We start from the raw sequence: 57,671 nt of genomic DNA, 5'->3' as shown, positions 1-57,671 counted from the left end.
CGACGGAAGCCATCGCTTTCTTCGTCGGTAGTGCGTGGCGCCACGCGTGGAGCCGGCGCTTTTTCTTTGACCGATGCGCGATGCGGAGCGTTTTTACGCTCGCCATCACCACCACCGCTGCGACGATTGTTGTCGTCGGCACGTGGTTTGTCCGGACGACGCTGTTCGTCACGCTTGCGAGTGTCGGCAGCTGGCGCAGCAGCAACAACCGGCGCAGCTTCGCGCACAGGTTCGGCCACTGGAGCAGGTGCTGCAACAGCTTCGGCAGGAGCGCTCGACGCAGCAGCAGGCTGGCGACGCGCTTCTTCTTCAGCGCGCTGCTTGGCTTCTTCAGCCTTCTGACGGGCAGCATTTTCTACTGCGCGACGCTCTTCCAGTTCACGCTGGCGCTCGGCTTCGATTTCTTCCGGGCTGCGCTGTACGAAAACTTTCTTCTTGCGAACTTCTACGCTGATGCTCTTGCTACCAGCCACACGCAGGGTGCTGGTGGTTTTACGCTGCAGCGTGATCTTGCGTGGTTCTTCCACTTTCGCCTTGTGGCTGCTTTTCAAGTGAGTCAGCAGGGATTGCTTCTCACTGTCAGTCACATGTTCTTCGGCGGCGGTGTGCGGCAGACCTGCCTCACGCATCTGCTGCAACAGGCGCTCTACCGGTGTTTTGACCTCATCGGCCAGTTGTTTCACCGTGACTTGCGTCATGCACTTCTCTCCTCAGGCCGCGCCTAATTACTCGAACCAGTGGGCTCGGGCGGCCATGATCAACTTGCCGGCACGATCATCGTCAATGCCGTCGATGTCGAGCAGGTCGTCAATAGACTGCTCGGCCAGGTCTTCGCGGGTAATTACGCCGCGCACCGCCAGTTCCATCGCCAAATCCTTGTCCATACCCTCAAGCGAGAGCAGGTCTTCGGCCGGATGGGCGTCTGCCAGCTTTTCCTCAGTAGCGATGGCTTTGGTCAACAAGCGATCCTTGGCACGAGCGCGAAGCTCGTTGACGATGTCTTCGTCAAAGCCGTCGATGTTGAGCATTTCTTCCAACGGTACGTAGGCAATCTCTTCCAGGCTGGTGAAGCCTTCATCAACCAGCACCTGAGCCAGCTCTTCATCGACTTCCAGCTCGTCGATGAAGTTGCGCAGGATGTCGCCGGTTTCTGCTTGTTGCTTAGCCTGGATGTCCGATTCGGTCATCACGTTCAGGGTCCAGCCAGTCAACTGGCTAGCCAGACGCACGTTCTGACCACCGCGACCGATGGCCTGAGCCAGATTGTCTGCGCCAACGGCGATGTCCATGGCGTGGGCATCTTCGTCAACGATAATGGCCGCCACTTCTGCCGGCGACATGGCATTGATCACGAACTGCGCCGGGTTATCGTCCCACAGGACAATATCGACACGCTCGCCACCCAACTCGCCCGACACGGCCTGGACGCGCGAACCGCGCATACCGATGCACGCGCCCTGCGGGTCGATGCGTTTGTCCTTGGAGCGGACAGCAATCTTGGCACGCGAACCCGGATCACGAGACGCTGCCATGACTTCGATCAGGCCTTCAGCGATTTCCGGCACTTCGATACGGAACAGTTCGATCAGCATTTCCGGCGCGGTACGCGACAGGATCAGCTGCGGGCCGCGGTTCTCGGTGCGGATTTCCTTGAGCAGTGCACGCAGACGCACACCGACACGGAAGGTTTCGCGAGAAATGATGTCTTCACGAGCCAGCAACGCTTCGGCGTTGTTGCCCAGATCGACGATCACGTTGTCGCGGGTCACTTTTTTCACGGTGCCGGAGATGATTTCTCCCAGGCGCTCGCGATAGGCGTCGACCACTTGAGCGCGCTCGGCTTCACGCACTTTCTGCACAATGACTTGCTTGGCAGTCTGTGCGGCAATGCGGCCGAACTCGATGGATTCGATTTTTTCTTCGACGACGTCGCCAACCTTGGCGCCAGGATGCGTTTCAGCAACCTTGGTCGGCCAGGTTTCGATGGCCGGATCGTCGAGGTCATTCTCTTCGACGACCGTCCAGCGACGGAAAGTTTCGTAGGAACCGGTGTGGCGGTTAATTTCCACACGCAGGTCAACTTCGTCTTCAAAACGCTTTTTGGTAGCAGTGGCCAGGGCCAGCTCCAGCGCTTCAAAAATTACGCTTGCCGGTACGCCCTTTTCATTGGATACCGACTCAACAACCAGCAGTACTTCTTTGCTCATCGTACGCCTCGCCTTTCGCAAGCCATTGGATCCGCGGGATCCGCGTCTCAGTCAAAACTGGGAATAATGTTGGCCTTGTCGATCATGTCGATCGGCAACAGGAATTCATGGTCTTCTACCTGCACCACGACGTCCTGCTCTTCTACACCGCGCAGAAGGCCCTGAAAGTTGCGTCGCCCTTCAAAAGGCGAGCGCAGCTTGATCTTTACTTGTTCACCGGCAAATTTTGCAAACTGCTCAAGAGTGAACAGCGGGCGTTCCATGCCAGGCGAGGAAACTTCAAGTGTGTATTCAACGGCGATCGGATCTTCAACATCCAGTACACCGCTGATCTGACGGCTGACAATGGCGCAATCGTCCACCAGCACACCGCCCTCTTTATCGATATAAACGCGCAACATCGAGTGACGACCCTGAGCCGAAAACTCGATACCCCAGCATTCATAGCCCAGGGCCACGACCACCGGGGCCAGCAAGGCCTGCAACTCTTCTAGCTTGCTCGACACCTGAACCCCCTAGTGCATGATATGTGCATGCTTTGCAAAATAAAAAAATGGGCGAAACGCCCATCCTTGAAACGCCGTCGAACAGCGGCGTAGAAAGTGTCCAGCTAACAAAAAGCCCCTTAAAAGGGGCTCCTTAAACTGGTTGCGGGGGCCGGATTTGAACCGACGACCTTCGGGTTATGAGCCCGACGAGCTACCAGACTGCTCCACCCCGCGACAAAGCTGGGGCGGAAGTATACGACCGATCCCTTATAGGGTCAATGTAACCTTCCACCTGCAAGAAAGCCCGCAACAGCGGGCTCTCCTGACTAATTGGTACCGAGAAGGGGACTCGAACCCCTACACCCTATGGGCACAACCACCTCAAGGTTGCGTGTCTACCAATTCCACCACCTCGGCAAAACTACGTTTGAAACCCTTCTTACTTCTGCTCTTGAGCTGGAGGTACGTCAGTCGCTGGAGTAGCCGACTTTTGCTCTTGAAGCACCGGGACATCATCAGAAGCCGGTTGTTGCTTAGGTACTTCCAACACTGCTGGATTTGGCAGACCTGCTTGAGTCAGCTGATGAGCCTTCTCTTTAGCAAAGTAACCTAACCCCAAGCTGGTTATGAAGAAACCGGCGGCAAGTATAGCAGTAAACTTACTAAGAAAGGTAGAGGAACCTTGGCTTCCGAACACAGTATTTGAAGCACCTGCTCCGAAAGACGCGCCAGCGTCCGCACCCTTACCCTGCTGCAGCAAAACCAGAGCAACTACGCCCAATGCACCCAGCAGATGAAAAACGACTACGACTGTTTCCAGCATTTTTTCAGTTTCCCGCGGCGCGACAAATCGCACCGAACTCATCTGCATTCAGGGAAGCTCCACCAATGAGCCCCCCATCGATATCCGGCATGCCGAACAGTTCGACCGCATTGGCCGCCTTCACGCTGCCGCCGTATAGAAGCCGCACACCTCGTGCGACTTCAGAATTCTCTGCCGCCAACTGCTCGCGAATGGCCTTATGCACATCCTGAGCCTGTTGCGGCGTTGCAGTCAGTCCGGTACCAATGGCCCAGACAGGCTCGTAAGCAATGACTGCCTTGGCAAAGGCACCAACACCCAGCTCCTCAATGATGCTGCCCAGCTGACGCCCGACAACCTCAAGAGTTTTTCCGGCTTCACGCTGCTCGAGAGTCTCCCCTACACACAACACCGGAATCAAGCCACATGCCTGTGCCGCTGCGAACTTGCGATTCAGCATTCCGTCTCGCTCGCCCATTATCTGGCGGCGTTCGGAGTGCCCGACAAGCACCAGGGAACAACCTGCATCCACCAACTGACTCGGCGCAATTTCACCGGTCAATGCACCTTGCATGGATTCCACCGCAGAATTCTGCGCACCGACCGAAATCGACTTTCCTTTCAAGCCATCAATCACTTGATTGATATGCAAGCAAGGCGGGAATACCGCGACATCAACACCGCTTGGCAAGGCCAGATGACGAAGGCCGTTGATCAGCTCAGCGACGCTGGCGCGGGTACCGTGCATCTTCCAGTTACCAGCTACCATAGGGCGACGCATGCTGTACCTCGTCGGTCAAAGTGGGCGCAGATGTTACCCAACACAATCATGGCTGGCAAGCCGAATCAGGCAGAAACTTCAGTTACCAGTTTTGCCAGTTCTTCGGCGTAGGTGCGAACCTGAGTTTCATCCTCGCCTTCGACCATCACACGCACCAACGGCTCTGTGCCGGACTTGCGCAAAAGTACCCGACCACGACCGGCCATTGCCTGGGTTACACGCGCACTGGCTTCCTTGACAGCCGGATGCTCGAGTGGACTTTCACCCCCACTGAAACGCACGTTGATCAGCACCTGTGGGCACTTGCGAAGTGCCTGACGGGATTGCGCCAGCCCCTCATTGCGGGCTTTCAGCGCCATGAGCACCTGCAGCGCTGCAATGATCGCATCCCCCGTAGTGGTGTGATTGAAGCAGACGATGTGTCCCGAGTTCTCACCACCCACCATCCAGTTACGTTCCAGCAACTCTGCGATCACATAGCGGTCGCCGACGTTGGCACGAATGAATGGAATCGAGAGATCAGCCAGTGCGAGCTCCAACCCCAGGTTACTCATCAGCGTGCCGACGACACCACCCTGCAATTTCCCGCGCTCGTGAAGATCGCGCGCGATGATGAACAGCAACTCGTCACCATCGACGACTGCACCAGTGTGATCGACCATCAACACTCGATCACCATCACCATCGAAAGCGATACCCAGGTCTGCATGCTCAGCCAACACAGCAGCCTGCAGTTGACCCATATGGGTCGAACCACAGTTGTCATTGATGTTCAGGCCATTGGGCTGGGCCGATAAAACGACCACGTCAGCACCCAATTCGCGAAAGACACTCGGAGCCACCTTGTAGGTCGCCCCATGCGCGCAGTCGATAACGATCTTCAGGCCAGAGAAGCTGGTGCCGGTTGGCACACTGCTTTTGCAGAATTCGATGTAGCGACCGGAGGCGTCGTTGATGCGCGAAACCTTACCGATCTTGCTCGACTCAACCACGGTCATCGGAGCATCGAGCAATTCTTCGATCATCAGCTCCAGCTCATCAGGCAACTTGGTGCCTTTACCGGAGAAAAATTTGATGCCGTTATCGTCATGCGGGTTGTGCGAAGCGCTGATCACGATCCCGGCTTCAGCCTGGAATGTACGCGACAGATAGGCAATGGCCGGCGTCGGCATCGGGCCGAGCAGCATGACATCGGCACCCGCCGACGTCAGGCCTGCCTCAAGTGCGGACTCAAACATGTAGCCAGAGATTCGAGTGTCCTTGCCGACCAGCACCTTGCAGGCGCCCATCTTGCGGAAGGCCATGCCCGCCGCCCAGCCGAGCTTGAGCATGAAGTCAGGGGTAATCGGGTATTCACCGACACGACCACGAATGCCGTCAGTACCAAAGTATTTCTTGCTCATAAGTGCTCCATCATTCTTATTCGGCTGATTCCACGGCCGCGAGCATGCGCACCACGTCTACCGTTTCCGCCACATCATGGACGCGCAATATACGCGCTCCTTTCACTGATGCCAGCGCCGCCAACGCGAGACCGCCATACAGACGCTCGCCCACGGGGCGATTCAGCGCCTGGCCGATCATGCTTTTACGTGAAACGCCAACCAATAGCGGACGACCCAGCGCATGCAGAGCCTCCATATGTTTGAACAAGCTTAAATTGTGCTGCAGCGTTTTGGCGAAGCCAAAACCGGGATCAAGAATGATCCGCTCGGCAGGAATGCCCGCTTGTGCGCATTGCGTCATGCGCTCAGCGAGAAACTCGCCCACTTCCCGAGTTACATCCTGATAGTGCGGATTGTCCTGCATATCACCCGGCTCGCCGAGCATATGCATCAGACAGACCGGCAGGCCAGTCGCCGCAGCGGCATCCAGCGCGCCATCACGGCGCAGCGAACGCACATCGTTGATCAAGCCGGCACCAAGGCGTGCAGTTTCGCGCATCACCGCCGGTGTCGACGTGTCGACCGAGATGACCACATCCAGTTCGCGATTGATCAGCTCAACGATCGGCGCCACGCGCTCCAGCTCCTCCAGCGGCGAAACCGCACGAGCGCCAGGCCGAGTCGACTCGCCACCGACATCGATCAGTGTCGCGCCGGCGGCCACCATGGCTTCAGCATGACGCAAGGCCACGTCCAACTGGCTGTAGCGGCCGCCGTCGGAGAAAGAGTCAGGAGTAACATTGAGAATGCCCATGACATGCGTCCGGGCCAAATCAAGAACCCGGTTGCCGCAAGGCAACCGGGTCAGGGACTGTACAGAAGTCATTTCAAACCTTAAACGTCAGCAGCCGGACCGCCAATCGGCGTTTCAGGACGCTCATCCTGGACCACTGGAGGCGGCGTACCGGTGCCGGTACCACCCGACCAGTCGCGCGGTTCGCGAGGCGTGCGACCCGCCATGATGTCGTCGATTTGCTCGGCATCGATCGTTTCATACTTCATCAGCGCATCCGCCATGGCGTCCAGCTTGTCACGGTTGTCCGTGAGAATCTGTTTCGCGCTGCCGTAGCACTGGTCAATGATACTGCGCACTTCGGAGTCGATCAGCTTGGCCGTCTCACCGGAGAAGCTTGCATTCTGACCACCACCGCCGCGACCGAGGAACACTTCGCCCTCTTCTTCGGCGTACATCAACGGACCGAGTTTTTCCGACAGCCCCCACTTGGTCACCATGTTCCGTGCAATCTGGCTGGCACGCATGATGTCGTTCGAAGCACCGGTGGTGACACCGTCGAAGCCAAGGGTCATTTCTTCAGCGATACGACCGCCGTACAGCGAGCAGATCTGACTGATCAGCGCACGCTTGGAGAGGCTGTAGCGATCTTCTTCCGGCAGGAACATGGTCACACCCAGCGCACGACCGCGGGGAATGATCGAGACCTTGTACACCGGATCATGCTCAGGCACTACGCGACCAACGATGGCGTGGCCAGCTTCGTGATAAGCGGTGTTCTGCTTTTCTTTCTCGGACATGACCATGGATTTGCGCTCGGCACCCATCATGATCTTGTCTTTGGCCAGTTCGAATTCCTTCATTTCGACGATACGCTTGCCGCTGCGTGCAGCGAACAGCGACGCTTCGTTGACCAGGTTGGCCAGGTCGGCACCGGAGAAGCCCGGAGTACCGCGTGCGATGACTGCCGGAGCAACGTCGTCGCCCATTGGCACTTTGCGCATGTGAACCTTGAGGATCTGCTCGCGACCACGGATGTCCGGCAAGCCAACCACCACCTGACGGTCGAAACGGCCCGGACGCAGCAGCGCAGGGTCGAGTACGTCAGGACGGTTGGTAGCAGCAATCACGATGATGCCGTCATTCATTTCGAAGCCGTCCATCTCTACCAGCAACTGGTTGAGAGTCTGCTCGCGCTCGTCGTGACCGCCACCCATGCCGGCGCCACGATGGCGACCGACGGCGTCGATTTCGTCGATGAAGATGATGCATGGAGCGTGTTTCTTGGCTTGCTCGAACATGTCGCGAACACGGCTCGCGCCGACACCCACGAACATTTCGACAAAGTCGGAACCGGAAATGGTGAAGAACGGCACCTTCGCTTCGCCGGCAATCGCCTTGGCCAGCAAGGTTTTACCGGTACCCGGAGGACCGACCATCAGCACGCCGCGAGGAATACGACCACCCAGACGCTGGAACTTGCCCGGATCACGCAGGAACTCAACCAACTCGCCGACTTCTTCCTTGGCTTCGTCGCAACCGGCAACGTCAGCCAATGTGGTTTTCACCTGATCTTCGGACAGCAGGCGTGCCTTGCTCTTGCCGAAGCTCATCGGTCCGCCCTTGCCGCCCGCACCGCCCTGCATCTGGCGCATGAAGAACATGAACACCGCGATGATCACCAGGATCGGGAAGCTGGCCACCAGGAGCTGGGTCCAGATGCTTTGCTGTTCAGGCTGCTTGCCTTCGACCACAACGTGGTTGTCGACCAGATCGCCGATCAGACCGTTGTCCTGGATCGCCGGACGAATGGTCTTGAAGCTGTCGCCGTCGTTGCGTTTGCCGGTAATCACATAGCCGTCAACGGCTACGCGCTCGACCTTGCCATCCTTGACCTGCTGGATGAAGTCGGAATAGTTGAGGGTCTGCGGCTCGTTAGGGCTGGAGAAGTTGTTCATCACCGTCACCAGGACTGCCGCGATGATCAACCACAGGATCAGATTCTTTGCCATATCGTTCAATTAACTACCCTCTGAAGCAAGCTCCGCTACTGGCGCGCGCTTCGCATGATATTCACCGGCCTAACTTACTACATTACCTACAGCTCTGGCAGGCGCCGTCTGTAACCCTTTGTGAAACACTTTCTACACAATATTCGCTTATGCACGCGGGGCGAAATACGAAAAACCTATCACCCCGCCAAAAAACCTCGTTTTACTCACTACGCCCGCGGTAACCCCAAGCCAGCATGTATTGCTCGCGGGAACTGCCACGGGACGAATCCGGCTTGATCATCTGGATCTTGTCGAATTTTTTGCGAGCGTCCTTCAGGTAAACATCGAACCCTTCGCCCTGAAAAATCTTGATCACGAAATTACCGCCCGGCTTGAGTATCCGCTCAGCCAGATCAAGCGCCAGCTCGCAAAGGAACATGGCTTTTGGCATGTCCACTTCAGGCGTACCACTCATATTGGGGGCCATATCGGAAATCACAAGGTCCACCTGCGAATTACCCACGGCTTCAAGGATCCGCGCGAGCACTTCGTCCTCGGTGAAGTCACCCTGGATGAAGTTCACGTCAGGAATGCTGTCCATTTCCAGGATGTCCGAAGCGATTAGCCGCCCCTGACCACCGATCAGCCGGCTAGTGACCTGCGACCAGCCACCAGGCGCAGCACCCAGGTCGACAACGCTCATGCCCGGACGGATCAGCTTGTATTTCTCCTGGATTTCCAGAAGCTTGTAACTTGCACGCGAGCGGTAGCCATCCTTCTGCGCCTGCTTCACATAGGGATCGTTGACATGTCGTTTCAGCCAACCAAGGCTTGTCTTGGAACGCGCCATTGGGCACCTCGATGATAAGGGTCGTGATTAATTGGGCGGATCCACGAACCCTCGGGTAAAATGGCCGCCATTTTACAGAATCCAGACGAAAGGGTCAGATTATGCCGCTCACTCCAGAGCAGAAGAAACAGTACAAATCCATTGGCCACCACCTGAAACCAGTCTTGACTGTGGCTGACAACGGTTTGACTGAAGGTGTGCTAGCCGAACTCGAACGCGCATTGGCGGATCACGAGCTGATCAAGATCAAGCTCAACATCCTCGATCGCGAGTCGCGCTTGGCGCACATTGCAGAACTGTGCAAGGTCGGCAAAGCGGACCTGGTTCAGGTCATCGGCAAGATGGCACTGGTTTACCGCAAGAACTTCAGCGCCAACAAGCAGCTGTCGAACGTTCATCGCTTCAAGTGATGACAAGGGTCAAGGGTGTGCTTCGCGCACCCTGCCACTCCATCCCGGCACCGGTTGCAGCACCAGCACCAGACCGGAAAAGCCCAATACCAGAAAACTGAACTCCTGCCAGCGCTGCGCATCCGGCCAGCCGACACGCACGGCGACAAACATCGCACACGCATACAACGCCATCAGTAATACTTGCCCGCGAAAATCCCGCCATAGACTGGCAAGGCCCTCGGCCTGTACCAGCACCAAAGCCTGAAAAATCACGCATGCGGCGGCGAAACTCACCACCGGCACCGCAAAAGCATCGGCAATCTCATCGATCAGCAACGGCGCCAGGCCAATCTTGCCCAACACCGCTCGCAAACCGAGATGAACCAACCAGAAGCCGCCGACCCACAACATCTGGGCCAGCTGCCAAAGCATGGCGCCCGCACGTAGCGGGCGCCCTCCTTCAGATGTGACGGACTTCGACAATCTCGTACTCGATAACGCCGCTTGGCGTTTTCACGGCGACTACATCGCCCTCTTCCTTGCCGATCAAGGCGCGAGCCAGAGGCGAGCCGACCGAAATCTTGCCGAGTTTGAAGTCAGCCTCATCCTCACCCACGATGTGGTAAGTCACGGACTCATCAGTCTCGACGTTGGCGATTTCGACGGTTGTACCGAAGATCACCTTGCCGGTATGAGGAATAGTCGTGACGTCGATGATGACCTGATTCTGAATCCGGCCTTCGATATCACGAATCCGCGCCTCGACCATGCCCTGCTGTTCGCGGGCGGCATGGTATTCGGCGTTTTCCTTCAGGTCACCCAACTCGCGAGCCGTACCGATGTCCTGGCTGAGCTTCGGACGAACGACCTTGGTCAGATGAGCGTGTTCTTCTTCCAGGGCTTTCGCGCCCTGGACGGTCATTGGGTATTTGATCATGCCTTCAATCCTGCGTGTAGATCCTGCAAGCGGCGCACGGTCTTCTCGGGACCGAACTTCAGCGCTTCACAGATAGCCTCGCCCGCCGCAATGGTGGTAGTGCAGTAAATCTTGTGCTGCAGGGCATTGCGACGGATGGAGTAGGAATCAGCGATCGACTGACGACCTTCGGTGGTGTTGATGATCAGGGTGACTTCGTCATTCTTGATCATGTCGACCACGTGCGGACGACCCTCGGTCACCTTGTTCACGCGGCGCACTTTCAGGCCTGCGGCTTCGATCAGCTTGGCAGTACCGGCAGTGGCGACCACTTCGAAGCCCAAGTTGATCAGATCACGGGCCACGCCTGCAACCAGTGGTTTGTCGTCGTCACGCACGCTGATGAACGCGGTACCGCCGGTCGGCAGCACTTCGCTCGCGCCCATCTGGGCTTTGGCGAATGCTTCACCGAAGGTGTCGCCGACGCCCATCACTTCACCGGTCGACTTCATCTCTGGGCCGAGGATCGGGTCAACGCCAGGGAATTTGGCGAACGGGAACACCGCCTCTTTCACACTGTAGAAGTTCGGGATGATTTCCTTGGTGAAGCCGATTTCCTTCAGGGTCTTACCGGCCATGACGCGAGCGGCGATCATTGCCAGGGAGACACCGATGCACTTGGACACAAACGGTACGGTACGCGAAGCACGCGGGTTGACTTCGATGACATAGATGTCTTCGCCCTGCAGCGCCAGCTGTACGTTCATCAGGCCGACAACGCCCAGTTCCAGGGCCATTTTCTTGACCTGTTCACGCATTTCGTCCTGGATGTGCGCCGGCAGCGAGTACGGCGGCAGCGAGCACGCGGAGTCACCGGAGTGAACGCCCGCCTGTTCGATGTGCTGCATGATTGCGCCGATCACCACGTCTTTGCCGTCGCAGACCGCATCCACGTCCATCTCGATGGCGCAGTTGAGGAAGTGATCGAGCAGCACCGGGCTGTCGTTGGAGACTTGCACCGCATCACGCAGATAGCGCTTGAGCTCGTCTTCCTTGTAAACGATTTCCATCGCGCGGCCGCCCAATACGTAGGACGGGCGCACCACCAGCGGATAACCGATTTTTGCGGCAGCACGAACAGCTTCGTCTTCGCTGCGCACGGTGGCGTTTGGCGGCTGACGCAGGTTCAGGCGCTCAACCATTTGCTGGAAGCGCTCACGGTCTTCGGCGCGATCGATAGCGTCAGGGCTGGTGCCGATGATTGGCACGCCAGCAGCTTCAAGGGCACGAGCCAGTTTCAGCGGAGTCTGGCCGCCGTACTGGACGATAACGCCTTTCGGCTTCTCGACACGGCAGATTTCCAGCACGTCTTCCAGAGTCACCGGCTCGAAGTACAGACGGTCGGAAGTGTCGTAGTCAGTGGAAACGGTTTCCGGGTTGCAGTTGACCATGATGGTCTCGTAGCCGTCTTCGCGCAGTGCGAGGGCTGCGTGCACACAGCAGTAGTCGAACTCGATGCCCTGGCCGATACGGTTCGGACCGCCACCCAGAATCATGATCTTGTCGCGACCGGACGGCGCTGCCTCGCACTCTTCCTCGTAAGTCGAGTAGAGGTAAGCGGTGTCGGTGGCGAACTCGGCGGCGCAGGTGTCAACGCGCTTGTAGACCGGGAACACTTCCAGCTTGTGACGGTGCGTGCGCAGGTTCTTCTCGGTCACACCCAGCAGCTTGGCCAGACGCTGATCGGAGAAGCCTTTGCGCTTGAGTTTGTACATCAGGTCGCGGTCGATAGCGGACAGACCGAGGGTCTTGACCTTCTCTTCATCCTTGATCAGATCTTCGATCTGTACCAGGAACCACGGGTCGATCATGTTCATGCCGAAGATTTCTTCGACGGTCATGCCGGCGCGGAACGCGTCCGCCACGTACCAGATACGCTCGGCGCCCGGCACGGTCAGTTCACGCTTGAGCACGCTCATGCTTTCCGGGTTGCTCAGATCGAGCTTCTCGTCCAGACCGCAAACGCCGACTTCCAGACCGCGCAGCGCTTTCTGCAGGGATTCCTGGAAGGTACGGCCGATGGCCATGACTTCACCCACCGACTTCATTTGGGTAGTCAGGCGTGCGTCAGCCTTGGCGAACTTCTCGAAGGCGAAGCGTGGCAGCTTGGTCACGACGTAGTCGATCGACGGCTCGAAGGACGCCGGGGTCTTGCCGCCGGTGATGTCGTTCGACAGTTCGTCGAGGGTGTAGCCCACAGCCAGTTTGGCAGCGACTTTGGCGATCGGGAAACCGGTGGCTTTCGAGGCCAGCGCCGAGGAGCGCGACACACGCGGGTTCATCTCGATCACGACCATACGGCCAGTGTCCGGGCAGATACCGAATTGAACGTTGGAACCGCCGGTCTCGACGCCGATCTCGCGCAGTACCGCCAGGGAGGCGTTACGCAGGATCTGGTATTCCTTGTCGGTCAGGGTCTGAGCCGGAGCCACGGTGATCGAGTCACCGGTGTGCACGCCCATCGGGTCGAAGTTTTCAATCGAGCAGACGATGATGCAGTTGTCCTTTTTATCGCGGACAACTTCCATTTCATATTCTTTCCAGCCGATCAGCGATTCGTCGATCAGCAGCTCTTTGGTCGGCGACAGATCCAGACCACGGGCGCAGATTTCTTCGAACTCTTCACGGTTGTACGCGATACCGCCACCGGTGCCGCCCATGGTGAAGGACGGACGAATGATGCACGGGAAGCCCAGGGTTTCGAGAACCGCGTTGGCTTCTTCCATGCTGTGGGCGATACCGGAACGCGGGCACGCCAGGCCGATGGACTTCATCGCCTTGTCGAAACGCGAGCGGTCTTCAGCCTTGTCGATGGTGTCGGCATTGGCGCCGATCATTTCCACGCCGAACTTTTCCAGAACGCCTTCGCGCTCCAGGTCCAGGGCGCAGTTCAGAGCGGTCTGGCCGCCCATGGTTGGCAGCACCGCATCCGGACGCTCTTTCTCGATGATCTTGGCCACGGTCTGCCACTTGATCGGCTCGATGTACGTGGCGTCAGCCATGTCCGGGTCGGTCATGATGGTGGCCGGGTTGGAGTTCACCAGGATGACGCGGTAACCCTCTTCGCGCAGGGCTTTGCAGGCCTGGGCGCCGGAGTAGTCGAATTCGCAGGCCTGGCCGATAACGATCGGGCCAGCGCCGAGAATCAGGATGCTTTTAATGTCTGTACGTTTTGGCATGGGTTTGTCACTCAAATCCGCAGGTCAGTCGGCAAGCCGTCTTGATCGATTTCTGAAGTCCCGAAGGGGCCGCCGGTGCCGGGGCCGCCCTCGAGGGGCTTCTCTCTACAGTCTCAAGGCGAACGCTTAGCGTCGCTTGGCCATCTCGTTGATGAAGCGGTCGAACAGTGGCGCGACATCGTTCGGGCCCGGGCTCGCCTCAGGGTGACCCTGGAAGCTGAACGCGCTCTTGTCGGTGCGCTCGATGCCTTGCAGGGTGCCGTCGAACAGCGATTTGTGGATCGCACGCACGTTGGCCGGCAGGGTCGCTTCGTCAACCGCGAAACCGTGGTTCTGGCTGGTGATCATCACGACGCCAGTGTCCAGATCCTGCACCGGGTGGTTGGCACCGTGGTGGCCATGGCCCATTTTCAGGGTCTTGGCGCCGGAGGCCAGAGCCAGCAGCTGGTGACCGAGGCAGATGCCGAACACCGGAATTTCGGTCTCCAGCACTTCCTTGATCGCCTTGATTGCGTAGTCGCATGGCTCCGGATCACCAGGGCCGTTGGACAGGAACACGCCGTCCGGCTTGAGTGCCAGCACGTCGGCAGCCGGGGTTTGCGCCGGCACCACGGTCACGCGGCAGCCGCGCTCGACCAGCATGCGCAGGATGTTCAGCTTGACGCCGTAGTCGTAGGCAACCACGTGATATGGCAGCTCGGACGCTTCGATGGTCGCGTGGCTGTCAGTCTTCAAATCCCAGACAGTGGAGCGCCATTCGTACTTTTCCTTGGTGCTGACGACTTTCGCCAGATCCATGCCCTTCAGGCCAGGGAAGCCTTGCGCGGCGGCAATTGCCGCTTCTTCGGAAATGTTGTCGCCGGCCATGATGCAGCCGTTCTGTGCGCCTTTTTCACGCAGGATGCGGGTCAGGCGACGGGTGTCGATACCGGCGATTGCCACAACGCTGTTGGCTTTCAGGTAGTCGGACAGGGACATCGTGTTACGCCAGTTGCTCGCTACCAGCGGCAGGTCACGGATAACCAGGCCAGCGGACCATACGCGGTCGGACTCGGCATCTTCCGGCGTGGTGCCGGTGTTGCCGATGTGCGGGTAAGTCAGGGTAACGATCTGTTGGGCGTAGGAAGGATCGGTAAGGATTTCCTGATAGCCGGTCATTGCGGTGTTGAACACCACCTCACCAACGGTCTGACCGTCGGCTCCAATGGCTTCGCCGCGAAAAATGCTGCCATCAGCAAGGGCGAGTATGGCTGGCTTAGTCAAGAAGACCTCCCGTAAATAACGCATGAAAGGGCAATCGCAGGTTGTAAAAAAGCGGAGTGACGTATGGACACGTCACCCCGCTTCTTCACTGAATTATTCTGCGCGCTTTTAGTGGACACACTAAAGCTGTAGCTTACAGAAAAAGGCTTTTTTGGTCCACCGCTAAAGAGCCTAAAAGGCCGGAGAATGCGACAGGGCGTCACGCGGTGCAGAAAAACCAGCGCAAACCGGGCGTTTGCGCTGGGTAAAGCAGTCAATTAATGCAGATCAAGCACGTCCTGCATGTCATACAGACCCGGCTCGCGAGCATCCAGCCACAACGCCGCACGCACCGCGCCTTTGGCAAAAGTCATGCGACTGGAAGCCTTGTGCGTGATCTCCAGGCGCTCGCCCTCACAGGCGAACAGCACGGTGTGATCGCCGACCACATCACCACCGCGAACGGTGGCGAAACCGATGGTTTCCCGTTCGCGCGCACCGGTGTGGCCTTCACGGCCATAGACCGCAACCTTCTGCAGATCACGATCCAGCGCCTCGGCGATCACTTCACCCATGCGCAGCGCCGTGCCCGAAGGCGCGTCAATCTTGTGCCGGTGATGCGCTTCGATGATTTCGATGTCGGCATCATCGCCCAGCACCCGGGCGGTCATTTCGAGCAGCTTCAGCGACAGGTTGACCCCGACACTGAAGTTGGCCGCGAAGACGATCGGAATATCCTTGCCCGCCTCGGCCAGCAGTTGCTTCTGCGCAGCGTCGAGCCCAGTGGTGCCGATGACCATGGCCTTGCCGGCCTTGCGACAGAACGCGAGGTTTTTCAGCATCACTTCCGGCAAGGTGAAATCGATCAGCACATCGAACTCTTCAGCCACCGACTCAAGATTGCCGGACAACGGCACACCGATGCGACCCAGCGAAGCCAGCTCACCGGCATCCACCCCGATCAGCGTACTGCCGGGACGAACGATCGCCGCGGTCAGGCCGGTCAGCGGCGCGCGCTGCTGCACGGCCTCGACCAGGATCTTGCCCATGCGCCCGGCGGCGCCCATCACAGCTATACGTCGCATGCCGACTCCTTACAGATCGCCGAAGAAGCGCTTCACACCATCGAACCAACCGGTGGTTTTCGGCGAGTGGCTGTTGTCGTCCGCCAGCGAGCTGCGGAACTCTTCGAGCAGTTCGCGCTGACGACGATTCAGATTGACTGGCGTTTCCACCGCTACGCGGCACATCAGATCGCCCGCACCACCGCCACGCACTGGTGCCACGCCCTTGCCGCGCACACGGAACTGCTTGCCGGTCTGGGTGCCTTCGGGGATTTTCAGTTTGACGCGACCGTCGAGCGTCGGGATTTCCAGCTCGCCACCGAGCGCCGCATCAACGAAGCTGATCGGTACTTCGCAGAACAGATGCTTGCCATCGCGCTGGAAGATGTCGTGCTCGCGCACGTTGATCACAACGTACAGGTCGCCAGTCGGGCCACCTTGAGTACCCGCCTCGCCTTCGCCAGACAGACGAATGCGGTCGCCGGTATCGACGCCAGCCGGCACTTTGACCGACAGCGTTTTGTACTCTTCGACACGACCGTCGCCGTGGCAGGAATCGCACGGATCGGAAATGATCTTGCCCTGGCCATGGCAACGCGGGCAGGTCTGCTGCACCGAGAAGAAGCCTTGCTGCATGCGCACCTGACCGATGCCGCCGCAGGTCGGGCAGGTCGATGGCGACGAGCCTTTCTTCGCGCCGGAACCATCGCATGGCTTGCAATTGACCAGTGTCGGAACGCGGATATTCACGGTAGTGCCGCGCACCGCTTCTTCCAGATTCAGCTCCAGGGTGTAGCGCAGATCGCTGCCACGCTGGGCGCCACCACGGGAACCGCCGCGACCGCCACCGAAGAAGTCACTGAAGACATCGCCAAAGATGTCCGAGAAATTCTGCCCGCCGAAACCGGCGCCACCGCCGCCCATGCTCGGGTCGACACCGGCATGACCGTACTGATCGTACGCCGCGCGCTTGCTCGAATCGGACAATACTTCGTAGGCCTCGTTGGCCTCTTTGAACAGTTCTTCCGACGCTTTGTCATCGGGATTACGGTCCGGGTGATGCTTCATCGCCAGACGACGATAGGCCTTCTTCAGGTCTGCATCGCTTGAACCACGCTCTACACCCAATACTTCGTAATAGTCACGCTTTGCCATAAGTCTTTTGCACTCTTGAGGACGTTCGGCAAACCCCTCCTGAGGATGGCCAAACTCGTTGAGCCCCAATACAGGCCCGGACCCAACTCACGTCAATTCAACGATCCTGGTCTTTGTTTCTTTTGGTACTTGCGGCGCGAAAAGCAGGAGCATTCCCGGCCATACCAGCAGCAGGCAAACCTTGTCGCATGCTGTAAAAATTCGTGTATTCCAGATACGCCAACGCGGGAGCAAGCTCCCGCGCGGCGACATCCTACCAGTCACCGCCGCAAGGCAGTCAACCGGCCGACCAACAACTTACTTGTGGTCTTTGACCTCTTCGAACTCGGCATCGACAACATCGTCAGCCTTTTCAGCTTTCTCGTCGTGCGGCGCCGCGCCTTCAGCAGGCTGAGCCTGTTCGGCGTACATCTTCTGAGCGACCGGAGCCGAGACTTTCGACAGCTCTTCGATCTTCGCTTCGATGGCAGCCTTGTCGTCGCCTTTCACAGCGGCTTCCAGTGCAACCACAGCGGCTTCGATCGCGGTCTTCTCTTCAGCGCTGACCTTGTCGCCCGCTTCGGTAACCATTTTGCGAGTCGAGTGAACCAGTGCATCACCCTTGTTACGGGATTCAGCCAGCTCAGCGAACTTGCGGTCTTCCTCGGCGTTCAGCTCGGCATCGCGAACCATCTTCTGAATTTCTTCATCCGACAGACCGGAGTTGGCCTTGATGGTGATCTTCTGCTCTTTACCGGTCGCCTTGTCTTTCGCGCCAACGTGCAGGATGCCGTTAGCGTCGATGTCGAAGGTCACTTCGATCTGCGGCACGCCACGTGGAGCTGGTGGAATGTCGGCCAGGTCGAACTTGCCCAGGGATTTGTTCTGTGCGGCTTGCTTACGCTCACCTTGCAGAACGTGAATGGTCACAGCGCCCTGGTTATCGTCGGCAGTCGAGAACACTTGCGATTTCTTGGTAGGAATCGTGGTGTTTTTCTCGATCAGCGCGGTCATCACGCCACCCATGGTTTCGATACCCAGGGTCAGCGGGCTGACGTCGAGCAGCAGAACGTCTTTCACGTCACCGGCCAGAACAGCGCCCTGAATCGCAGCACCCATGGCAACCGCTTCGTCCGGGTTCACGTCTTTACGAGCTTCTTTACCGAAGAAATCGGTCACCAGCTTCTGTACCAGCGGCATACGGGTCTGACCGCCGACCAGAATCACGTCGTTGATCGCGCCAACGTCGATACCGGCGTCTTTCATGGCGATACGGCAAGGTTCGATGGTGCGCTGAACCAGGTCTTCAACCAGTGCTTCGAGCTTGGCACGCGAGATCTTCACGTTCAGGTGCTTAGGACCGGTGGCATCTGCAGTGATGTACGGCAGGTTGACGTCGGTCGACTGAGCGGAAGACAGCTCGATCTTGGCTTTCTCAGCGGCTTCTTTCAGGCGCTGCATGGCCAGCGGATCACCCTTGAGGTTCATGCCGCTTTCTTTCTTGAATTCGTCAACGAGGTAGTCGATCAGACGAATGTCGAAGTCTTCACCGCCCAGGAACGTGTCACCGTTGGTGGCCAACACTTCGAACTGGTGCTCGCCGTCAACTTCAGCGATCTCGATCACGGAAACGTCGAAAGTACCGCCACCCAGGTCGTAAACGATCACGGTGTGATCGCCCTTGGCCTTGTCCATACCGTAAGCCAGAGCAGCTGCGGTTGGTTCGTTGATGATACGTTTTACGTCCAGACCGGCGATGCGGCCGGCGTCTTTGGTCGCCTGACGCTGGCTGTCGTTGAAGTAGGCCGGAACGGTGATCACCGCTTCGGTCACAGGCTCGCCGAGGTAGTCTTCGGCGGTCTTCTTCATCTTTTTCAGGATTTCAGCCGAGATTTGTGGCGGCGCCATTTTCTGGCCGTTCACTTCTACCCAGGCGTCGTTGTTGTCAGCCTTGACGATCTTGTAAGGGACCATCTGGATGTCTTTCTGCACAACCTCTTCGTCGAAACGACGACCGATCAGACGCTTTACTGCGTACAGGGTGTTGTGCGGGTTGGTCACTGCCTGACGCTTGGCCGACTGACCTACCAGGATTTCGCCATCGTTGGCGTAAGCGATGATCGACGGCGTGGTGCGCGCGCCTTCAGCGTTTTCAATAACTTTGGCTTTGCCGTTTTCCAGCACGGAGACGCAGGAGTTGGTAGTCCCCAGGTCGATACCGATAATTTTGCCCATGTTCACTCTCCCGAAACTTTGGATTTTTTTGCCGCAGCAGTTGTGGCTAACTGCGGTAATACTTAAACGCTTGACTTCTAAATGGGGGCCTTGCGGCTAATTTCAAGCCTTCTCGTCAATCGAAGGCGAAATTGGCGCCGGCGCCTTGCTGACCACAACCATGGCCGGACGCAACAGGCGACCGTTGAGCTGATAGCCCTTCTGGAACACCTTCAGCACGCTGTTTGGCTCAACATCGGCGCTTTCCTGCATGGCCATCGCCTGATGGTGAACCGCGTTGAACGGCTCGCCATGCGGATCAATCGCTTCAAGCTGATAGCGCTTGAGGGTGTCGTGGAACATTTTCAGGGTCAGCTCGATGCCTTCGCGCATCGGACGGATGCTTTCGTCGTCCGGGTTCGACAGCTCGAGGCCGCGCTCCAGGCTGTCGACGATCGGCAACAAGTCACTGGCGAATTTTTCCAGGGCAAACTTGTGCGCCTTTTCGACGTCCTGTTCGGCACGACGGCGGACGTTCTGCAGATCGGCAGCTACGCGCAGAGACTGATCCTGCGCGGCGGCCAATTGCTCTTCGAGCACTTGTACACGGGTCGCCAGGTCGTCACCCGAAGTCTCGGGCGCCTGATTGGCTTCTGGATTTTGCGTATCTACTGTCTGTTCGTCAGCCATAGAATTCTCCTTTCAATTACGTCCGCGAGCTCGACTCGCGCTTCTGCCCCGATATATGGGGCCGCAAAATCAGGCTTCAAGGGCCTGCAATGATTACCCCTACAAAAAAGTGCTGCATTGTCATTCCCGGCCGGACTAAGCATTTGATCGGATCAAGCGAATCGAGCTAAGCGAAGGCATTGTCAGCCAGAAACAAAACACTGTATAAATAACCAGACCTAAAGCCTGGGAGCGGCCTTTATGCTGGTGCACCTGTCCGTACACAACTACGCCATCGTTGAACATCTCGATCTCGAACTCGATCGCGGGATGAGCGTGATCACAGGGGAAACCGGCGCCGGCAAGTCGATCATGCTCGACGCACTGGGCCTGACCCTCGGCGATCGCGCCGACAGCGGCGTGGTCCGCCCGGGCGCCGACAAGGCCGACATTCTCGCGACCTTCGATCTGGTCGACATCCCTGAAGCCCATGCCTGGCTGGCCGAGCGCGACCTCGAAAACGATGGCCCGTGCATCCTGCGCCGGGTCATCACCGCCGAAGGACGTTCGCGCGGCTATATCAACGGCACGCCCTGCCCGCTCGGCGACCTCAAGGCCCTCGGCGAACTGCTGATCGATATCCACAGCCAGCACGAACACCAGTCCCTGCTGAAAACCGATACCCATCGGCGGCTGCTCGATGAATACGCTGGCGCGACCGATCTGGCCCGTCAGGTTCAACTGGCTGCTCAGCGCTGGCGCCAGACCCGCCAGGAACTGGAGCGCCTCTCCAATTCCGGCGACGAACAACGTGCCCGCCATCAACTGCTCAGCTACCAGCTCGAAGAACTGGAAAACCTCGGCCTCGGCGAAAACGAGCTGGAACAGCTGGAGCAGGAACACAAAAACCTGACCAACGCCGAAACCCTGCTCGGCATTTGCCGACAAGTGGTCGAACAATGCAGCGAGAGCGATTCCGGCAACGTGCTGAACGCGCTGACCGCCAGCCTCAATCGCCTGTCGAGCGTGAACAATTCGATTGGTGCACTGGGCGAGGCCAGCAGTCTGCTGACCAGTGCGCAGATCCAGGTCGAAGAAGCCGTCGGCGAGCTCAATCGCTTCCTCGATAACTTCGATGCCGATCCGGCGCGCCTGCAATATCTGGAAGAACGCCTCGACGCGATCTACACCTTGGCACGCAAACACCGGATCCAGCCGACCGAGGTCGGTGAAATGCAGCAGAAGTTGCTGGATGAAATCGAAACGCTCAACGCCAACGACGAATCCATCGAGCGCCTGGGTGAAGAACTGGCCTCGTACGCCCGCCACTATCAAGAGAAGGCGCGAGAGCTGAGCGATTTGCGGCATCAGGCTGCCGGCAGTCTCGCCAGCGCGGTTGAGCAGGAGATTCAGCGACTGGGCATGCCGGGTGGGCGCTTCACCATTGAGCTGCGCGCCAACAGCAGCGATGAATTGCTACCCAATGGCCTGGAACAAGTCGAACTACTGGTCAGCGCCAACCCCGGCCAGCCGTTGAAGGCACTGGCCAAAGTGGCCTCCGGTGGCGAGCTGTCGCGGATCAGCCTGGCGATTCAGGTGATTACCGCACAAACCTCACGGGTGCCAACGCTGGTATTCGACGAAGTGGACGTAGGCATTGGCGGGCCGACTGCGGAAATTGTCGGCCAGTTGCTGCGGCGCCTGGGTGATCGCGGGCAGGTACTGACCGTGACGCACTTGCCGCAGGTGGCCGCGCAGGGTCACCAGCATTTATTCGTGCACAAGGTACGCGGTGAGCAAGCGACTCACACCGCCGTTTCCAAGCTGAGCAAAAACGACCGTATAGAAGAAGTGGCACGGATGCTGGGTGGCATTGACCTGACCAAGGAGTCTCTGGCTCACGCGAAAAAGATGGTCGTCACCGCCAAGGCCTGACCGGAGGTTACAAGCACGACAGAAAGCACGAAGGCGACCCTTGGGTCGCCTTCGTTCGTTTCGCGAACCTGAAATTCGCGCGACATGCTTACTTTTTCTTGCGTACGTACAGCACCAGATTGTGATCTACCAGATCAACACCGTGCTCCTCGGCAATTGCCTTCTGGAGCTTTTCGATTTCCGGGCTGACGAATTCGACGACTTCACCGGTTTCCACGTTGACCATATGGTCGTGGTGGCCACCGTCGGCCAATTCGAATACCGCGTGGCCACCGTCGAAGTTGTGACGGACCACGAGGCCAGCGGCTTCGAACTGGGTCAGAACACGGTAAACCGTGGCCAGACCGACGTCCTCGCCAGCTTCCATCAACGCCTTGTAGACGTCCTCGGCACTCATGTGACGCTGCTCGGTAGAGTCGAGCATTTGCAGGATCTTGACCCGTGGCAGGGTCACTTTGAGGCCGGCTTTGCGTAGTTCGCTATTTTCAACCATGGTCAGCTTTCTCGCGATGCTGCTTCGCAGCTTCTCTTAATGCGGGTATGATCGGCGTTTACGTTGTCCCAGCCAAGATAGTGGAAGTCGCCCACCGATGCAAAACACCAAGCTCTTGCTAACCAGTTTCACCTTTGTGGGACTGCTCGCACTCGCCGGTTGTTCATTCCCCGGGGTTTACAAAATCGACATCCAGCAGGGCAATGTCGTCACGCAGGACATGATAGACCAGTTACGCCCGGGAATGACCCGTCGGCAAGTACGGTTTATCATGGGTAACCCTCTGCTGACCGACACGTTCCATGCCGATCGCTGGGATTATCTGTACAGCCTGCAACCTGGCGGCGGTGAACGCCAACAGGAACGCATGAGTGTTATTTTCAACTCCAACGACCAGCTTGTCAGCCTGTCCGGTGACTTCATGCCGGGCGTAAGCCGTGACGAAGCCATTCTGGGCAAGGACAGTGGCACCAGCGTGACCGCGCCTGCTACCGAGAACGCCGAGAAGCCGAAGCCGGAACAACCAGCCAAACCAGGTTCCTTGCTGGATCAGATCCAGAAGGACGTGGACGGTGTTGAAACCGTTCCGGTTCCGACGCCTGAGCCACTGGACACCTCGCCGCAATAATTTGCGACGCAATAAAAAACCCGGAAATTCCGGGTTTTTTATTGCCTGCGATTTGACCAACTACTGATTTCGCGCTTTGGCCTCGGCAGCCTTGGCCGCCCGCAAGCGTCGCACCTCTTTCGGATCTGCCAGCAATGGCCGGTAGATCTCGATGCGCTCCCCCGCCTGAATCGGGCGAATCTGTGGATCAGCAACCACTTTGCCGAAGATCCCCAGCGGGCACCCGCTCAAGCCCAGCTCCGGGAACTCAGCGCCAATTCCGGACTTCAGCGCAGCCTCACGCACTGTCGTACCCTCAGGCACGCTGACAGTGCGCAAAACCTGACGATCCACGGCGGCATGCACCACCTCGATCTCGATCACCGACTCAACCATGCATCTGTTTGGCGCGCTGGCAAAACGCATCCACCAGTGTATTCGCCGCCTGATTGAACAACGGCCCGAGGGTCGCACGCACTATCGGACCGGCGTAATCGAACGACAGGTCGAGACTGATCTTGCAGGCCTTTTCACCCAGCGGCTTGAACACCCAGACGCCGTGCAACTGATTGAACGGACCTTCTTCCAGATTCATTTCAATCGACTGCCCCGGCACCAGCGTATTGCGCGTGACGAAATGCTGGCTAAGCCCCCCCTTGGCCACGCCAACGCTGGCGCACATATGCTCAGGCGAGCTTTCCAGCACCTCGGCAGACGAACACCAAGGAAGGAACTCCGGGTAACGCGCCACGTCGTTGACCAGGTCATAAAGAAATTGCGCCGGATATGGCAGCAGCGCTGATCGTTGAATGTGTGTCGTCATGTAAGCGTCACTTCCAGAGCTGGGTGGCAAACACTACAAGAATGCCGATGGGCGCCACATAGCGCATCAAGAACAAGGACAGGGTAAACAGCAGCGGATTACGGATCGACAATTCGTCGCGCACCGCATCACGTCCCATCACCCAACCGGCAAACAGCACGAAGCACAAGCCACCGAGCGGCAACATGATCCGCGAGGTGAAGAAGTCGATCACACCGAAGAAGTCCAGACCGCCCGCCGCACCCCATTGGTAGAGATGGAACAGCCCGCCTTCGTTCACGAAAAATTTGGCTTCCTTCCAGATATTGAAGGAAAACACCGTGCCCAGACCGACGAACCAACAGATGAAGGCCAGCCAGAACGTCACCCAGCCGCGGCTGATTTTGGTGCGCTCAACCAGATAGGCGACCATCGGCTCAAGCAGGGAAATTGCCGAACTCCAGGCGGCAATCGCCACCAGAACGAAGAACACCACCCCCATCAACTGGCCGAAAACCACGTTACCGAAGGCAAATGGCAGGCTGACGAACATCAGGCCCGGGCCTTCGCTAGGGTTCAGACCGCCGGCAAACACGATCGGGAACAACGCCAGACCCGCCACCAGCGATACAAAGGTATCGAGCAACGCCACACCCACCACGGTGCCGGACAGCGAGGCCTCCTTGGTCATGTACGCGCCGTAGATCATGATCGAGCCGACGCCCACGCTCAGCGAAAAGAACGCGTGCCCCATGGCAGGCAGCAAGCCATCGAGGACTTTTTCCGGGTGGAAATCGAACATGAAGTGCACACCTTCCATGAAATGCCCGGTGGTCATGCTGTAACCCAGCAACACCAGCACCATCACGAACAGCAGCGGCATCATGATTCTCAGGCTGCGTTCAAGCCCGGCAACCACACCTTTGGCAATCACCACGGCCGACAGCAGCATGAAAACTGTGTGCCAAAGTGTCAGGCGCCAAGGGTCGGAGATGACATTGCCGAAATAAGCGCCGACCTGCTCCGCCGTGGCACCCTGGAAGTCTCCACGCCCCATGTCGATGATGTAATCCAGCGACCAGCCGCCGACCACACTGTAGAAAGACAGGATCAGCAGTGCCGTGATCATCCCGGCAAAAGCTCCCCACGACCACTTGCCCGAATGCCCGGCCTCCAGCGCCAGCACCTTCAAGGCGTTCGCCGGACTCTGCCGTGCACGCCGGCCGATCAGGGTTTCAGCCAGCATGACCGGGACCCCGATCAGGGCGATGCAGGCCAGAAACATCAGCACGAAGGCGCCGCCACCGTAGACCCCGACCATGTAGGGGAACTTCCAGATGCTGCCCAGTCCCACGGCCGAACCGGTCGCGGCGAATATGAAAACCCAGCGGCTAGCCCAACTGCCGTGGACAGAAACCTTGTCTGTCGACATCGAATATCACGCCCAAGCATCAGAAAAAGAGGCCGCATTGTCCGGGATTCACTCAACCTGCTCAAGCACGCAGCATCACCGTAGCCGAGGACCGTTTATCTCCATATAATGCCGCCCCTATGGCTAAACAGAAGAAACACCCAACAGGGACCATCGCGCAGAACAAAAAGGCGCGACACGATTACTTCATCGAACATCGGTTCGAGGCTGGTCTGGTCCTGGCCGGCTGGGAAGTAAAAAGTCTGCGGGCAAGCAAGCTGCAACTGGTCGACAGTTACGTGCTGCTCAAGGATGGCGAAGCATGGCTGCTGGGCAGTCACATCACGCCGTTGATGACCGCCAGCACCCACGTCATCGCCGACCCGACCCGCACCCGCAAACTGCTGCTCAACAAACGCGAGCTGGAAAAACTCGCCACTGCCGTGCAACAGAAAGGCTACGCCTGCGTCTGCCTGTCCTTCTACTGGAGCAAGCACATGGTCAAGTGCGAGATTGCTCTGGGCAAGGGCAAGAAGGAATACGACAAGCGTGACACCGAGCGCGAACGCGACGCCGGTCGTGAGCTGCAACGCGCCGTGCGCAACAAGGGCAAGGAAGAATAATTTTTCCTGCCTTTAAAGCGTATTCGCAAGCAGGTCGAAACGTCGCACCGTCGCTCCCACCTTGGAATGCATTTCAAATGTGGGAGCGAGCCTGTTCGCGAAAACTATCGCAGCATCAACACACAAACAACTGATCACATCCCCTTGCGCCGCTCCGCCCGGGCCACGCGCTGAACCTCTTGGCGCACTTCCTCCAGCACTTCCTGCACATACAGAATGTGCCGGCTGGAAACTTCTCGCGCCTGTTCCGCACGCCCCTCGACAATCGCCAGGTACAGCTCCCGGTGCTGAGAAATCAGCATGTCGCGAGTTTCCGTACGCTGCTTGTACATGCCGCCAATGTTCGTCACCACGTTGCGCTTGAGCAGATCGAACAGCCCGCGAATGGTGTGCAGCAGCACCGCATTGTGGCTGGCTTCGGCGATCGCCAGATGAAACTTCGCATCCGCCGCGCCTTCCTCCACCCGACTCACTTCGTCATGCCGCGTATAGCAATCCTGCAGCTCGTTGAACGCTACAGTCAGACGCTCGCGATCCACATCGGTAGCGCGCAATGCTGCGTAATAGGCGCACGATGCCTCCAAAGTGTGCCGAAACTCCAGTAAGTCGCGCTGCGCCTCCGGATTGCTCTCAAGCAGCAGTAGCAGCGGATCGCTGAAGGTCGAACCGAGGGTTTCCACCACATAGTTGCCACCGCCCTGGCGACTGACCAGCAAGCCCTTGGCCGCCAGCTTCTGAATCGCTTCGCGCAATGACGGACGCGATACGCCGAACTGCTCGGCCAGCGCTCGCTCAGCCGGAAGCCGCTCACCGGACTTCAGCGTGCCCTCGAGGATCATCCCCTCGAGTCGCTCGACAATATCGTCAGACAAACGGCGCTGACGAATCTGATCAAACCCCATAACTCATTTCTCCACGATCCCGACCGCTCGCCGGGCTCTCTATTCTGGCCTATCAGCGCCCCGTCGACACCTGCCAGACAGCATTTACCCGAGCGGATCAGATGTCATCTGCACCGCTCATTCGACAAAAGTTTCAGGGCGACAAATTGACACACCGATATCAAGGCTTTTACCCTAGCCAACAGCGATTGTAAATTGGTATTACCAATTAACCAAGAACGCTGACAGTGCCTGACCAACAACAATTAGGGGCCACCCCATATGCAAACCTGGCAACAGTTCTATACCCCGCTCGGCAGTCTCGGCGTCTCCGCACTTGCGGCCGTCATTCCTATCGTTTTCTTCTTTCTCGCTCTGGCGGTGTTCCGCCTCAAGGGGCATGTGGCCGGCAGCATCACGCTGGCCCTGTCGATCGCCGTAGCGATTTTCGCCTTCCACATGCCAGTCGACATGGCCTTCGCCGCCGCCGGATACGGCTTTGCCTACGGCCTGTGGCCGATTGCCTGGATCATTGTTGCAGCGGTATTCCTCTACAAACTGACGGTCAAGAGTGGTCAGTTCGAGGTCATTCGCAGCTCGGTGCTGTCGATCACTGACGACCAACGTCTGCAGGTGTTGCTGATCGGTTTCTGCTTCGGCGCGTTCCTGGAAGGTGCCGCCGGCTTCGGCGCGCCGGTAGCGATTACCGCTGCGCTGCTGGTCGGCCTCGGGTTCAACCCGCTGTACGCCGCCGGCCTGTGCCTGATTGCCAACACCGCGCCGGTGGCGTTCGGCGCCCTCGGCATTCCAATCATTGTTGCCGGGCAAGTTACCGGCATCGACGCGTTCAAGATCGGCGCCATGACCGGCCGCCAACTGCCACTGCTGTCGCTGTTCGTGCCGTTCTGGCTGGTGTTCATGATGGACGGCCTGCGCGGTGTGCGTGAAACCTGGCCGGCAGCGCTGGTCGCCGGCCTGAGCTTCGCCGTGACCCAGTACTTCACCTCGAACTTCATCGGCCCGGAACTGCCGGACATCACTTCGGCCTTGGCCAGCCTGATTTCCCTGACCCTGTTCCTCAAAGTCTGGCAGCCAAAACGTACCGCAGGCGCGCAAATCGCCGGCGCCACGTCGAGTGCAGCAATCACCGCCAGCGTCGGCGGCTTCGGCCAGAAGCGCACGACCGTGGCATCGCCCTACGGCCTCTGGGAAATTTTCATTGCCTGGTCGCCGTTCCTGATCCTCACCGTGCTGGTAACTATCTGGACCCTCAAGCCCTTCAAGGCGATGTTCGCCGCCGGCGGTTCGATGTACGCCTGGGTGTTCAACTTTGCGATCCCGCACCTTGATCAACTGGTGATCAAGACCGCTCCGATCGTCGCGACACCAACTGCCATACCGGCCGTGTTCAAACTCGACCCGTTTTCCGCGACCGGCACAGCGATTTTCTTCTCGGCGCTGATCTCGATGCTGGTACTGAAGATCAATTTCAAAATTGGTCTGACCACATTGAAAGAGACCTTCTACGAACTGCGCTGGCCTATTCTGTCGATCGGCATGGTGCTGGCCTTCGCCTTCGTCACCAACTACTCGGGCATGTCCTCGACCATGGCCCTGGTACTGGCGGCCACTGGCGCGGCGTTCCCATTCTTCTCACCGTTCCTTGGCTGGCTGGGCGTGTTCCTCACCGGCTCGGATACTTCGTCCAACGCCCTGTTCAGTTCACTGCAAGCCACCACTGCCCACCAGATCGGCGTCAACGACACCCTGTTGGTGGCGGCCAATACCAGCGGCGGCGTGACCGGCAAGATGATCTCGCCACAATCGATCGCCGTGGCCTGCGCTGCGACCGGCCTGGTGGGCAAGGAATCGGATCTGTTCCGCTTCACCCTCAAGCACAGCCTATTCTTTGCCACGATCGTCGGCCTGATCACTTTGGCTCAGGCCTACTGGTTCACCGGCATGCTGGTGCACTAAACCTACAAACAACACGGAAAAAACCGACGCCGGTTCGTGATGCCGGCGTCAGCAATTCACACCCGGTCTGTAAGGCTGCTGAAAGCCACACGCTCTATATTCAGCTGCCTCAACGGACGGATAACCGGGACCACCCGGAGACACGCCTGATGAGCGAGCTTTTTTACAACGCTGTGCCAAACGCGACCCGCGTTGCACCGCCACTGCCCGAACCTCGGCAGTACCCCAGCGAGAAACCGTCGCGGGTTTACCTTTTCGGGACGTGCGTGGTTGACCTTTTCTACCCCGAAGCCGGGATGGACGCGATCCACTTGCTGGAGCGTGAAGGGATCACGGTCGAGTACCCGCAAGGGCAGAGCTGCTGCGGGCAACCGGCCTACACCTCGGGTTACACCGAGCAGGCGCGGACGGTTGCGCGCTCGCAACTGGCGCTGTTTGCCGGGGATTATCCGGTGGTGGTGCCGTCGGGTTCTTGCGCGGGCATGCTGCGCGAGCATTACGCCGACTTGTTCAAGGACGAGCCGCAAACGTTGAAACAGGTTCAGGCCCTTGCGGCCCGCACCTATGAACTGGCCGAGTTCCTGCTGTTCGTCTGCAAGGTGCAGCTCAAGGACAGCGGCGAGCCGGTCAAAGTCGCGCTGCACACCTCGTGTTCGGCACGGCGTGAAATGAACACCCACCTGCACGGCCGCGAGTTGTTGGCGCAGTTGAGCAACGTGGAGCGGGTCAACCACGATCACGAAAGCGAATGCTGTGGCTTCGGTGGGACATTCAGCGTCCGAATGCCAGATATTTCCGGCGCGATGGTGGCTGACAAGACCAAAGCGTTGAAGGACTCCGGCGCACATAAGGTGTTGAGCGCCGACTGTGGCTGTTTGATGAACATCAACGGCGCATTGGAGAAACAAAAAGAAGCGCTGCGCGGGCAACATCTCGCCAGCTTTCTGTGGCAACGAACCGGAGGTGCGCAATGAGCACTTCCGCGATTATTCCTACGGTCGCCGTAGAAGAAGATTTCCGCACCCGGGCGCACAACGCTCTGGGCGATGCGCAGTTACGGAACAACTTCCGCACTGCCATGGATTCACTGATGACCAAGCGGGCAGCGGCTTTCAGCGATGCCCACGAAAGAGAACATTTGCGTGCCCTGGGCAACTCGATCAGGGCCCGCGCGCTCTCCAAGTTGCCCGACCTGCTCGAGCAACTGGAACAGAACCTGACCCGCAACGGTGTGACAGTGCACTGGGCGGAAACGGTGGACGAGGCCAATGGCATCGTCTTGTCGATCATCCGCGCTCACGAGGCGCGGCAAGTGATCAAGGGCAAATCGATGGTCAGCGAAGAGATGGAGATGAACCATTTCCTCGAGGCTCAAGGTGTTGAATGCCTGGAGTCCGACATGGGGGAATACATCGTCCAGCTCGACCACGAGAAGCCTTCACACATCATTATGCCGGCGATCCACAAGAATGCCGGTCAGGTCGCGTCCTTGTTCCACGACAAACTTGGCGTGGAATACACCAAGGACGTTGACCAACTCATTCAGATCGGTCGCAGCGTCCTGCGGCAGAAGTTCTTCGAAGCGGACATCGGCGTCTCCGGTGTCAACTTCGCCGTCGCCGAAACCGGCACCCTGCTGCTGGTGGAAAACGAAGGCAACGGGCGCATGACCACCACCGTGCCACCGGTGCACATCGCCGTCACCGGCATCGAAAAAGTCGTGGAAAACCTGCGCGACGTGGTGCCGCTGCTGTCGCTGCTGACCCGTTCGGCGCTGGGCATTCCGATCACCACCTACGTCAACATGATCTCCGGCCCGCGCAAGGAGCATGAACTCGACGGCCCGCAGGAAGTGCATCTGGTGCTGCTCGACAACGGTCGCAGCCAAGCCTTTGCTGACAGCGAGCTGCGCCAGACCCTCAACTGCATCCGCTGCGGCGCCTGCATGAATCATTGCCCGGTCTACACCCGCGTCGGTGGTCACACCTACGGCGAGGTTTACCCGGGGCCGATCGGCAAAATCATCACCCCGCACATGGTCGGCCTGGCGAAAGTCCCGGATCACCCGAGCGCTTCGTCGCTGTGCGGTGCCTGCGGTGAAGTGTGCCCGGTGAAAATTCCGATCCCGGCAATTCTGCGCCGATTGCGCGAAGAGAACGTCAAAGCCCCGGACGCGCCGCATCAAGTGATGCGCGGCCAGGGCAGCAAGTATTCGCGCAAGGAACGTTTCATCTGGAACGCCTGGGCGAAACTCAACAGCTCGCCGACCCTGTATCGACTGTTCGGCTTCTTCGCCACGCGCCTGCGTGCACTGACGCCAAACAATGTCGGCCCGTGGACGCAAAACCATAGCGCACCGAAACCCGCCGCCCGCTCACTGCACGACATGGCCCGCGAGCATCTGGCCAAACAGGGAGACCGCTGATGAGCGCCAAGCAAAATATCCTCGCCAAACTGCGCAACAGTCTGACCGGCGCCACACCGATTGCCGACGACTTCGACGTCGATCTGGTGACGCAGCCTTACACCTACAGCGCCGAGCAACGCATCCCGCAACTGCGCAAACTGATGGAAGCGGTGCACACCGAGATCCATCTGACGACTGGCGCAGACTGGCCGGCGTTGCTCGCGCAATTGCTGCGTGACCGTCAGTTGCCGAGTCTGCTGATCGCACCGACTACGCCCCACGGTCAACGCATCACACAACACTGGGCGAACCATCCTGATCTGCCGGCACTGAAATCCTACGAGCGGCCGATGGAGGAGTGGAAAGCCGAGCTGTTCAACGACACCCCGGCCAGCATCACCGGCACCCTCGGCGCCATCGCTGCGACCGGCAGCCTGATCCTCTGGCCAACCCGCGAAGAACCGCGGTTGATGAGCCTGGTGCCACCGGTGCATTTCGCCCTGCTCAAGGCCAGCGAAATCCGTGACAACTTCTATCAGGTGCAACAGGAATTCGAGTGGGCCCAAGGCATGCCGACCAACGCACTGTTGGTGTCCGGCCCGTCGAAAACCGCCGACATTGAACAAGTGTTGGCCTACGGCGCCCACGGCCCGAAAGACCTGGTGGTGCTGATCCTGGAGGACCAATGACGTTACCGGCGACTTTTCTGCGAGATGCGCAACAACTGATCCCGGCCGAGCGCCGTTTTGATGACCCGTTGTCGACCCTGGCCTTCGGCACCGATGCCAGTTTCTATCGGCTGATTCCCAAACTGGTGATCCGCGTCGAGTCCGAAAACGAGGTGGTGGCGCTGCTGAAACTGGCCCAGCGCGATCAAGTCCCGGTAACCTTCCGCGCCGCCGGCACCAGCCTTTCCGGGCAAGCGATCAGCGATTCGGTGCTAATCGTGCTGGGGGATAACTGGAACGCCCGCGAGATTCGCGGCCAGGGCATGCAGATTCGCCTGCAGCCGGGCGTCATCGGTGCACAGGCCAACGCGTGGCTGGCACCGTTCGGACGCAAGATCGGCCCGGACCCGGCGTCGATCAACGCCTGCAAGATCGGCGGCATCGTCGCCAACAACGCCAGCGGCATGTGCTGCGGCACCGCGCAAAATACCTATCACACGCTGGCCGGGATTCGTCTGGTGCTGGCCGACGGTACGCGCCTCGATACCGAAGACACCGCCAGCGTCGCCGCGTTTCGCGAAAGCCACAGCGAACTGCTGGAGCGCCTGGCGACGTTGGGCCGCGAGACCCGCGCCAACGCCGAACTGGCCGCCAGAATTCGCCACAAATACCGTCTGAAAAATACCACTGGCCTGTCGCTCAATGCTTTGGTGGATTTCGACGAGCCTGTGGATATCTTGAGCCACCTGCTGGTCGGCTCTGAAGGCACCCTCGGCTTCATCAGCGCGGTGACCTACGACACAGTGATCGATCACCCGAACAAGGCCTCGGCACTGATCGTGTTCCCGGATGTGGAAACCTGCTGCAACGCGGTCACCGTGCTGAAAAGCCAACCGGTGTCGGCGGTAGAGTTGCTCGATCGGCGCAGCCTGCGCTCAGTGCAGGACAAACCCGGCATGCCGGATTTCGTACAGCACCTGTCGAACAATGCCTGCGCCCTGCTGATCGAATCCCGCGCAGCCTCTTCCTCTTTGCTGCAGGAGCAACTGGCACAGATCATGGCGTCGCTCGCCAGTTTTCCGGTGGAAAAACAGGTCGACTTCACCGAAGACCCCGCCGAGAACGCCAAGCTCTGGGCGATCCGCAAAGACACCTTCCCCGCCGTCGGCGCTGTGCGTAAAACCGGTACCACGGTGATCATCGAAGACGTGACCTTCCCGGTCGAACAACTGGCCATCGGTGTGAACCGCTTGATCGAGCTGTTCGACAAACATTCCTACGATGAGGCGATTCTTTTCGGACACGCATTGGAAGGCAATCTGCACTTCGTCTTCACCCAAGGCTTCAACAACCCGGAAGAAGTCGCACGCTATCAAGCGTTCATGGACGACGTTGCACAACTGGTGGCAGTGGAGTTTGGCGGATCGTTGAAGGCTGAGCACGGCACCGGCCGCAACATGGCGCCGTTCGTGGAACTGGAATGGGGCAGCGACGCCTATCAACTGATGTGGCAGCTCAAACGCCTGCTCGATCCGAACGGCATTCTCAACCCTGACGTGGTGCTCAGCGAGGATCCGCAGATCCACCTCAAGCACCTGAAACCCCTGCCGGCAGCCGACGAGATTGTCGACAAATGCATCGAATGCGGCTTCTGCGAGCCGGTTTGCCCCTCCAAAGGCCTGACCCTCAGCCCACGCCAGCGCATCGTGATCTGGCGTGACATTCAGGCGAAGAAACGCGCGGGTGTCGATACCACCGAGCTGGAAAAAGCCTACGAGTACCAAGGCATCGAAACCTGTGCCGCCACCGGGCTGTGCGCGCAGCGTTGCCCTGTCGGCATCAACACCGGTGAGCTGGTGAAAAAGCTCCGCGCCCGTCACGCCACGCATCAGAAAACCGCGGACTGGATCGAAGGAAATTTCGCCAAGACCCTGCAAGGCGCACGCTTCACCCTGCACGTGGCCAACGGCGCACGGATGCTGCTCGGCGCACCGCGCCTGGCGAAGCTTTCCGCGACCCTGACGCGTTTGTCCAAAGGTCAGGTGCCGCTGTGGACCAACGCGATGCCGCAACCGGAAAAAGCTATGCGTTTCAGCCCGAGCGTTTCCGACAACCGTCCGCGCGTGGTGTATCTGGCAGCGTGCGTATCGCGGGTCATGGGCCCGGCGGCGGGAGACAAGGAGCAGATGTCGCTCTACGACAAAACCCGTGGCCTGCTGGAAAAGGCCGGTTACCAAGTGGTCTTCCCGGAGAACCAGGACAACCTCTGCTGCGGTCAGCCCTTCGCCTCGAAAGGCTACGCCGAGCAAGCCGAACACAAACGTCAGGAACTGATCAGCGCATTGCTCCACGCCAGTCGTGGCGGGCTCGATCCGATCTATTGCGACACCAGCCCATGCACCTTGCGCCTGGTGCAGGACGTGGGAGATGCGCGCCTGGACCTGTACGACCCGGTGCGCTTCATCCGTACGCACCTTCTCGATCGCCTGGACTTCACGCCGCAGGACGCACCGATTGCGGTCCACGTGACGTGCAGCACGCAGCATCTTGGCGAGAGCCAGGCGCTGATCGATCTGGCGCGCAAATGCAGCAAGACCGTGGTCATCCCCGAAGGCATTCACTGCTGCGGGTTCGCCGGTGACAAGGGCTTCACCACACCGGAGCTGAACAGCCATTCGCTGCGCACCCTCAAGGATGCGGTGCAGCATTGCAGCGAGGGGATTTCCACCAGCCGCACCTGTGAGATCGGCCTGACGCAACACGGCGGCATCGACTATCACGGGCTGGTCTATCTGGTGGATCGGGTGACCCGGGCCAAGTCCAGCTGAAGAAAAATAGAACCCTTGCGCGCGACCGTAGTCCACAGAACAGGCCCCGAAAATCGGGGCTTTTCCTCCACTCGGTTGCCCGTCCTGACGGCCAGCGAAGTCTGGATCCCTCAGTTCAAGGAGATACACATGAAACGTTCTGTACTGTTAGGTCTGTTCGTTACTGCCTCGATGCTGGCCTCCACCTCGTTCGCCGCCGGCAAACCTGCCGACCTGTGCGATGCCAATATCCAGACCATCAACAATGCCAAGGGCCAACTGGCCTCGTCGCCAGAACTGAGTCAGCGTGCTGAGGCCAGCGTGAGCAAGGCACAGGCGCTCAAAGCCCAGGGCAAGATCGATGACTGCGTAGCGGAAACCCAGCAAACCATCCTCGAATTGCGCAAAGCCAGCGGCACCAACAACTGATCAAGGCCTCGGCCAACCTTCGGGTTGGCCTTGCCGGCCGTTTGGCGTACACTGCACAGGCTTGTTGCCTCACATGATGTACGAGGCAATGAGTTCGGGGCCGATTAGGATTCGACGCCGGTGACGAAACTTTAGGTGCATGCCGACTTGGTAACAGAAGTCGTAAATCCACTGTTGCAACTACTTATAGTTGCCAATGACGACCAATACGGTGTTGCTCTCGCTGCTTAATTGCAGCTGACAATGCTCCTGGTACCTTCGGGTCCAGCAATCATCAGGGGATGTCTGTAAACCCAAAATGATTGTCATATAGAACAGAATCGCCGTGCAGTACGTTGTGGACGAAGCGGCTAAAACTTACACAACTCGCCCAAAGCACCCTGCCCGTCGGGTCGCTGAGGGTTAACTTAATAGACACGGCTACGCATGTAGTACCGACAGCGGAGCACTGGCGGACGGGGGTTCAAATCCCCCCGGCTCCACCACTTCATCATCTAAAGACGTCCACGGACGTCTTTTTTTGTGCCTGAAACCCAGCAAATACGCGGCTTACAGCGCTTTTGCGGTCTTGTGAGAGTTTTTGAGTTCCAGCCATTCGGGTATTCCAGACGGTATTCCAGTCCGTCCGGTGCTAATCTTTGGAATACCGAATTAGTGCCTGAGGACAATCTCATGCCTGCTCAAAACCTCCGCCTCTCCGATCGACAGCTCAAGGGAGTCAAACCGGCGTCCAAGGATTACGTCCTCACAGACGGTGACGGTTTGCAGCTCCGCGTACGCAGCAACGGCTCGTTGCTGTGGAATTTCAACTACCGCGAACCAGTGACCAAAAAGCGCATCAACATCGGCTTCGGGACCTACCCCGAACTGTCGTTGGCGAACGCACGAAAGATGGCAGTCGATGCGCGGGAGCTGCTCGCCCAGGGCATCGATCCGAAGGTGCAGCGCAATACGCTGAATGAAGCCAAGCGCGCCGAAACGGAACACACCTTCGAGAACGTGGCCACCGCTTGGTTCGAACTCAAGAAGGACTCGGTCACCCCTGCCTACGCCGAGGACATTTGGCGGTCGCTCACGCTGCACATGTTCCCCGATTTGAAGACGACACCACTCACGAAAATCACCGCGCCGATGGTGATCGCATTGCTTCGTCCAATCGAAGCGAAAGGCAGCCTGGAGACGGTCAAACGTCTTAGCCAGCGGCTTAACGAGATCATGACCTACGGGGTGAACTCCGGTCTGATCTTCGCCAACCCACTCAGCGGCATCAGGGCAGTATTCAAGAAGCCCAAGAAAGAGAATATGGCTGCGCTTCCGCCCGAAGAGCTCCCCGAACTCATGCTGGAGATCGCGAACGCCAGTATCAAACGCACCACCCGCTGCCTGATCGAATGGCAGCTGCACACGATGACTCGCCCCGCCGAGGCGGCGACTACTCGTTGGGCAGACATCGACTTCGAGAGGCGTGTTTGGACTATCCCACCGGAGCGGATGAAAAAACGCCGCCCTCACAGCATCCCGTTGAGTGATCACGCGGTCGCACTGTTGGAGTCACTGAGGACTCACAGCGGTCATCGCGAGTACGTTTTCCCGGCCGACAGAAATCCACGCACCCACGCCAATAGCCAGACCGCCAACATGGCGTTAAAACGTATGGGCTTCCAAGATCGGTTGGTCAGCCACGGCATGCGTTCGATGGCAAGCACCATCTTGAATGAACATGGCTGGGACCCGGAGCTCATCGAGGTGGCCCTGGCGCACGTCGACAAGGATGAGGTGCGGAGCGCCTACAACCGAGCCGACTACATCGAGCGACGGCGCCCGATGATGGCTTGGTGGAGTGAGTACATCCAGAAAGCCGCGACCGGCAGCATGCTCGCCTCTGCATACGGCCAAGTCAGAGACAAGAACGTGGTGCCGATCCGCTAGCGCTGTACAGGCGCAATAACGGCGGCGACAGCAACTGAGCGCTCAAGATTCGGGGCAAGCAGCCTCGCTTATCCGCTTCTCAGCACGGGTCCTGCCAAACAGGGCTGCAAAGCCGCCCTGTTTGGCAGGACCTTACTTTGAAGAGCTCAAAGCGACCACGTTGTCCAGGATTTACCACGGAATTCCACCGGTGGATAACCGTTCTTCAAGTCAAAAGTGGCGCTGAATTTCGAACCTTGACCGGGTTTATCCACAGGCGTAAAACTGGCCGTGCAAGAGCTGTCGATGACAGCAACCCAGGTGGCCCGAACCTTGAAGGTCACGCCGCTCTCGTGGTGGTTCTCCCCCAAATGGCGATTCGCATCCGGCAGTTCGCCCGGTCACCTCCCCGGTGATGGATGCCTACTTCAGATCATGGCCCTCGTGCGCCAGACAACACCTCCTACTTCGCTGCCCTGCAGCAACCTATCCGCTTGGCCGAATCTTGCGCCAACCTGTGCCCGTCTCTTTCTTCTGGAAAGAGACGGGCACTTCTAGCACTGCTGCAACCCTGATCGCACATGGCTTTGCGGCATTCCCCCTCGCGACAATCGGCGTGACAAACGCCGATGTCACCAGCAACAGCCATGCAGATGACGGTGCCGCAGACCAGGGAATGGACTGCACCTGACTGACAGTCAGGCATGCCCCGGTCATCGCACCGCTGCGTTCACCCGGCTCAGAATCTCGCGGCACAGGTCTCGTCAGCCAGTGCAGCCTCCACCCGCCCACCGGTAACGGTGCTCAGGAGGCCAGATCATGAGATGCCCTTGCTCCCGGTCGTAAGGAGCCGCCAGTCCTGCGTCAGTGGACACCCTCACAGGTCGCAGGGGCCTTGATCCCTGATAACACTCAGCATTCTTGGCGGGATGACGTGGGGCGAGGATTGGAGCACGGGAGATGAGGTGACCGACATGGCATTGGTGGGTAGACGCGATGGTCGTAATTTCGGCTACGGCAGGCAATTGAGCTACGCAGGGCCGCAGGCGCTAAAGGATATGTTCGGCGGTGGTCATTACGGGACGGTCAAAGCGCACTGTGATCGGTGGTTGGCATTCGTGAAATGGTGCCGCTCCGAGCAGGGGCCCGGCATCAATGACTCGCGGCTGATTGATCGGAAGATGTTGGCCGACTATGCGACGTACCTGCGCGACCAGGTTCGGCGCGGTGACCTCGCCGTCAGCACCGCACAAAACCGGCTATCCAGCGTTAACAGGACCATGGCGGCGCTTCGCGGTGATCAGTACGTGAAGCTGCCAAGTCCGAGCAAGGCGTTGGGAATGCAGCGTACCAGCGTTCGACATTCAGTGCCGCAGGGCCAAGACCGCGAACAGGTTAAGCAGATCGTCGAGGCGCTTTGCAATCTTCATCACATAAGAGCTGCAGCGATCGTTCTGCTGGCGCGAGCCACCGGCATGCGCTTGCGTGAGGCCATCTTGGCTGATCTGCCACGGTTAAGTCGTGAAGCCCGCCACTTAGGCAAGATCAACATCCAGGAGGGCACTAAAGGTGGCCGCGCCGGTGCTTCTGCACCCCGTTGGATAGTGGTGGATGACTATGTTCGCAAGGCTCTTGAATTTGCAGAGCAGGTATCACCAGCAAGTAGCCGCAACCTGCTAGCGCCACACGAAAGCTACCTGAATCTTTTGCAAAAAATCATCCGCCCTGCGCGGGACATGCTGCATGCACACAACCTCAAAGGCTTCCATGAGCTACGAGCGGCGTACGCATGTGAGCGCTATGACCAAATCACCCAACACCGCGCACCTATCAACGGCGGCCAATGTTGCCAGATAGATAGGAACCTAGATCGTGAGGCCCGGAGGCAAATCAGCTATGAGCTGGGGCACGGTCGGATTGATGTGGTCGCAGCCTACGTAGGAGGTCGCTAATGAACAAGCCATTCAATATGGAGCTGTTCCTGGCTGCGGTGCTGACGGGTTCGTACGCAACACGGCAGCGCCATTTACGGCAAGCAAAGCTCATCCAGGCTGAAATTGCAGAGCGCTGGCGGCAAGAAACGCCTTGGGGTTGGCAGAGAAAGCATGTGGCTTGGTTTCTCGAGCATCGCATGAACCACCGCAGTGAGGCTACACGGTATTACTACCTGCTAACGGCCCGACTGCTCGCACGGCGTCTAGAAAAGTCATGGGTTTTCAATCTCTGAGTGACACCGGCTGCTATCGACCCCATGCCAGCCGCTCGTGAAGGGCATCTGACAGCCAAAAGCTACCGTTCAACTATAGCGCCCCTAGCCACCAGCAGCTTGGGAGTGAGTTCAAGCGGAGCCACGGCTCGCGCGAGCGTGGTAATGTGCGCCGACCGGAAGCATCTCTAGATTGGTTTTGATTTTTTTACTCATGATGAAATCGTTGACTGGATATAAAACATGTTGAATTTCAACGAGATAGCGAAAATTTTTTCCAGCAGTAACATCAATTCCGTTTCGGAGGGTGATTTCTCTCTTGTCACGAGAGTGGCTAAATGCTATCAAGATAGCTTTGATGATGTCTTTACTGTCGCTAGTGTATTTGAATTTTGTTACAGCCTACTGTGCAGGGAATATCGTAATGAGTACTATTATAAAAACTCTATTGTAAAGAAAATCCTCATCGGTAGACATTCAATAAACAGCTCTACAATGCTTACTGAGTTCCGAGTGGGTGCGAGCAAAGCAGACTGTGTAATCGTAAATGGCATTTCAACATGTTATGAAATAAAAACTGACTATGACAACCTAACTCGACTGAAATCTCAAGTTGATTCTTATCTGAAGATATTTGACAAAGTCAACGTAGTTGTCTCAGCAAAGAATCTCAATTCAGTATTGCACACAGTACCGGAACAGGTCGGAGTTATATTGCTAAACAAGAGTGGTACTTTTCGAGAGGTGAGATCTGCGCAACTTATAGATGCACGGATTGATGTTCGAGTCTTGATGAGATCGCTTCGGCGTGACGAATATGTGGGGCTCGCCGAATCGTTATTTGGCGTTGTACCCAATGTGAGCAATACTGAGATTTTTCGTGAGTGTGAACGATTATTGGCATCTGCCGCCAATGAGAAGGTTCGTACTGCGTTTAGAAAAATTATTCGACAGACCAGGGCTCTGGACAAAGACTTTATACTGTCTTTACCTGCATCCTTATTAGCGGCTGGAGTTGAATTTGGATCAACCCGCAAGGCCCGAGCTGGGCTTGTGGAAAATATGAGTTCCATTTTAAGTAAGGAAGCTTCATGTACTACCCAATTCTCAAAGGCAAACAGTTTGAACTAACCGCACTCAAAGAACTCGTTGGGCATATACCCGCCAGCAATGTATGTCCTATTTTAGAGCCAGTAAATTTAAACCTTGCCCCCCTAGCGACTACCGTCTCCGAATTGACAGCTGCTGGAATCACCTCGTGGGTGGTAATTAATCCGTCTCAAAGCGAATTCGTGACTGGTTCGGGATCAAATATTACGGCATCCCTGAGAACCCACCTTGCAACAGTAGGGACCGGCCAAGGCTCATTCGTCCCATGTATAAAAATACGTGATGCGTCTGATGCGCCTGCCATAGCATTGTTAAGAAGCTTTACCATACCTTTCGTCGCTTATGTTGAAGGTGTTGTTACTCCTGCTCTAGTTGTGGACCTAATGAGAGCCTCTGCTGTGGCACTTAATCCAGATAAGACAGATTTTTCGGTATGGGGAGTTCTTCCAAGAGCCGTCCTCTATCATGATGGCTTTGACAAAAAAACCAGGAACTTAGATTACGGTACAGAATCGTACTATTCAAACTTTCATAATGGGTATAGATCGTTTCCAAATGCTATTGGATTTGGTGATTATACGATTCTCAGCGAACGTCTCGTTGAAGGCGGCGGCCCAGCATTTGTCGTTACCCTGCACATGTCTTATCTTGATCCTTTCCGGTCAAATCAAATGTATGTCCGTCACTTTTCTTCATATTCTGATAATGACAGCCAAAGTGACCCCGGCGGTAAATTTCGTGAAGCTTTAGATTTGCTTATTTCCTATGTATCAACGAACCCAGGAAATTTCGTCAACACTGCTGGCTTGCAAGAATTTATAACTCTTCATGGCACTCGCCACTACCCCGGACTTGGTGTTGTTAAAAAAATATCAATTAAGCATCATATTCAGACGCTGTCATCATGGTAATTCATCCCTCATACTTTCTCACGCCGACTTCTAGCCAACCCTCAGAGGGACTTGTTCGTAAAATCACTCGGAAGGGTTTAAGCGATTTGCTTGCCCGCAATATAACTTTCCGCAATTTAGTCTCCCGCACGCGCGCATAGCTTAATATTAACTGTATCTGTTTTTTATAGTCGTGCAGACTTCTAAAATTTAGCGAAGTCCTGCACGACTCAATCTACTTTAGCGGGCTATGTTCAGTACTATTGTGCAAGAAGTCTCGAACTATACGTTCTGAACAATTACTGATGTCATTCATTCTTTTATAGGCCCCTCCTCATGGAAGCCTATAGAGGGAGGATTTCAACCCACTGAGCAGCTCTATAAGCTCCCGCCTTTCTGGGCTTGTAAGTGCAGCGCTCATTGCCCGAGTTAAACGCTCATGTAAGGCAGCTGTTGGTGCATGCATACCATTAATGGCATAAGCCCGCTCAAGCTCTTCAAACGACAGCAATTCATACGTCTTCAAGCCTTCATCCGAATGAGTAGAGTATTTTGCGAAGCACAATGACTCGGTGCTAATCTGAACATAGGTTAAATGGTTGGAATAAATAAATTCTGGCACCAGAGGATTGATAATAGGAAGTGCTCTTTTGGACACTTTCTTGTCAACCCTAGCTCCTTTCCACTGATTACAATGCACACACCCTACGGTTAGGTTGGAGAGTTTGAAGGCCAGTGAAGGATATTTCGATTTTGGAAGAACATGCTCAATATGCCATGCCCAGCCGTAATGCCCTACCGGGCGACGACAGTACGCGCAACACCCTAAGCATTGTTCAAAAAGTCTTTCCTGCACTTCTTTGCGAATTGTTTTATATGTATTGACTTCGTCTTCGGTGAAATTTACCGTTTTCCAATGAGCGTTTTTCCGAGTAAATGATTTTGATCGGGCTGGCGATGAAAATGCCGACCACGCTTCTCCTCCGTTTAGCTCTTTCGCTCTCATCATTCTTAGTAGTTTCGCTAAGTGCTCCTTTTGATCGGCATTTATACAGAGAGACCTCATCCTGCATCCTTCATTTTTATAGAGTTTACTAGGTCATTTTTTACCAGGACTAGAGCGGCTTCGATCTGCTGTTCTGCTTCCTTGGATAACCCGATCACCGCTCGCAGTTCGTTAAGAAGCTTCACAGCATCACTTTTTTCTATACCACCTTCAGCCACGCTCAGCACAGCATCAGCGACCTCTACACTGACCTCCCTCGTCTGGTAGGGCGAAGTTTGAAAAAATCTGAGCACTAGCTGGTCGTGACTAGCTACTTCTGCAAAGTTATGGAATTTACAAATAACTGAGCCTGCACCTGGCCCGGCATATGTTAAACGCTCACCAGTCTCGTGCTCTCGGTGCAGCACAGCAACCATGTTATCGAGGCTATTACCATCAACCTTGACAGCTTCGCTTATAATCGTAGGTGAGTGAGTTGCAACGACGACATGGAAACGATTAAGTCTTGATAGCAGTTTTTCAAGTGTTTTATGAAAGTCCATCTGCCAGTGAAGATGTAAGCTTATCTCTGGCTCATCGATTAAAAAAACGGCGCCATCGCGCATTACACTTAAAATTTTTGAGAACAACAACAACCTATTTTGTTCACCTGTACTAAGCTCATCAAACCCAATAAACTCTCCTCCAGCCAGCTCAATTCGAAGCGTGAAATCAATATTTAGCTCGAGATAGTTCAGGAGCATAGGGATTTGAGCGTCAGTTAATTGCTCAAACCTTCCATTGCCCTCTGTAATTCTCCGAAGCATCGCAATTGGTCGCGGAGATAATAAACCTAAGTCAGCTGCTCTTTTGGTTATTCTATTACTATCCCTCGTAGCTTTCCCAGGTGGATTAAGAATAGTCTCTATTGACTTCTCACCAATAGAAAAAGACAAATTCATATTCACAGCCTCAAGTAAATATCTTAACAAGCGGCGATCTAGTCGCATAGCCTGAAGAATATATTTAGCAAGCTGTCTATCTATTGCTGAGAGAAACACCGCATTCGAAGAATTTCGAGCCCCCATATATATTACAGTTTTGTGCTCTCCATAAACAAATCGGTCATGGACCGTACTGGCGATGCATGCAACCACTCTATCCGATCTAACCTTCTTTAGCCGCTCGGCGAGTTCTCCTAATATTCTACTCTTCCCAGTACCATTATTGCCGATCACATAAGTGTATTGGCCTGACTTCTTACCTCTAGTGGAAGAATTCAGGCGATTTAGTATAGTCTCAACAATTTCAGTCGTAGAGTAGCCGTTATCTTTCTGCATAATTCCCCTAAACGAGCGGTTTCTAGCCCACTCAGCCTCTCCTGAACATCAACTCTCGCCTAAAATTGAACCATACTTCCCAATTAGAGAGCAACTCTAAAGAACTCAATGCATTCACGCTTTGATGGGCATTACAAACACCAGACCGACAAGTTAATTATTTAATTACCTGACAGCTTCAGCTATTGGATTATCGAAGACTACTCACCGAATGGCAAGTGGCTCTGCCCACGGAAAGTGCTGTTGAGGTGATTATTAAGCAGGTATTGCAATCATTCAGTCCGCTTGTACCAGGAGGCGGTGAATTTTCTTGAGTGCCATGTCGGCGCGGATGCTAGGGGCGTTTGAATCAGCTATAAACTCATTCAGAAGCTCATACATCCTTTATTGGCGGATTTACCCCTCTCGCCAACAACTGTGGGTTGAACGCTATTGGTTAAGACTGACCGCTTCTGGCCGTGAACTGCCATCTGCAAAGAGCAGCTAAGAGTCGAAAGCGGCCTTCTACCAACCATAGTTTTGGGTCGTTTACTGTCGATTACCATAATTGGACTGTCCACCTATCTTGCAAGCACGAATGGCTGCCACGCTCAATGCAGATAGCGAACACTGGCAAGCAATTCTTGCCGGCAGCCAACATTTGAGAAAACACGCAAAAAAATCTGCGAAAGCAGAAAAAACTCTTACAATCCAAGGCCGGATTTCCTACACATTTCCCCCCACTGATGCCCAAGAGATAGCCCCGTGAGTGACTCAGACAGCTCATCCGCGCCACTGGTTGACGTAATGAAGCTTGCCGCATCCCTTCAGCAGTTCGCAGATGATCGCGACTGGCAGCAGTTCCACTCCCCCAAAAATCTCATCCTGGCTCTCACTGGCGAGGTAGGAGAGCTGTGCGAGATTTTCCAATGGATGAGCGATGCCGATTCGATCTCCGCCGCAACAGACCCCGAAATCGGCCAAGCCGTTAAGGACGAATTGGCGGACGTATTGATGTACCTGGTTCGCCTGAGCAGCGTACTCGGCATTGACCTCAACGAGGCGGTGACACGAAAACTCGCCTCGAATGGCCAGAAGTACCCCGTGGATAAAGCCAAAAGCAACAGCAAAAAGTACGACCGACTCTGACCACCCCGAATCTAAGGACAACCCGTGATCGTTTACGCTGCGACCAAACAGCAATTTCTTAAAGACAACGATAACGATGATATCGAGGAGGTGATCCTCAGGCATTACAAGGAAGCTACCGGCAAAAACGTTGGCACCTCGGAAATCAGGTCGTGGCAAGGATCTCTAACGTACATGGCCAAGGTCCTTAGAGATGAGGGCCTGCCGAGCGACGCAGGCCTGGCCATCGAATTGCACATTCCGCAGTCGTCGAAGCGAATCGACTTTCTACTCACCGGTCGCGACGAAAACCAGGCAAAAAAAGCCGTACTGATCGAATTGAAGCAATGGAGTAAGGCCAACGCCACAACCAAGGATGCCATCGTCAAAACGGCCTTGGGTGGCGGCCTCATTGAGACCATTCACCCGTCCTATCAGGTATGGTCATATGCAGCGCTGCTGGAAGGCTTCAACGAGGCGGTGTATGACAAAAGCATCGAAATCCGTCCGTGTGCCTACCTCCATAACTACGTCAGCGACGGCATCATAGACTCAGCTCACTACGAGCCCCACATCAGCAAAGCTCCGCTGTTTCTGAAAGGCCCGGAAGAGCTCAGCAAACTCAGGAGCTTTCTGAAAAAGCATATAAGTCATGGCGACAACAAAGAGGTTCTTTACGAGCTGTCCGCTGGAAAAATTCGCCCGTCCAAGGCGCTAGCCGATGCCCTCGGTGGGCTGATGAAAGGCAAACCAGAGTTCGTATTGATTGACGATCAGAAAGCAATTTTTGAGTCGGCGCTGGCAGCGGCAAGCGAGGCCTCGGACCAAGCACCCAAGGTGATGATCATCGAAGGTGGACCGGGCACCGGGAAGACCGTTCTGGCTATCAATCTGCTCGTGAAGCTCACCGAATTGAAGCTGATGAGCAAATACGTCTCCAAGAACGCAGCCCCGCGCAAGGTCTACGAGAGCAAACTGGTTGGCACCATCAAGCGCAGCCAATTCTCGAATTTCTTTTCAGGCTCTGGGGCATTCATCGACACTGAGCCCAACACATTCGATGCGCTTATCGTGGACGAAGCTCACCGGCTGAATGAGAAAAGCGGGCTTTATGGAAACCTTGGGGAAAACCAGATCAAGGAGCTGATTGATTCAGCGAAATGCTCAATTTTCTTCATTGATGAAGACCAGCGTGTAACCTTGAGCGATATCGGCAGCAAGCAGGCGATACGCGCCTTTGCAAAAGCCAAGGGTGCTGTGGTTGAAGAACACGTGCTGTCTTCGCAGTTTCGCTGCAGTGGTTCTGACGGTTACCTAGCATGGCTGGATGACACGCTAGGCATTCGCTCGACGGCAAATCCGACGCTTGAGACTCAAGAGTACGAGTTTAAGGTGTTCGACTCACCTCAGGCGATGCATGAAGCAATCAACGAGAAAAACCACGGAAACAAAGCTCGTGTGGTCGCGGGCTATTGCTGGCCTTGGCTGAGCAAGAAAGACTCCACCGCTGCTGATATCGTCATTGGTGACTACAAACGCCAATGGAACCTGGATCAGGATGGCAGCCTATGGATCATCGCTGAGAACTCCATTGAGCAAGTTGGCTGTATTCATACCTGCCAAGGTTTGGAAGTCGACTACATCGGGGTGATCATCGGGCCAGACCTAATCGTACGTGACGGTAAGGTAGTGACATCCCCGGACGAGCGCGACAAGCACGATAAATCGATTCGCGGCTGGAAAAAAATGATGAAAGAGCAACCTACCCTGGCGAAAAAAGAAACAGACCTGATCATCAAAAATACATACCGAACTCTGATGACACGTGGGATGAAGGGTTGCTACCTGTACTGCACCGACAAAGAGACTGCGCAGTACTTCGAGAGTCGGCTTAGCCAACACAGCAATCATTGACGGTATCGTTTGCTAGGGACCCCTGTACCTGCGAGTGGGGACATCGTACGCGCAGGGGCAACAATCAACGGCGCGACCATTTGCTTGATAGATTCAATCCCGATTCGTTTCTGGGGACGGAGCTCAAAAAGCACCGTCCATCGGAATCCAGACCACGTAGCGTTCCAACTGGTATTCCAAGCAAGTTGACCAATCAATTATTAACTTGCAAAAACAGATAGATACCGACTTGTTTCAAATTACCCCGGCCCACCAAATGATCAAACAAAGACGTCCAAGGACGTCTTTTTTTCTGCCTGAAATCCATCCCCCTATCGTTCGCCCCCCCTCGACCGTTAAAACCACGGCCACTCTCCAGGCACTGGCGCTATCACTTGATCCCTCGGGAATAAACGTTCAAAGAGCCGGACTCATCTGAACAAAGAAATCACTCCCTGATTGGCATGGCAACTTAGCCCGCCACCTCTATCGCATCATCACCCGCCAGATGCGCCCTCACCGCATCAATTGCCTCACGTATTCTGGTCGTAAAAATCGAATGCTCACGGTGAACCATCACCAGACGCTCGATTGTTCGCGTCATGGCGACATAGAGCAAACGGGCTTCGTCCGCCTCTTCTTCGCCCGTTTTGGGCATTTCATGCAATGCGGGGATGATCACCAGACCAAATTCCAGCCCCTTGCTAGAGTGCATGCTGACGACTTTGACCGCATCTGCACCGCTGTAAAGTTCGCCGCGGCCTTTGGCGAAACGACCGGAGACAAAAGGAATTCCTGCATACGCCAAATTCTTTTCGATCTGAAGTGCCTGGGAGGAAGTGCGATAAACCACGGCCATATCTTCCAGACTGCGCCCTTTGTTTTGTTCATCGCGAATCCGCTCAACGATGCAGTCGCGCTCCTGCCGCCACGTCGAGCAATGGAGCAGTTCGGGGATCGGGCCGCGTCGTCCAGCGCTTTGAGGCGCGACGATCGGAACATTGTCTTCCTGAGCATCACGCGCATTCAGGAGGTCCAGGGAGAATGCTCGGGCCACCGACAGCACCTCCAGGGTATTTCGATAGTTGAGGCGCAGAATGGTGGTTCGCCCTGGCGCCTGGATGCCGACGCTGGCGAAGCTGAACTCCATACCGCCCTTGCCAGCCTTACCACGATAGATGGCTTGTGCATCGTCGTAGAGCACCAATAAAGAGTTGATCTGCGGATCGAGCATTTTGACGACCAGTTCAAACCATTCAGGTTGGAAGTCATGCCCCTCATCGACCAATATGCCGCCATATTGCCCTTTGGCAATGAGTCCGCTGGCGACACCCTCGAATACATGGTGCTCAAGAAACGCCTTGGCCTCCTCGGGGGTCAAATCTTTACCAGGCAAATCAGCACCCGCTGCTTTCAACAGATCCCAGCACCAACCATGAAAGTTGCGCACCGACACTTTGTTGCTTAACCCGTGAGCGGTCAGTACTTGCTTTAACCGTCCAGCCAGGGATTTGTTGTAGCACAGGACCAAAACAGGTTTGCTCGACGTTTGCGCCAAGTATACGCAACGATATCCCAGGATCATCGTCTTGCCGCTACCTGCGACGCCGTGAATGACCCGGTGACCTTCACCCATGGAACGAGCCAGTTGCTCCTGCTGCAAGTCCATGACCTTGATGAAGCTTGGTACCGGTGCGTCATGCGCACTGAACAGTCCGAACTGACCGGGTGATACATTCACCCGCACTTCCGGAAACAGGTGATAGCGCACGCGATCAATTTGAGCATCGGTGAGATGGCAAGGAAACCGCTGGACAAACATGTCAGTCAGACGCTTTTCAAACTCTTGGTTATCCACCGTTTCGGTCATTTCGTCGCGGCAGATGACCCGATCAGCGCTCATTACCTGAGCGAGCCCCTCACTTTGAAATTGCTTTCGGGTGATCTCGGGCAACACCACGCCCCAACTGTAGGGCATCAATAAATTGCCCTCGCGGATAGATCCGGGCGGTTGTTTCAAGGCAGGGTCTTTCTGAAGTAGATTCACGGCCTCAAAGGTATTGATGCGCGCCTGCTCTAGCGGGTTGGCAACACTTTTCAGCTCACCTTCGACAAGTATGCTGACCTGGGTCACGCTCATGCTTTTGATGATATCGATCTTCCAGTCCTTGACCTCCAGCACCAGGATTCCTTTCTTCGGGTGCATGATGACAAAGTCAGGTCGTCGGGCCTTGAGACCGATGGGTACATCGAACCAGGAGAGCCAATCGTCCGTAAGTTTTTTCTCCAGACGTTCTGCCAAACGCCGCTCACCCGGAGTATCAAACTGGCAAGCGGATCGAGAAGGAAAGAGTAAAGCCATATCGTGTGCCTAATCCCTGGAACAAGAACGATGCGATCAAAGTGAACGCAAGCGAGGGCCCATAACGATCCGAGAAGGGCCCGATAACTTTCATTTTGTGAATGTGAAGCTCAGCCTTGGAGCAGCATCACGTGATGCCGCCTATCCCGCCCCGGCTACCCTGTGTGGAAGGCGTTACGCACACTCCGACGGGCCTGAATAGTGCTTTACTCAATGCCAGGGGGGGTGATGGCATTTGAATGCTACCTGACGCAATATCAATTTGCCACCCGATGAACGCTGGCCTTTCCCGGGGCTTTTCAGGCTTCAAGGGATGGCCGGGACAACGTTGCAAAGCCAAAAAAAGGCCCCTATGACCACCCTCCAAACCCGCATGAAGCAAGGCAAGAACGCCCGCAAGCTTTGCTCGCGCAGCGCCCACGCCACCACCGGAAAAATGAACCGCGATCCGATCCCGCTGATCAAGGCCTCCAGTCAGGGCCGCGTCGCCTCGTTGGTGGAACTGCGTTACGGAAGGATGCTGGTGTCGCCCTTCACCTTCTTTCGCGGTAATGCGCTGGTGCAGGCGCATGACTTGTCGGGCACGGCGAACATGGGGCTGGTCGGGCCGATCTGTGGGGATGCGCACTTGATGAACTTCGGCGGGTTTGCCACGCCCGAGCGCAATCTGTTGTTCAGCGTCAATGATTTCGACGAGGCTCACCCCGGGCCGTGGGAGTGGGATGTGAAGCGTCTGGCAGCCAGTTTTGTGATCGCCACCCGTGATTTGCGCCATGGTGATTCGGTTCAGGAAGAGGTGTGCCGGCAGATGGTCGGCGCCTATCAGGCGACCATGCTGGAGTGCGCCGAACAGAGTGCGCTGGAAACCTGGTACGAATCGATCAAGTACGAAGACTTGCTCGATCAGGCGCGCAAAAGTGCGCTGGAGCATGTGCAGCGTGCCGTCGATAAAGCCGAGCGGCGTACTCACGCCGAGTTGCTGCCGAAAATCAGCGAGCGCGACGCCAGCGGGCGGCTGATCATTCGCGATGACTTGCCGGAAATTTTCCACCTGCACAAGAACACCACGCTGCTCGACGCCGATGATGACTGGTTGCGGCTGGCGGACTGGCGACCGTTGTTCGACACGTTCATGCGTGACTATCGAACCACGCTGCAGGCTGACCGGCGTGAGTTGCTGTCACGGTTTCACGTGCAGGACATGGCGTTCAAGGTGGTGGGGGTCGGCAGCGTCGGCACGCGGTGTCTGGTGGCGTTGCTGACCGACGATCAGGAATTTCCGTTGTTTTTGCAGTTCAAGGAAGCGCGGCGCTCTGCGCTCGCCGATTATGTGAAAACCAAATCAAAGGTTCGCCATGAAGGTCAGCGTGTGGTCGAAGGGCAACGCCTGATGCAGTCGGCCAGCGATCTGTTTCTCGGCTGGACCACCGGACCCAGCGGTCGGCATTTTTATGTGCGGCAATTGCGCGACATGAAAATTTCCGCCGAGCTGGAAACCTTCGACGCCGAAACCTTCGCCGCCTATGCCCGGGTCTGCGGTCGCGCACTCGCCCGCGCTCACGCCAAGTCCTCGGGCAATGCGGCGCTGATCAGCGGCTACATCGGCAAGGGCGATGCCCTGGCCGACGCGCTGTTCAAATACGCACGCAGTTATACCGCGCAGAACGAGCGAGACTTCGAACGCTTTCAGCAGGCCTGTCGCAAGGGACGGCTGACGGCACGTTCGGAAGCCGATTTCGCTGCCGATCACTTGCCTTGAACCGTTGGATGGACAGGTGGCCCAAGATCTTCCATTACGTTCGGCCCTTGGCGCACCGACCTTTACCAGGATAACGCCTGTGCAATTTGATCTGCCTCGGTCCTGGATCGACCACTGTCAGTGACAGGTGCGCGCAACATTGACCGGTGCTCGTTGCGATCGACGATCCAGAAGGCCATTTTTGTCGGAGTTTTACGTGAGACGTCGGTGACAGGGTCTGCGCTGGAGGAACCTTGTGCTTCCGGCAGCGGCGACACCTCGAACTCCCACTTGTGGCCCGTTGCCGGTGCGGCGCCATGCACGGCGGACCTGGGTGAAAACGTTGTCTTGTGTAGGCCTGCGGCTTGCAGGTTCAGGTTTTTCGACATGAACGAACGCAGCGTCGACTCCAACTCCTGATCAGAGGACACAGGCATGCCCACTGTCAGGCCGAGTTGTGCCCCGGTCTGCAGGTTTTCGTAGTAGAACCGCCCCTGTGTGTCCGGACGCAAACGGTAGTCGCCCACGCGCAGGGGCAAATGCACACCTTTGCGGTTGTTGACCAAAGCGTTTTCATCCTTCGGAACCGCCCAACCCAGCGTTGCATCGCTTTCCTGCCATTCGATGAGTTTGCGATTCAGGGCAACAGCGTCCTGGCTTCGGCCCTGTCGATAGGCGATGTCGGCGCCGTGGTCCAGCGCACTGCGATAGAGGATTTCATTGCTGAAAGTCTCCTCCCAGGCGGGCACGGCCAAACCCAGCGCCTGGCGAGCGGCGTCGAAGTCTGCACGCTGGTATTGGGACACGCCAATGTAAGTCTGCAACAGCGCAATTTCTGCCGAAAAATGCGCATCGGGCAACGCCTGTTTCGCCAGCTCAGCCGCCTTGGCCACACCGTCCTCAAGGGACGCAACCACCTCAATATCGCGGATCTGCCGGGCCATCGGACGCTCACGAAACAGCGGCGGAGCACTGTGCCAATTCAATGCGCAGAACAGTTGACGCATTTGCTCGGCCGCCTGGGCCTCGTCCCGCAATCCGAACGTGATGTCGATGTCCATGCGCCAATCACCACGATAGGTCAGCCAATGCACATTGATGCATTCCTCGCCCTCACACTCCGATGGCTCTCCCCGCTTGAAGGCTGTCAGGCCGTCGAAGGCGAGATCGGGCATTGCCACTTCCAGTGCGTTTGGCGTATGCCGCTCCCGGTAAGCACTCAATTGTGCCTGGCGCTCGGCTGCGCTCACCTTGCGCTGATCTTCGTCATAAGACAGGGAAATCTCGGCGCTCAGGCGGCCGCCTGGCAACGCCTGCGTGTAAAGAACAAGGGTATGGGAATCGCGCTTTTCGGCTGGCTGGAACTTGGTCAACTTCCACTGTCCCACCGTAAGTGGCATCGAGAAGTCAGCGAGGTTGTATCGCAAGCGCGGCTCATCCGAAGACAAGCGCCACTGACCCGGATCGGGTCTGACGACAGCGAACAGCTTTTCCTGCAGGCGTGCTACGTGTGCTTTTTCACCCGCCATCATGCTCGCTTCGATCGCCCGACCCAGCATGCTCGTGATACGCGGGTCGCGCCTGTTCGACCTTGCCATGGCGGCAGTTTGTTGTTCCCAGTACGCAATTTGCTCTTCAGCCGCTCGGCGGGCCTCGTCGTACCTACCCTGTTTGTGGAGTAGATCAACGAGCAAGTCTCCTGCTTCAAGCTCAGTGAAGTCGAAGGCGCCACCGCTGCCTTGTCGGCCGGCCTCCATGGCCGCTCGGGCAGAGACCGTGGCCTGCGTCAGTGAACCTTCGCGGCTCAGGCGCTGAGCTTCGCGCATCAGCCCGGCAGCGTCTGGCGGCCGAACTTGCGCTTGAACTGTCGGTACCGCCCAGGCGCCGCTGCTCGATGACAGCAGCCACACTGCCGCAACCAAGACCAAGGGGATGGCGCGATTGAACATGCTTTCTACTCCGTGTAGAGAAATCTTCCGGTTTACGACGCGCCTTCTGCGTCTCAGTGGCGCTCACTGGGCAACTTGCGAAGAAAACGCCATGACATTCGCGGGACTTCACGTCAGCCCGCAAAAGCGCCGCGACATTAGTTCGGCTGCAAAACATTATCAAATAAGATTTCGGTGATCCTTTGATCCGTGATGCCAAGGATAAAAGCTGTCGCTGCAGAAACTCTTGAGTGAAATCTATTCGCCGTCACTCGGAGATCTTCCGACAAACCAGATGAATTTTTCTTCACTGCTCCACTTGCGCCAAAGCGGTACAGTCCGCTCGCTCATTCAAGAAACTACGGTTCGCCCGCGCTCTCCCGCGGGCTTTTTTTTGCCTGGCGTTTGCCGCCGAAGCGATACACCCAGGTGTCCTGCACGCCATGCAGTGGCGTTTGTCGCACCTGCGGGTGAACCCTGATCAGCGCAAACCCCGTCGCTTCAGCCAGACGCTGACTGCGAGTGTTGGCCGACGAGGTGGTCAGGTAAAAGGTGAACTCAGGCAGACGCCTGACCAGTTGCTGCAGCACTTCGCGCATGTAGCCCTTGCCGGCAAACGCACTGCTGGCCCAATAACCGACGACATAGCGCTTGCGCCGACGCGGCACCAGGCCGATGCAGCCAACGATGGCGCGTCCGTCTTCAGTCACGATGAATAACCGCCGCTCACCGGACTCACTGGCGAAATCATCCCGCGCTCGCAACATCGACGACAGCGCTCGCTCTTCGCTGGTGTGTTCGACCGCCCACTCCAGAAAGGGCGCATGCTCGCGGTAACTGGCGTTCAGCGCCTCGCGCACTGGCGTGACCAGGGCTGGATCCGGGGACCGAACGCTCAGCGCCAGCCCGTTCACCGTCAATGCAAATTCCATTGCTTGCTCCTCCAATTGCAGAAATGCCGTACTCGATACAACCCTGTGCACTCAACCAAAGAAATGTACAGGGCGCCAGTGCGGTTAATGCCGATCAGTTAAGCGAACTCAATGCTCAAAGCAACGAAGATCAATTGTGGGAGCGGGCTTGCTCGCGAAGACGTCGGCCCAGCAAACATTGATGTTGACTGCCCCACCGCTTTCGCGAGCAAGCCCGCTCCCACAGGGGATCAGCGCTTAATTGATCGGCATTAGCCAGTGCGGTTTGTTTTTTTCCACCCTCTGGGCAATCCTGTCCCTCGACCTTGCCAACCGGAGCGCCCGATGTCACTGCTGAGCCTGCCCTGCCAACGCCTGACGCTCGCCATCCTGGCCCCGGATCAGGCCGAACTGGAAAGTGATTTCTACCGCCGCAACCAACGCCACCTCGCGCCCTGGTCGCCGATCCGCACCTCCGAATACTTTTCCACCGAACAGATTCGCCGACGCCTCGAGATTCAGGCCAGCGCCTACGAGGCCGGGCTGGCCATGCATTTCGCCCTGCTGACGCCGGACGGCCAACAGATGATCGGCGCGTGCAATTTCAGCGGGATCATTCGCGGCGCGTTTCAGGCCTGTTATCTGGGTTATCACATTGACCACGCGCATCAGGGCCAGGGCTTGATGCAGGAAGGCCTTGAGGCCGGCATCGGTTACATGTTCGATACGCAGAACCTGCACCGGATCATGGCCAACTACATGCCCGGCAACGAGCGCAGCGCACGCTTGCTGGAGCGCCTGGGTTTCGAACGCGAAGGCTATGCCAAGGCCTACCTGAACATCGCCGGCCGCTGGCAGGATCATGTGCTGACGGCGCTGGTCAATTCGTTGTTCGAAACACCGGAGAAGCGTTGGTCGCGCCAATTGGCGTGAGTTTCACAATTTGTTAAGCATTGGCGAAGTATGCTCAAGGCTCCTGCCCTTTCCGGTTGCCTGAAACCCATGCCGCGTACCGCCACTTCGCTGTTTCTACTTGCCGCCCTGCTGTTCTTTTTCGCCCTGGGCAACCACCAGTTGCAAGGCTCCACCGAGGCCCGGGTCGCCGGGATCGCGATGGAAATGCACCTGGACGATGACTGGGTGACGCCGCGCCTGTTCGGCGAGCCGTTTCTGGAAAAACCGCCGCTGAGCCTGTGGCTGGACGCCGGCGCCATGCGCGTATTCGGTGTTTCGCCGTGGGCGGTGCGGCTGGCGTCGGCGGTAGCCGGGCTGCTCAGCGTGATGCTGCTGTACGGCATGCTGCGCCGCTTCGGGCGCCCGAAAGCGCTGGCATGGTCAGCGGGGATTCTGCTGGCGACCATGGCCAGCTACTGGAGCAACGTGCGCGGGGTCGGCGAGGATGCGCTGCTGGCACTCGGCGTGACCACGGCGCTGCTGGCGTTCTTTCAGGCGCAACGCGCACCGAACGCGGGCAACTCGCTGCTGTTTATCGCCGGGATCGCCATCGCCACGTTGAGCAAGGGCGTGCTCGGACTGGCGATGCCCGGGGTGGTGATTTTCGCCTACCTGCTGGCGGACAACCTGATCGACAAACGCTTGAAGATCGGCGCCTGGCTGCGTCCCGGCCTGCTCACGGCGGTGGGCCTGATTCCGTTGCTGATCTGGCTCGCCGTGCTCTATCAGCGCGGTGGCTCGCACGCCGTCGCGGAAGTGCTGCTGACCAACAGCGTCGGTCGCTTCAGCGGCTCGTTCGTCGAGGCTGGGCACTACGAGCCGTTCTATTACTACCTGGCCAAACTGCCGGAAGCGTTCCTGCCGTGGAACATCCTGGTGTATCTGGGGCTGTGGCATTTCCGTAAGGAATTGAAGGCTAACCGTTACCTGCTGTTTTTCAGCCTGTGGATCGTGGCGCAGTTCATCATGCTGACCCTGGCCTCCAGCAAGCGCACGGTGTACCTGATGTCGATGACCCCAGCCGCTGCGGTGATCGCCGCCGAATATGCGCGGGTGTTGTTCGATCGCTTGCAGGCGCATGAAACCGCCAACCGTTTGATCGGAAAAGTCGCCCGCCATCGTCAGGCGATTGCCGCTGGTTTGCTCACGGTAGTGATCGCCAGCTACCTGGGCGCCGCGCAGTGGGCCTTGCCCAATGCCGACAAAGAGCTGTCGTTCCTGCCGCTGACCGAACACATTCAGACCCTGCAAGCCAACGGCCAGCAGGTCGCGCTGTTCCAGGCCAATGAACGGGTCGGTGGCGCCAGCGTGTTCTACACCCAACGTGTGCTCAAGGGGCTGGATACCGACGCGCAACTGCACGACTTCCTCAGCGCCTCGCCCTCCAACGTCGCGGTGATCTCGGCAGACAGCGAACCGGTCGCGCCGCTCAAAGTGCTCAAGACCATGATGGTCGGGCGGCAGGCGTACTACTTCGTCGGCTACTGACGTCCGTCGCGCCAGGCAATAAAAAACCCGCCGAAACTGGCTAATGCCGATCAGTTAAGCGCAGATCCCCTGTGGGAGCGGGCTTGCTCGCGAAAGCGGTGGGGCAGTCAACATCAATGTTTGCTGGACCGACGTCTTCGCGAGCAAGCCCCACAATTGATCGTCGTTGCTTTGAGCACTGAGGTCGCTTAACTGATCGGCATTACCGGAACTGGCGGGTTTTGTGTGTGCTGACGGGATGGAAACGCGTCAGTTCATCGGCTGGTCACTGAGTGCCAGTCAGCGGCCTCAATGAAGCCAAGCATGCGCGGGGCAGCCTTGTTCGCAGCGGACACGAACAGCGAGGAGCCGTATCCCGGGTCCGAGATCGGTGCATCCAAATCTTTTTCCAGCTCCGCCATGCATTCGCTGTGGGTCACCAGGATCAGATTGCGTCCCGGGAGCTTGTGCGCCAGCGCTTCCTGCAAGATGCGGCCCTTGCAGCTGATCAGCCAGTCTTCGCCGGTGGCCGCGCGGTTGAACATGTAGCCGGCGGTCTGCACGGTGCGCAGCATTGGGCTGTTATAGATATCGGCGTTGTTCAGGCCCAGATGCTCGAACTGCGCACCGACACTGACTGCAACACTGCGTGAGCGGTCGGTGATGCCGTCATCACCGCTCAAGCACGGCGCCGGGGAGTGGTCGCAGCGCTCGACGTGACGCACCAGCACAATCATGTCGCCCTTGGCCCACCCGGCCGCCAGCGCCTTGACACCGGACACATTGCCATGGGCCAGGTCCGGCACCGCCGCCGGGGCGAGCAGCCACAAGGTCAGCGGAATCACCAGCAGCAAGGCGCCGAGCACGACCCAGGTATTGCGATATCGGGTCAATCCGCTCAGGGAGATCGAGCGTTTGACACCGAACAGACTCAGTCTCAATTCCACATCGGGCCGCCTCGCCGGCATGCATCACAGTCAATACGATGCGGTAAGGGTAGAGAAGCGCACGTAAGTGGTCGGTGAAACGCATGTGAAAAAAGTCTTGAAGAGCCTTTGTTACAAATTCCGACGGACAAAATCCTTTCAGCTCTCGTGTTTGCGGCCGATACAGTCCTGCTAACACCCTTGCTGGCTCAAAAAAACAACAATCTTCCAGCCTGACCGACGATCAAGAAGCTCTACGTTCCTGGAGGAATTGTGATGAATAGCTGGTTCGGCAACATCAGCGTGAACATGAAATTGGGTCTGGGCTTCGGCCTGGTACTGGCCCTGACCTGCGTCCTCGCCCTGACCGGCTGGACCAGCCTCGGCGGTCTGATCGACCGCAGCAACTGGATGAGCGACATCACTCAGCTCAACGCCGGCCTGACCAAGCTGCGCGTGGTCCGCCTGCAATACATGCTGACCAACGGCGACGAAACCGCCGCGCAGAACGTACAGACCACCCTCGAAAGCTTTGCCGCGCAACAGCAAGCGCTGATCAACAAGTTCAAGAGCCCGGAAAACGTCAAACTGCTCAAGGAACAGGCAGCGACCATTGCCCAGTACCAGACGTCGCTGAACAAGATGCGCAACGCTTACCGCACCGGTAACAGCGCGCGCGACGTCATGAGCACCAATGCCGAGACGGCTTACAACCTGATCGAGTCGATCAGCAACC

Annotated in this window: 48 protein-coding genes, 2 tRNA genes, 1 other RNA gene and 1 pseudogene (2 of these 52 only partly in view); 22 read left to right on the top strand and 30 right to left on the bottom strand. The window is 57.1% G+C overall.

Annotation, left to right across the window (positions count from 1 at the left end; all coding sequences use genetic code 11):
* From infB to rlmE, 11 genes are all read right to left on the bottom strand, one after another.
* Window positions 1-698, bottom strand: partial view of a translation initiation factor IF-2 gene (gene infB / locus QMK55_RS17510; protein WP_102358319.1) — the beginning only. It extends 1,822 nt beyond the left edge of the window; only the first 698 of its 2,520 coding nucleotides appear in the window; it begins with the start codon at window positions 696-698; its stop codon lies beyond the left edge, outside the window.
* A 27-nt stretch (window positions 699-725) separates the two neighbouring features.
* The gene (gene nusA, locus QMK55_RS17505; RefSeq protein WP_093435760.1) at window positions 726-2,207 is read right to left on the bottom strand and encodes a transcription termination factor NusA; all 1,482 of its coding nucleotides are present in this window, start codon (window positions 2,205-2,207) and stop codon (window positions 726-728) included.
* Window positions 2,208-2,254: 47 nt separating this feature from the next.
* A complete protein-coding gene (gene rimP / locus QMK55_RS17500; protein WP_007993601.1) occupies window positions 2,255-2,713 on the bottom strand; it encodes a ribosome maturation factor RimP in 459 nt (152 codons plus the stop codon).
* Between the two features lie 139 nt (window positions 2,714-2,852).
* Window positions 2,853-2,929: transfer RNA gene (locus QMK55_RS17495), tRNA-Met, on the bottom strand.
* A gap of 97 nt (window positions 2,930-3,026) precedes the next feature.
* Window positions 3,027-3,112: transfer RNA gene (locus QMK55_RS17490), tRNA-Leu, on the bottom strand.
* 22 nt (window positions 3,113-3,134) lie between these two features.
* A complete protein-coding gene (gene secG, locus QMK55_RS17485) occupies window positions 3,135-3,518 on the bottom strand; it encodes a preprotein translocase subunit SecG (RefSeq protein ID WP_011332406.1) in 384 nt (127 codons plus the stop codon).
* Window positions 3,519-3,522: 4 nt separating this feature from the next.
* Window positions 3,523-4,278: a triose-phosphate isomerase gene (gene tpiA, locus QMK55_RS17480; RefSeq protein ID WP_008088336.1), complete on the bottom strand. Its 756-nt coding sequence runs from the start codon at window positions 4,276-4,278 to the stop codon at window positions 3,523-3,525.
* A 65-nt stretch (window positions 4,279-4,343) separates the two neighbouring features.
* The gene (gene glmM, locus QMK55_RS17475; RefSeq protein WP_102358347.1) at window positions 4,344-5,681 is read right to left on the bottom strand and encodes a phosphoglucosamine mutase; all 1,338 of its coding nucleotides are present in this window, start codon (window positions 5,679-5,681) and stop codon (window positions 4,344-4,346) included.
* A gap of 16 nt (window positions 5,682-5,697) precedes the next feature.
* On the bottom strand, window positions 5,698-6,549 hold the full coding sequence (folP, locus tag QMK55_RS17470; protein WP_102358346.1) for a dihydropteroate synthase: 852 nt from the start codon (window positions 6,547-6,549) through the stop codon (window positions 5,698-5,700).
* 8 nt (window positions 6,550-6,557) lie between these two features.
* Window positions 6,558-8,468: an ATP-dependent zinc metalloprotease FtsH gene (gene ftsH, locus QMK55_RS17465; protein ID WP_102358345.1), complete on the bottom strand. Its 1,911-nt coding sequence runs from the start codon at window positions 8,466-8,468 to the stop codon at window positions 6,558-6,560.
* Between the two features lie 202 nt (window positions 8,469-8,670).
* Entirely contained in the window at window positions 8,671-9,300 is a 630-nt protein-coding gene (gene rlmE, locus QMK55_RS17460) for a 23S rRNA (uridine(2552)-2'-O)-methyltransferase RlmE (RefSeq protein WP_025110456.1), read from the bottom strand.
* 101 nt (window positions 9,301-9,401) lie between these two features.
* Between rlmE and QMK55_RS17455 the strand changes: the two genes are divergently transcribed.
* Window positions 9,402-9,710: a YhbY family RNA-binding protein gene (locus tag QMK55_RS17455; RefSeq protein ID WP_016771761.1), complete on the top strand. Its 309-nt coding sequence runs from the start codon at window positions 9,402-9,404 to the stop codon at window positions 9,708-9,710.
* 9 nt (window positions 9,711-9,719) lie between these two features.
* Here QMK55_RS17455 and QMK55_RS17450 read toward each other — a convergent pair whose 3' ends face one another.
* From QMK55_RS17450 to grpE, 8 genes are all read right to left on the bottom strand, one after another.
* On the bottom strand, window positions 9,720-10,124 hold the full coding sequence (locus tag QMK55_RS17450; RefSeq protein WP_102358344.1) for an MFS transporter: 405 nt from the start codon (window positions 10,122-10,124) through the stop codon (window positions 9,720-9,722).
* Window positions 10,125-10,152: 28 nt separating this feature from the next.
* Complete coding sequence (greA, locus tag QMK55_RS17445; protein ID WP_003221530.1) at window positions 10,153-10,629, bottom strand: transcription elongation factor GreA; 477 nt, start codon at window positions 10,627-10,629, stop codon at window positions 10,153-10,155.
* Window positions 10,626-13,847, bottom strand: coding sequence for a carbamoyl-phosphate synthase large subunit (gene carB, locus QMK55_RS17440; protein WP_320329646.1), 3,222 nt, complete (start codon window positions 13,845-13,847; stop codon window positions 10,626-10,628). The genes greA and carB overlap by 4 nt, the downstream gene beginning before the upstream one ends.
* 126 nt (window positions 13,848-13,973) lie before the next feature.
* Entirely contained in the window at window positions 13,974-15,110 is a 1,137-nt protein-coding gene (carA, locus tag QMK55_RS17435; protein ID WP_320329645.1) for a glutamine-hydrolyzing carbamoyl-phosphate synthase small subunit, read from the bottom strand.
* A 257-nt stretch (window positions 15,111-15,367) separates the two neighbouring features.
* Entirely contained in the window at window positions 15,368-16,174 is an 807-nt protein-coding gene (gene dapB, locus QMK55_RS17430; protein WP_102358341.1) for a 4-hydroxy-tetrahydrodipicolinate reductase, read from the bottom strand.
* A gap of 9 nt (window positions 16,175-16,183) precedes the next feature.
* Window positions 16,184-17,308, bottom strand: a complete 1,125-nt coding sequence (dnaJ, locus tag QMK55_RS17425; protein ID WP_003221522.1) for a molecular chaperone DnaJ — start codon at window positions 17,306-17,308, stop codon at window positions 16,184-16,186.
* A 297-nt stretch (window positions 17,309-17,605) separates the two neighbouring features.
* Window positions 17,606-19,522, bottom strand: a complete 1,917-nt coding sequence (dnaK, locus tag QMK55_RS17420; protein ID WP_102358340.1) for a molecular chaperone DnaK — start codon at window positions 19,520-19,522, stop codon at window positions 17,606-17,608.
* A gap of 102 nt (window positions 19,523-19,624) precedes the next feature.
* The gene (gene grpE, locus QMK55_RS17415) at window positions 19,625-20,191 is read right to left on the bottom strand and encodes a nucleotide exchange factor GrpE (RefSeq protein ID WP_025110461.1); all 567 of its coding nucleotides are present in this window, start codon (window positions 20,189-20,191) and stop codon (window positions 19,625-19,627) included.
* Window positions 20,192-20,431: 240 nt separating this feature from the next.
* Here grpE and recN point away from each other — a divergent pair, with 240 nt between their 5' ends.
* Window positions 20,432-22,105 carry a DNA repair protein RecN gene (gene recN / locus QMK55_RS17410; RefSeq protein ID WP_102358337.1) on the top strand — a complete coding sequence of 558 codons (1,674 nt, stop codon included), beginning with the start codon at window positions 20,432-20,434 and terminating at the stop codon, window positions 22,103-22,105.
* An 88-nt stretch (window positions 22,106-22,193) separates the two neighbouring features.
* On the opposite strand, the gene fur is transcribed toward recN, so the two are convergent.
* On the bottom strand, window positions 22,194-22,598 hold the full coding sequence (gene fur, locus QMK55_RS17405; protein WP_003221515.1) for a ferric iron uptake transcriptional regulator: 405 nt from the start codon (window positions 22,596-22,598) through the stop codon (window positions 22,194-22,196).
* 97 nt (window positions 22,599-22,695) lie between these two features.
* On the opposite strand from fur, the gene QMK55_RS17400 reads away from it, so the two are divergent.
* Window positions 22,696-23,226, top strand: coding sequence for an outer membrane protein assembly factor BamE (locus QMK55_RS17400; RefSeq protein ID WP_102358335.1), 531 nt, complete (start codon window positions 22,696-22,698; stop codon window positions 23,224-23,226).
* 60 nt (window positions 23,227-23,286) lie between these two features.
* Here the strand turns inward: QMK55_RS17400 and QMK55_RS17395 are convergent, their stop codons facing one another.
* From QMK55_RS17395 to QMK55_RS17385, 3 genes are read right to left on the bottom strand one after another with little or no spacing between them, the layout of a single operon-like run.
* Window positions 23,287-23,601, bottom strand: coding sequence for an RnfH family protein (locus tag QMK55_RS17395; protein ID WP_320329644.1), 315 nt, complete (start codon window positions 23,599-23,601; stop codon window positions 23,287-23,289).
* Entirely contained in the window at window positions 23,594-24,028 is a 435-nt protein-coding gene (locus QMK55_RS17390; protein ID WP_320329643.1) for a type II toxin-antitoxin system RatA family toxin, read from the bottom strand. Before QMK55_RS17390 ends, QMK55_RS17395 begins: the two co-directional genes overlap by 8 nt.
* Window positions 24,029-24,035: 7 nt before the next feature.
* The gene (locus QMK55_RS17385) at window positions 24,036-25,439 is read right to left on the bottom strand and encodes a sodium-dependent transporter (RefSeq protein WP_102358332.1); all 1,404 of its coding nucleotides are present in this window, start codon (window positions 25,437-25,439) and stop codon (window positions 24,036-24,038) included.
* A gap of 119 nt (window positions 25,440-25,558) precedes the next feature.
* Between QMK55_RS17385 and smpB the strand changes: the two genes are divergently transcribed.
* The gene (smpB, locus tag QMK55_RS17380) at window positions 25,559-26,041 is read left to right on the top strand and encodes an SsrA-binding protein SmpB (protein ID WP_102358331.1); all 483 of its coding nucleotides are present in this window, start codon (window positions 25,559-25,561) and stop codon (window positions 26,039-26,041) included.
* A 134-nt stretch (window positions 26,042-26,175) separates the two neighbouring features.
* Here smpB and QMK55_RS17375 read toward each other — a convergent pair whose 3' ends face one another.
* Entirely contained in the window at window positions 26,176-26,943 is a 768-nt protein-coding gene (locus QMK55_RS17375) for a GntR family transcriptional regulator (RefSeq protein ID WP_102358329.1), read from the bottom strand.
* A gap of 261 nt (window positions 26,944-27,204) precedes the next feature.
* Here QMK55_RS17375 and QMK55_RS17370 point away from each other — a divergent pair, with 261 nt between their 5' ends.
* The 12 genes from QMK55_RS17370 (at window position 27,205) to QMK55_RS17315 (ending at window position 41,345) form a co-directional block, all read left to right on the top strand.
* Complete coding sequence (locus tag QMK55_RS17370; RefSeq protein WP_320329642.1) at window positions 27,205-28,899, top strand: lactate permease LctP family transporter; 1,695 nt, start codon at window positions 27,205-27,207, stop codon at window positions 28,897-28,899.
* Window positions 28,900-29,048: 149 nt separating this feature from the next.
* Window positions 29,049-29,873 carry a (Fe-S)-binding protein gene (locus QMK55_RS17365; protein ID WP_320329641.1) on the top strand — a complete coding sequence of 275 codons (825 nt, stop codon included), beginning with the start codon at window positions 29,049-29,051 and terminating at the stop codon, window positions 29,871-29,873.
* Window positions 29,870-31,324: a LutB/LldF family L-lactate oxidation iron-sulfur protein gene (locus QMK55_RS17360; RefSeq protein WP_102358325.1), complete on the top strand. Its 1,455-nt coding sequence runs from the start codon at window positions 29,870-29,872 to the stop codon at window positions 31,322-31,324. The genes QMK55_RS17365 and QMK55_RS17360 overlap by 4 nt, the downstream gene beginning before the upstream one ends.
* Window positions 31,324-31,995: a LutC/YkgG family protein gene (locus tag QMK55_RS17355; protein WP_102358323.1), complete on the top strand. Its 672-nt coding sequence runs from the start codon at window positions 31,324-31,326 to the stop codon at window positions 31,993-31,995. The genes QMK55_RS17360 and QMK55_RS17355 overlap by 1 nt, the downstream gene beginning before the upstream one ends.
* Window positions 31,992-34,802 carry an FAD-binding and (Fe-S)-binding domain-containing protein gene (locus QMK55_RS17350; RefSeq protein WP_320329640.1) on the top strand — a complete coding sequence of 937 codons (2,811 nt, stop codon included), beginning with the start codon at window positions 31,992-31,994 and terminating at the stop codon, window positions 34,800-34,802. Before QMK55_RS17355 ends, QMK55_RS17350 begins: the two co-directional genes overlap by 4 nt.
* Window positions 34,803-34,931: 129 nt before the next feature.
* Window positions 34,932-35,210, top strand: a complete 279-nt coding sequence (locus tag QMK55_RS17345; protein ID WP_102358320.1) for a hypothetical protein — start codon at window positions 34,932-34,934, stop codon at window positions 35,208-35,210.
* A 96-nt stretch (window positions 35,211-35,306) separates the two neighbouring features.
* Window positions 35,307-35,695: a transfer-messenger RNA gene (gene ssrA / locus QMK55_RS17340) on the top strand.
* 187 nt (window positions 35,696-35,882) lie between these two features.
* Complete coding sequence (locus QMK55_RS17335; protein ID WP_320329639.1) at window positions 35,883-37,139, top strand: integrase domain-containing protein; 1,257 nt, start codon at window positions 35,883-35,885, stop codon at window positions 37,137-37,139.
* 953 nt (window positions 37,140-38,092) lie between these two features.
* Window positions 38,093-39,070 (top strand): integrase domain-containing protein, encoded by a 978-nt coding sequence (locus tag QMK55_RS17330; RefSeq protein ID WP_320330263.1) that lies wholly within the window; start codon window positions 38,093-38,095, stop codon window positions 39,068-39,070.
* On the top strand, window positions 39,070-39,345 hold the full coding sequence (locus QMK55_RS17325; RefSeq protein WP_126359939.1) for a hypothetical protein: 276 nt from the start codon (window positions 39,070-39,072) through the stop codon (window positions 39,343-39,345). Before QMK55_RS17330 ends, QMK55_RS17325 begins: the two co-directional genes overlap by 1 nt.
* Window positions 39,346-39,567: 222 nt before the next feature.
* Window positions 39,568-40,455 carry a sce7726 family protein gene (locus QMK55_RS17320; protein ID WP_137270812.1) on the top strand — a complete coding sequence of 296 codons (888 nt, stop codon included), beginning with the start codon at window positions 39,568-39,570 and terminating at the stop codon, window positions 40,453-40,455.
* A complete protein-coding gene (locus tag QMK55_RS17315) occupies window positions 40,416-41,345 on the top strand; it encodes a sce7725 family protein (protein WP_320329638.1) in 930 nt (309 codons plus the stop codon). Before QMK55_RS17320 ends, QMK55_RS17315 begins: the two co-directional genes overlap by 40 nt.
* A gap of 313 nt (window positions 41,346-41,658) precedes the next feature.
* Here QMK55_RS17315 and QMK55_RS17310 read toward each other — a convergent pair whose 3' ends face one another.
* Both QMK55_RS17310 and QMK55_RS17305 read right to left on the bottom strand, forming a co-directional pair.
* Window positions 41,659-42,390: an HNH endonuclease gene (locus tag QMK55_RS17310; RefSeq protein ID WP_126359933.1), complete on the bottom strand. Its 732-nt coding sequence runs from the start codon at window positions 42,388-42,390 to the stop codon at window positions 41,659-41,661.
* Window positions 42,387-43,649: an AAA family ATPase gene (locus tag QMK55_RS17305; protein WP_320329637.1), complete on the bottom strand. Its 1,263-nt coding sequence runs from the start codon at window positions 43,647-43,649 to the stop codon at window positions 42,387-42,389. Before QMK55_RS17305 ends, QMK55_RS17310 begins: the two co-directional genes overlap by 4 nt.
* Window positions 43,650-44,393: 744 nt before the next feature.
* Between QMK55_RS17305 and QMK55_RS17300 the strand changes: the two genes are divergently transcribed.
* Both QMK55_RS17300 and QMK55_RS17295 read left to right on the top strand, forming a co-directional pair.
* The gene (locus QMK55_RS17300) at window positions 44,394-44,777 is read left to right on the top strand and encodes a nucleotide pyrophosphohydrolase (protein ID WP_126359929.1); all 384 of its coding nucleotides are present in this window, start codon (window positions 44,394-44,396) and stop codon (window positions 44,775-44,777) included.
* Window positions 44,778-44,801: 24 nt separating this feature from the next.
* Complete coding sequence (locus QMK55_RS17295) at window positions 44,802-46,670, top strand: DUF2075 domain-containing protein (RefSeq protein ID WP_320329636.1); 1,869 nt, start codon at window positions 44,802-44,804, stop codon at window positions 46,668-46,670.
* 451 nt (window positions 46,671-47,121) lie between these two features.
* On the opposite strand, the gene QMK55_RS17290 is transcribed toward QMK55_RS17295, so the two are convergent.
* Window positions 47,122-49,011: an NERD domain-containing protein/DEAD/DEAH box helicase gene (locus QMK55_RS17290; protein ID WP_320329635.1), complete on the bottom strand. Its 1,890-nt coding sequence runs from the start codon at window positions 49,009-49,011 to the stop codon at window positions 47,122-47,124.
* Window positions 49,012-49,363: 352 nt separating this feature from the next.
* On the opposite strand from QMK55_RS17290, the gene QMK55_RS17285 reads away from it, so the two are divergent.
* Window positions 49,364-50,770 (top strand): DUF2252 domain-containing protein, encoded by a 1,407-nt coding sequence (locus QMK55_RS17285; RefSeq protein WP_320329634.1) that lies wholly within the window; start codon window positions 49,364-49,366, stop codon window positions 50,768-50,770.
* Window positions 50,771-50,832: 62 nt separating this feature from the next.
* Here QMK55_RS17285 and QMK55_RS17280 read toward each other — a convergent pair whose 3' ends face one another.
* Window positions 50,833-52,698 carry a hypothetical protein gene (locus QMK55_RS17280; RefSeq protein ID WP_320329633.1) on the bottom strand — a complete coding sequence of 622 codons (1,866 nt, stop codon included), beginning with the start codon at window positions 52,696-52,698 and terminating at the stop codon, window positions 50,833-50,835.
* A 338-nt stretch (window positions 52,699-53,036) separates the two neighbouring features.
* Window positions 53,037-53,609, bottom strand: a complete 573-nt coding sequence (locus QMK55_RS17275) for a GNAT family N-acetyltransferase (RefSeq protein ID WP_102358682.1) — start codon at window positions 53,607-53,609, stop codon at window positions 53,037-53,039.
* Between the two features lie 324 nt (window positions 53,610-53,933).
* On the opposite strand from QMK55_RS17275, the gene rimJ reads away from it, so the two are divergent.
* The gene (gene rimJ, locus QMK55_RS17270; protein WP_102359167.1) at window positions 53,934-54,521 is read left to right on the top strand and encodes a ribosomal protein S5-alanine N-acetyltransferase; all 588 of its coding nucleotides are present in this window, start codon (window positions 53,934-53,936) and stop codon (window positions 54,519-54,521) included.
* Window positions 54,522-54,551: 30 nt separating this feature from the next.
* Window positions 54,552-56,030 (top strand): ArnT family glycosyltransferase, encoded by a 1,479-nt coding sequence (locus QMK55_RS17265; RefSeq protein WP_320329632.1) that lies wholly within the window; start codon window positions 54,552-54,554, stop codon window positions 56,028-56,030.
* A gap of 254 nt (window positions 56,031-56,284) precedes the next feature.
* Here QMK55_RS17265 and QMK55_RS17260 read toward each other — a convergent pair whose 3' ends face one another.
* On the bottom strand, window positions 56,285-56,956 hold the full coding sequence (locus QMK55_RS17260; RefSeq protein WP_320329631.1) for a histidine phosphatase family protein: 672 nt from the start codon (window positions 56,954-56,956) through the stop codon (window positions 56,285-56,287).
* 255 nt (window positions 56,957-57,211) lie between these two features.
* On the opposite strand from QMK55_RS17260, the pseudogene QMK55_RS28640 reads away from it, so the two are divergent.
* Window positions 57,212-57,671 (top strand): annotated as a pseudogene (locus QMK55_RS28640) (methyl-accepting chemotaxis protein) (its annotated part continues 602 nt past the right edge of the window); the annotation flags it as partial.

The sequence above is a fragment of the Pseudomonas sp. P8_229 genome, from assembly GCF_034008635.1.
Lineage (GTDB): Bacteria > Pseudomonadota > Gammaproteobacteria > Pseudomonadales > Pseudomonadaceae > Aquipseudomonas.
This window is presented reverse-complemented; position numbering and strand designations above follow the sequence as displayed.

Excerpts from the sequence above, each read along its gene's own strand:
- nusA (WP_093435760.1), bottom strand. The coding sequence starts at position 2,207 with ATGAGCAAAGAAGTACTGCTGGTTGTTGAGTCGGTATCCAATGAAAAG.
- secG (WP_011332406.1), bottom strand. The coding sequence starts at position 3,518 with ATGCTGGAAACAGTCGTAGTCGTTTTTCATCTGCTGGGTGCATTGGGC.
- tpiA (WP_008088336.1), bottom strand. The coding sequence starts at position 4,278 with ATGCGTCGCCCTATGGTAGCTGGTAACTGGAAGATGCACGGTACCCGC.
- glmM (WP_102358347.1), bottom strand. The coding sequence starts at position 5,681 with ATGAGCAAGAAATACTTTGGTACTGACGGCATTCGTGGTCGTGTCGGT.
- folP (WP_102358346.1), bottom strand. The coding sequence starts at position 6,549 with ATGACTTCTGTACAGTCCCTGACCCGGTTGCCTTGCGGCAACCGGGTT.
- ftsH (WP_102358345.1), bottom strand. The coding sequence starts at position 8,468 with ATGGCAAAGAATCTGATCCTGTGGTTGATCATCGCGGCAGTCCTGGTG.
- rlmE (WP_025110456.1), bottom strand. The coding sequence starts at position 9,300 with ATGGCGCGTTCCAAGACAAGCCTTGGTTGGCTGAAACGACATGTCAAC.
- QMK55_RS17455 (WP_016771761.1), top strand. The coding sequence starts at position 9,402 with ATGCCGCTCACTCCAGAGCAGAAGAAACAGTACAAATCCATTGGCCAC.
- QMK55_RS17450 (WP_102358344.1), bottom strand. The coding sequence starts at position 10,124 with ATGCTTTGGCAGCTGGCCCAGATGTTGTGGGTCGGCGGCTTCTGGTTG.
- greA (WP_003221530.1), bottom strand. The coding sequence starts at position 10,629 with ATGATCAAATACCCAATGACCGTCCAGGGCGCGAAAGCCCTGGAAGAA.
- carB (WP_320329646.1), bottom strand. The coding sequence starts at position 13,847 with ATGCCAAAACGTACAGACATTAAAAGCATCCTGATTCTCGGCGCTGGC.
- dapB (WP_102358341.1), bottom strand. The coding sequence starts at position 16,174 with ATGCGACGTATAGCTGTGATGGGCGCCGCCGGGCGCATGGGCAAGATC.
- dnaJ (WP_003221522.1), bottom strand. The coding sequence starts at position 17,308 with ATGGCAAAGCGTGACTATTACGAAGTATTGGGTGTAGAGCGTGGTTCA.
- dnaK (WP_102358340.1), bottom strand. The coding sequence starts at position 19,522 with ATGGGCAAAATTATCGGTATCGACCTGGGGACTACCAACTCCTGCGTC.
- grpE (WP_025110461.1), bottom strand. The coding sequence starts at position 20,191 with ATGGCTGACGAACAGACAGTAGATACGCAAAATCCAGAAGCCAATCAG.
- recN (WP_102358337.1), top strand. The coding sequence starts at position 20,432 with ATGCTGGTGCACCTGTCCGTACACAACTACGCCATCGTTGAACATCTC.
- fur (WP_003221515.1), bottom strand. The coding sequence starts at position 22,598 with ATGGTTGAAAATAGCGAACTACGCAAAGCCGGCCTCAAAGTGACCCTG.
- QMK55_RS17400 (WP_102358335.1), top strand. The coding sequence starts at position 22,696 with ATGCAAAACACCAAGCTCTTGCTAACCAGTTTCACCTTTGTGGGACTG.
- QMK55_RS17395 (WP_320329644.1), bottom strand. The coding sequence starts at position 23,601 with ATGGTTGAGTCGGTGATCGAGATCGAGGTGGTGCATGCCGCCGTGGAT.
- QMK55_RS17390 (WP_320329643.1), bottom strand. The coding sequence starts at position 24,028 with ATGACGACACACATTCAACGATCAGCGCTGCTGCCATATCCGGCGCAA.
- QMK55_RS17385 (WP_102358332.1), bottom strand. The coding sequence starts at position 25,439 with ATGTCGACAGACAAGGTTTCTGTCCACGGCAGTTGGGCTAGCCGCTGG.
- smpB (WP_102358331.1), top strand. The coding sequence starts at position 25,559 with ATGGCTAAACAGAAGAAACACCCAACAGGGACCATCGCGCAGAACAAA.
- QMK55_RS17375 (WP_102358329.1), bottom strand. The coding sequence starts at position 26,943 with ATGGGGTTTGATCAGATTCGTCAGCGCCGTTTGTCTGACGATATTGTC.
- QMK55_RS17370 (WP_320329642.1), top strand. The coding sequence starts at position 27,205 with ATGCAAACCTGGCAACAGTTCTATACCCCGCTCGGCAGTCTCGGCGTC.
- QMK55_RS17365 (WP_320329641.1), top strand. The coding sequence starts at position 29,049 with ATGAGCGAGCTTTTTTACAACGCTGTGCCAAACGCGACCCGCGTTGCA.
- QMK55_RS17360 (WP_102358325.1), top strand. The coding sequence starts at position 29,870 with ATGAGCACTTCCGCGATTATTCCTACGGTCGCCGTAGAAGAAGATTTC.
- QMK55_RS17355 (WP_102358323.1), top strand. The coding sequence starts at position 31,324 with ATGAGCGCCAAGCAAAATATCCTCGCCAAACTGCGCAACAGTCTGACC.
- QMK55_RS17350 (WP_320329640.1), top strand. The coding sequence starts at position 31,992 with ATGACGTTACCGGCGACTTTTCTGCGAGATGCGCAACAACTGATCCCG.
- QMK55_RS17345 (WP_102358320.1), top strand. The coding sequence starts at position 34,932 with ATGAAACGTTCTGTACTGTTAGGTCTGTTCGTTACTGCCTCGATGCTG.
- QMK55_RS17335 (WP_320329639.1), top strand. The coding sequence starts at position 35,883 with ATGCCTGCTCAAAACCTCCGCCTCTCCGATCGACAGCTCAAGGGAGTC.
- QMK55_RS17330 (WP_320330263.1), top strand. The coding sequence starts at position 38,093 with ATGGCATTGGTGGGTAGACGCGATGGTCGTAATTTCGGCTACGGCAGG.
- QMK55_RS17325 (WP_126359939.1), top strand. The coding sequence starts at position 39,070 with ATGAACAAGCCATTCAATATGGAGCTGTTCCTGGCTGCGGTGCTGACG.
- QMK55_RS17320 (WP_137270812.1), top strand. The coding sequence starts at position 39,568 with ATGTTGAATTTCAACGAGATAGCGAAAATTTTTTCCAGCAGTAACATC.
- QMK55_RS17315 (WP_320329638.1), top strand. The coding sequence starts at position 40,416 with ATGTACTACCCAATTCTCAAAGGCAAACAGTTTGAACTAACCGCACTC.
- QMK55_RS17310 (WP_126359933.1), bottom strand. The coding sequence starts at position 42,390 with ATGAGGTCTCTCTGTATAAATGCCGATCAAAAGGAGCACTTAGCGAAA.
- QMK55_RS17305 (WP_320329637.1), bottom strand. The coding sequence starts at position 43,649 with ATGCAGAAAGATAACGGCTACTCTACGACTGAAATTGTTGAGACTATA.
- QMK55_RS17290 (WP_320329635.1), bottom strand. The coding sequence starts at position 49,011 with ATGGCTTTACTCTTTCCTTCTCGATCCGCTTGCCAGTTTGATACTCCG.
- QMK55_RS17285 (WP_320329634.1), top strand. The coding sequence starts at position 49,364 with ATGACCACCCTCCAAACCCGCATGAAGCAAGGCAAGAACGCCCGCAAG.
- QMK55_RS17280 (WP_320329633.1), bottom strand. The coding sequence starts at position 52,698 with ATGTTCAATCGCGCCATCCCCTTGGTCTTGGTTGCGGCAGTGTGGCTG.
- QMK55_RS17275 (WP_102358682.1), bottom strand. The coding sequence starts at position 53,609 with ATGGAATTTGCATTGACGGTGAACGGGCTGGCGCTGAGCGTTCGGTCC.
- rimJ (WP_102359167.1), top strand. The coding sequence starts at position 53,934 with ATGTCACTGCTGAGCCTGCCCTGCCAACGCCTGACGCTCGCCATCCTG.
- QMK55_RS17265 (WP_320329632.1), top strand. The coding sequence starts at position 54,552 with ATGCTCAAGGCTCCTGCCCTTTCCGGTTGCCTGAAACCCATGCCGCGT.